This is a genomic window from Pseudarthrobacter sp. B4EP4b (genome assembly GCF_006680095.1).
Lineage (GTDB): Bacteria > Actinomycetota > Actinomycetes > Actinomycetales > Micrococcaceae > Arthrobacter.
On the sequence record NZ_VHIJ01000060.1, the window covers coordinates 1 to 51,324 of the forward strand.

A 51,324-nucleotide genomic window follows, 5' to 3' on the forward strand; every position below is an offset into this window, starting at 1 on the left:
GGCTACGACACCGCTGGCACCGTGGTAGTGCAGGCTCCCGAACACGTCATCGAGAACGTAAAAGCGATGGCCAAGGCCACCGCCAAGTTCGGCGACGACCAGCGGAAGCTGCGTCAGGTGGTGAAAAAGAAGCCGCCGGAAGGTTTTGTTTCCTGGGGCGAACCCACGTTCAAGCGGCTGGTTGAATCGGTACCGGATCCGTTGACCTCCAGCTTCACCGTGACACATGCCATGCTGATGAACCTGATGGAACGGCCCGGTGACCCGTTCGCCGCGGCCCGGCGGCTCCTGACAGAAAACCACGAAACCAGGTCCTCCCAGCTGCAGCTGATGAAGAAGGCCCTGGGGATCTACCGCGAACTGCTGGCCGCCGAAGTGGTGGAGCGGATTCCGGCCGGGCAGCAGGGGCCGGACGGCCGCACCGTCCGCCTCACCGTCCACCTGCAACCCAACTTTGCCCTCAACCAGCCCCTGTCCCCCTTCGCACTCGCCGCGCTGGAGCTCCTTGATCCGGAGTCGCCGTCGTACGCCCTGGACGTGGTGTCCGTGATCGAGGCAACCCTTGAAAAGCCGCGGCAGATCCTCTCGGCGCAGCAGAAGAAAGCCCGCGGCGAGGCCATCGCAGCCATGAAGGCAGACGGCATCGAGTACGACCAGCGGATGGCGATGCTCGACGAGGTAACGTATCCGCAGCCGCTGGCTGAAATCCTGGGCGAAGCGTTCGAGGTGTACCGCAAAGCCGCCCCGTGGGTTGGTGACTTCGAACTGGCGCCGAAGTCCGTGGTGCGGGACATGTATGAACGTGCCATGAACTTTGGCGAGTTCGTACAGTTCTATGGGCTGGCCCGTTCGGAAGGGATTGTGCTGCGGTACCTCGCGGACGCCTTCAAGGCGCTGCGGCAGACGGTGCCGCAGGACATGCTGCGCGACGACCTGGAAGATCTCATTGCCTGGCTCGGCGAGCTGGTCCGGCAGGTCGATTCGAGCCTGCTGGACGAGTGGGAGGAACTGACCTCTGGCGCAGCTCCCACCCCGCACGATGCACCGCCGCCTCCCCCGCCGTCGCTCACGTCCAATATCCGCGCCTTCCGGGTCATGGTGCGCAACGAAATGTTCCGTCGGGTAGAGCTCTTCGCGGACGAAGACGCCGCGGCGCTGGGCGAGCTCGACGGCGCTGCCGGCTGGGATGCGGACCGCTGGGAGGACGTCCTGGACGACTACTTCGACGAGCACAACGACATCGGCACCGGCCCTGACGCCCGCGGTCCCGGGCTGCTCATCATCACCGAGGAGCCCGGCGTCTGGAAGGTCCGGCAGATCTTCGATGATCCGGCGGGCAACCACGACTGGGGCATTTCCGCGGAAGTGGACCTGGACGAATCGAACGGAACCGGGACAGCGGTGATCCGGGTGACGGACGTCAACCGGCTCTGACCGCCCATGGTGTGCGGCCGGCACTGCTCCTGACTGCACCGGCACGGGGGCGGCGGTAAGCTCGAACAATGAGTGTAATCCGCCCTGCAACCCCGCACGACGTCCCCGCGATCCTCCGCATGATCCACGAACTGGCGCACTACGAGAAGGAACCGGACGCAGTCCGGAACACTCCAGAGATGCTGCAAGAGGTTCTCTTCGGCGACAACCCGAGGGTCTTCGCCGCGATGGCGGAAAATGACAACGGGGACGTGCGCGGTTTCGCCCTGTGGTTCCTGAACTACTCCACCTGGGAAGGTGTGCACGGGATCTACCTGGAGGACCTCTACGTCAGCCCGGAGGCCCGCGGCGAGGGGCACGGCAAGGCGCTGCTGCAGCACCTGGCCGGCATCGCCGTCGAGAACGGCTACGCAAGGGTGGAGTGGAGCGTCCTGGACTGGAACGAGCCCTCCATCAACTTCTACCGGCGGTTGGGTGCCCGGCCCATGGATGGCTGGTCCACCTTCCGGCTCACCGGCGAGGCGCTGGAACAGTTCGGCAGCGCTGTTCCCGCCACCGCCAACGGCTAGCGGCCATGACTGAGGCACGCGTGGCAGGACGCCCCGCCTTCGGACATTTGAGCTCCGGGACCAGTAACGTCCGGCACGAGATCAGGGCCCGGCACGAGTTCCGCGGCCTGCGCACCGTCGAGCACTACTTCACCGTGCCCCTGGACCATTTCGGCTCCTCCGGCAGCTCGGAAACGATTACCGTCTTCGCCCGTGAGTACGTTTCGGCTGCCCACACCATGGAAGAAGCAGCGCGCCTGCCGTGGCTGTTGTTCCTGCAAGGCGGCCCGGGCGGCCGCGGCAACAGGTTCGGTTCCCTGGGCGGCTGGAGCAAGGCCGCCGGCAAGGACTTCCGCATCCTGATGCTGGACCAGCGGGGCACCGGGCTGTCCACTCCCCTGGATCGGAACACGCTGCCCCTCCGGGGCTCCGCGCTGGAACAGGCCGCCTACCTGGAACATTTCCGCGCGGACTCCATTGTTGCCGACGCCGAACTGATCCGCGCTGCCCTGGGCTCACCGCCCTGGACCGTCTATGGGCAGAGCTACGGCGGCTTTTGCGCGCTCACCTACCTCTCCTTTGCCCCGGAGGGGCTGCAGCAGGCATTGATCACCGGCGGCCTCGCGCCGCTCGCGGGCCCGGCTGACGATGTGTACCGGGCGACGTTCAAGCGGGTGGCGGCCCGGAACGCGGAGTACTTCACGTGGTACCCGGAGGACCGGGCCACGGTTGACAGGATTGCGCAGCACTTGCGGACCGTCCAGGAACTCCTGCCCGACGGCAGCACGCTCACCGTAGAGCGCTTCCAGATGGTGGGCGCCTTCCTGGGCGGCAACACCCGGGTGGACAGCCTCCACTACCTGCTGGAGGATGCGTTCGAAGGCTCTTCCGGCGGAGCCCGGCTAACGGATTCTTTCCTGGAGCAGGTACAGGGCATCGTCTCGCGCCGCTCCAACCCGCTCTATGCCCTCATGCACGAGTCCATCTACGGGCAGGGCGAAGCCACGCACTGGTCGGCGTGGCGGATACTGCGCGAGTTCCCGGAATTCCGGCCGGATGCGGACCCGCTGCTGCTCACCGGCGAAATGGTCTATCCGTGGTACTTCGACCAGGACCCTGCCCTGCGCCCGCTGCGCGAAGTCGCCGAACTGCTGGCGGCGAAGCCGGACTGGAAGCCGCTGTACGATGCCGGCCGGCTTGCAGCCAATACCGTGCCTGTCGCGGCCGCCGTCTACTCGGACGACATCTATGTGGACCGCAACCTCTCCCTAAAGACTGCCGCGGCGGTCCGCGGGCTGCAGGTCTGGGAAACGCCGGACTTCCACCATGATGGGATAGCCGACGACGGTGAGGGCATCTTCAACCGATTGATGGGAATGGTGCGCGGAGTCCGGGGCTGAGCCGCCGCGGGCCGGTGAGCGCGTTAGGGAGTCGCTGACCCCCGCTGCCGCGCCGCCCGTGTCAGGATGGCCGCGCCGAGCACCATGGCTCCTATTGCCGCACCTGCCATGTTCAGCCCCAGGTAGCCGGCCTGGCTGAGGACCAGGCCTGACGCGGCACCGCCCGCCGCACCTGCGGCCCCCATCAGCATGTCGGAAACACCCTGGACCACCACGCGTGACTCCTGGCCAACGCTCTCGGCAAGCAGGGTTGACCCGGAAATGGTGGACGCGGACCAACCCACGCCCAACAGGACCAGCCCCACCGCCACCGCCGTGGTGGAGTCCTGGCCGAATCCGGCAACGGCGACGGCCGTGATCATTGTCGCAAAGCCGATCATGATGGTCTCAGGCCTGCCGGCCTTGTCTGTCAGCCACCCCATCACGGGCGACAGCGCGAACATCCCGGCAATATGCAGGGAAATGGTGAAGCCGATGATCACCAGGACGTCGCCCGTGGCAGCATGGCCGGAGTGGCCAGGGCCGGCCAGGAGCTCCTGCAGATGAAGCGGCGTCATGGACATCACGCCCACCATCACCCCATGCGCTCCCACCAGGGCGGCCAGCGCCAGCAGGGCTGCCCGGGATGCGCGGATGGCCCGCATCCCGCGAACCAGTGACCCGGGTGCCCGGGCCTGCAGGGCTGCCGGCTGGTTGACGGGGCGGCCGGCAGGGTTGGCTGCCGGCTGGCCGGCGGACTGGTTCAGTGATGGCACGGCGGCGAGTTCCCGGGCCAGCAGCAGGGGGTCAGGCCGAAGGCCAAAAAAGAGCAGGACGACGGCGAGCAGGAGTCCGGCGGCCGAGATCACAAAGGGACCCGCGACAGGCGGGAGGCCAAGGGCCTGGCCCACCACGGCCCCGGGCTGGATCAGGTTGGGTCCGGTGACGGCTCCGACGGTTACGGCCCACACTACGGCGGACAGTGCCCGGCCGCGGTGTTCGGCGTCCGCGAGGTCGACGGCGGCGAAGCGCGCCTGCAGGCTCGCAGCGGTGCCTATCCCGATCCCGGCTGCGCCCAGGATGAGCAGGAAGAAGAGGCCAGTGACCACCGACAGGACCATCAGCAGCGCGCCGGCCATGGCGGCCGACAGCCCCGCCACCTGGCCGATGCGGCGTCCCCGCCGGTCAGCCAGCGCGGCCAGCGGCAAGGCAGCCAGTGCGGCGCCGAGAGTCATGACGGTAGCGACGGCGCCAGCCCACGCACTGGATCCGGAGAGCTCGACGGCAAGGATGGACCCGATGGACACAGTGGCCCCGGTACCAATCCCGCCGAACACCTGGGCTGCACTCAGCAGCACCACGGTGCGCCGCTGCACCTGGCGCACTCCGCTTTCGGTCATCAAAGTGCCGGCCATGATCCGAGCATAGACCTCGGCGCGTGCGTCTTGGAGTGTTTTTTAAGCACGTAATCCCGGCCGCGGGGCGGCCGGGATTACGTGTCCTCGCAGTTGCAGAGTGGAACTAGTCGATGTCGCTATGGCTCTTCCGGGCGTCTTCCTCGAGCCGCGGATCCATGTGGGCTTCCTTGGCCTTGGAGCTGAGGAGGCTGGCCACCACGGCGATCAGGATGGTACCAACGATGACTGCCAGGGACACAAAAGTGGGGATCTCAGGAGCCCACTCGATGTGCTTGCCACCGTTGATGAACGGAAGCTCGTTCACGTGCATCGCGTGCAGCACCAGCTTGACGCCAATGAACGCCAGGATGAAGGACAGCGCGTGCTTCAGGTAGATCAGGCGGTTCATGAGGCCGCCCAGCAGGAAGTACAGCTGACGCAGGCCCATCAGCGCGAAGAGGTTTGCCGTGAACACAATGAAGGGGCTCTGGGTAAGTCCGAAGATGGCAGGGATGGAGTCGACGGCGAAGAGCAGGTCGGTCATGCCGATCGTGATGAACACGATAACCATGGGGGTGAAGACCTTCTTGCCGTTCACCACGGTGCGGAGCTTGCCGCCGTCGTACTTCTCCGACATCGGAATGATCTTGCGGATCTTCGCGATGAGCGGGTTTTCCCGGTCCTCTTCGTCTTCGCCTTCATCCTGGGCCTGCTTCCAGGCGGTCCAGAGGAGGAAGGCACCGAAGATGTAGAACACCCAGCTGAACTGTTCGATCACGATGGCGCCGAGCAGGATGAAGATGCCGCGCAGGATCAGGGCGATGATGATGCCCACCATCAGCACTTCCTGCTGGTACTTCCGGGGCACCGAGAACCTGGCCATGATGATGATGAAGACAAACAGGTTGTCGATGCTGAGGCTGTATTCAGTGACCCAGCCGGCGACGAACTGGCCGCCGTATTCCGGGCCCGTGAACGCGAACATGGCGCCGGCGAACACCAGGGCCAGAGTGACGTAGAACGCCACCCACAAACCGGCTTCCTTCATGGAGGGTTCGTGCGGGCGGCGGACCACCAGGAGGAGGTCGGTCAGGAGGATCAGGCCGAGGACGACAAAGGAGCCGACCTCAAACCAGATGGGCAAATCGAGCACAGGGTAGCCTTTCGCAGGGTACAGAGATGCGTTGTAAGTCTCTCCGGCCTGCCTGTGCACTTGGTGCTGAAGTGGCGGCCCGCTACGCCCGGCGGGGCAACCATGCCCTGCGTGTTGACGATCGTAGCGCTTGGGATACTCCCCTACGTGACGTTAACTGTACCCCAGGCCGCTGCCGGCCGCCTCCGAGCGCGTGTTTTGCGTCAGGCGTGTCCGGCGGCCTGCATCTGGCGCAGTTCCTTCTTCAGCTCGCTGACTTCGTCCCTGATGCGTGCCGCCACCTCGAACTGCAGCTCTGCTGCCGCCCCGTGCATCTGCTCGGTGAGTTGCTCGATGAGGCCCACGAGATCCTCGGCGGGAGCCGCGGCGAGCCCGTCGGAACGCACCTGGGCGGCACCCTTGGCTGCGGCCTTGCGCTTGCCGCCCTTGGCCAGGCGGTTGTTGTTGAGCAGTTCCTGGGTGTCCGCGTCTTCCCGGGCCAGCTGGTCGGTGATGTCGGCGATCTTTTTCCGCAGCGGCTGCGGGTCCACGCCGTTCTCTTTGTTGTAGGCCACCTGGATGGCGCGGCGCCGGTTGGTTTCGTCAATGGCGTTGGCCATCGAATCGGTGATCCGGTCGGCGTACATGTGGACCTGGCCGGACACGTTGCGGGCCGCGCGGCCGATGGTCTGGATCAGGGACGTGGAGGACCGGAGGAACCCTTCCTTGTCCGCGTCCAGGATGCTGACCAGCGAGACTTCAGGCAGGTCAAGGCCTTCACGGAGCAGGTTGATGCCCACGAGCACGTCGAAGCTGCCCAGCCGCAGTTCACGCAGCAGCTCCACCCGCCGCAGCGTATCGACGTCGGAGTGCAGGTATTCCACCTTGATGCCGTGGCCCAGGAGGTAATCCGTGAGGTCCTCGGCCATGCGCTTGGTCAGCGTGGTGACCAGGACGCGTTCGTCCTTCTCCACCCTGGTCCTGATTTCGCCCAGGAGATCGTCGATCTGGCCCTTGGTGGGTTTGACGATGACCTCGGGATCGATCAGGCCTGTGGGGCGGATGATCTGCTGGACGTAGCCGTCGGCCTTGCCCAGTTCGTACTTGCCCGGAGTGGCTGAAAGGTAGACCGTCTGGCCGATGCGCTCCAGGAACTCGTCCCATTTCAGCGGCCGGTTGTCCATTGCTGAAGGCAGCCGGAAGCCGTGGTCCACCAGGGTGCGCTTGCGCGACATGTCCCCTTCGTACATGGCCCCGATCTGCGGGATGGTCACGTGGGATTCGTCCACCACCAGCAGGAAGTCGTCCGGGAAGTAGTCGATGAGGCAGTGGGGGGCCGTACCGCCGGCCCGCCCGTCGATGTGCCGGGAGTAGTTCTCGATGCCGTTGCAGAAGCCCATCTGCTGCATCATTTCCAGGTCATACGTGGTGCGCATCCGCAGGCGCTGCGCCTCCACGAGCTTGTTCTGCCCCTCCAGCACTGCCAGCCGGCTGGCCAGTTCGTCCTCGATGGACTTGATGGCACGGGTCATCCGCTCGGGTCCGGCCACATAGTGCGAGGCGGGGAAGACGTACATCTCGGTCTCTTCCCGGATGACCTCGCCCGTGACGGGGTGCAGGGTGTAGATGTTCTCCACTTCGTCGCCGAAGAACTCGATCCGCAGGGCCAGTTCCTCGTACATGGGGATGATCTCGACGGTATCCCCGCGCACCCGGAACGTACCGCGGTGGAAGTCCATGTCGTTGCGGGCGTATTGCATGGACACGAACTTGCGCAGCAGCGCGTCCCGGTTCATTTCCTGCCCCCTGCGGAGGGTCACCATCCCGGCGATGTATTCTTCGGGCGTGCCGAGGCCATAGATGCAGGACACCGTGGCCACCACAATGACATCGCGGCGGGTCAGGAGGGCGTTCGTCGCTGAGTGGCGAAGCCGCTCCACTTCCTCATTGATGGAGGAGTCCTTCTCGATGAAGGTGTCCGTCTGCGGAACGTAGGCTTCGGGCTGGTAGTAGTCGTAGTAGGAGACGAAGTACTCCACCGCGTTGTTGGGCAGCAGCTCCCGGAACTCGTTGGCCAGCTGCGCGGCGAGGGTCTTGTTCTGCACCATCACCAGGGTGGGCCGCTGGACCTGCTCGATCAGCCAGGCTGTGGTGGCACTCTTGCCGGTACCGGTGGCGCCGAGCAGCACCACGTCCTTCTCACCGTTATTGATGCGCTCCGTCAGCTCCGCGATTGCCGCTGGCTGGTCGCCGGCAGGCTTGAATTCGCTGATGACTTCAAAGGGCGCTACAACTCGGTTGATCTCCTGCGCAAGGCTCATGGATCTAATCTACAACCGGGCACCGACACTGGAAGGGCGAGTCCGTTACGGGCGAACAAGCGCCGGTTTGCAGGCCGGCCTCAGGACGTGTACGACGGCGGGCGGGTACGGTGCCGGGCAGGCTAGGAGCCGGACGACGGCGGCTGCCAGCGGGAGCTTTCGGCCCACCGTTCCAGGGCTTCTTCGACCGAGTTGAACCACTCTTCCTTTGCCTCCGCGTAGCCTGCTGTGGACCGGTCAGCGGAGTGGGCGGCCGCGAGCGCACGCTTCACCGCAAGGTATTCCGCGGCGGCTGCCGGCTCGGCGCGGAGCCAGTCCCGGAAGCACAGGGCAAAGCGCCAGCCGGCGGAGCCTTCGGCCCGAATGTGGAGGTTCACGTCCCGCCCGGGGTCGGCGTTGGCGTGGAAGCGCTTTTGCCAGTCTTCCCGGTGCGGGTGGCTGGCTTTCGGGGTGTCGGCATTGATGCCGCGAACCACGGGGAACCCTGCGGCCGCCAGCTCAGGAGCAAGGGCGTCGGCGGCATGGATGTCCGGCACGGTCAGTTGCAGATCAATGACGTCCTTGGCGTCCAGGCCGGGAACCGAGGTGGACCCGATGTGATCCAGCCGCGCCGCGTCCCGCTGCTCCACGGGAAGGGCCTTGGCGATCCTGTTCATCAGCCGCTGCGCCTGCTGCGGCCACAGCGGGTCCGAGGGCACCAGGACGGGTCCTCCGTTCCGTTTCGCGCGCACTCCTTCGGCAAGGTTCCGGGCGAACGGCTCCAGCCGGGAGTCCCAGAGCCTGTCCACCTGGTCCAGGAGGTCCTGCACGCTGCCGGAGTTCTGCAGGACCACGTCGGCAGCGGCCAGCCTGTCCTCCCGGGTTGCCTGGGCCGCAATGCGCGACCGGGCGGCCTCAGCGGTCATGCCCCGGTGCTCAAGCATCCGCTGCAGCCTGACGTCCTCGGGTGCATCCACCACCACCACGAGGTGGAAGTCGCTGCCCTGCCCGGTCTCCACAAGGAGCGGAATGTCCTGCACTACCACTGAACCCTCCTCCGCCGCGGCGACGATGGCCGCCGCACGTGACCGGACCAGCGGGTGCACGATTCCGTTCAGGAGAGCCAGGCGTTCCGGGTTGCCGAACACCGCCTCGCCGAGCCTGGTCCGGTTGAGGCGCCCGCCGCCGTCGAGCATGCCGACGCCGAACTCGGCGACGATCCGTTCGAGGCCTTCGGTGCCGGGCTCCACCACTTCCCTCGCCAGCGCATCAGCATCCACCAGCACTGCCCCGCGCTCCCTAAGGCGCGATGCGGCCACTGACTTCCCGGATGCGATTCCGCCTGTCAACCCGATTTTCAGCACCCTCCCACCCTAGACGGACTGCACCTCGATGGACGGTAGGGTGAAGTCATGACTGCAGGGGGTGCGGCCAGGGAGCCGCTGGTCCATATCGAAGATTTCCGGATGGATTTTGGTGACCATACTGTCATCAAGGACCTGTCCTTCGATGTCCACGCCGGTGAGACCTTCGGGTTCCTGGGCAGCAACGGGTCGGGGAAAACCACCACGCTGCGGGCCCTGCTGGGGATTTACCAGCCCACCTCCGGGACCCTGCACATTGGCGGGAAGTCCTTTGAGCCGAAGGACGGCGCGCGGCTGGGCTACCTGCCGGAGGAACGCGGCCTCTATAAAAAAGAACCGGTCCTGGACGTGATGGTCTACTTCGGCCGGCTCAAGGGACTGGGCAAGGCACAGGCACGGGCGTGGTCGCTCGACTACCTGGAACGCGTCCAACTGGCAGACAAGGCAACCGCCAACCTGGATAAACTCTCCGGCGGGCAGCAGCAGAAGATCCAGCTCGGCGTCACCATCATGAACGATCCCGAGTTGCTCATCCTGGACGAGCCCACCAAGGGCTTCGACCCCGTGAACCGGCGGCTGCTGATGGACATCATCGAAGAACAGAAGCTCGCCGGCGCCACCGTCATCATGGTGACGCACCAAATGGAGGAAGTGGAACGGCTCTGCGACCGGGTGATCCTGCTTAAGGACGGAACATCGCGCGCCTACGGCACGGTGACCGATGTGCAGGAACAGTTCGGCGGCACGGTCTACCGCGTGGGCTACGACGGCGTCCTGCCGCGGTCGGCCCTGTACGACGTGGTGCGGAACACCGGCGGGTACGCTGAACTCGCTCCGCGCCCGGGCGCAGACCAGGCTGCCGTACTGCGGGAGCTCGTCACCAGCGGCGCCGCCATCACCAGCTTCACCACTGCCCGCGTTTCCCTGGAAGAGATCTTCATCCGGGTTTACGGTGAACAGCACCAGACCGTGGAGGCCTGACCATGGGCACAACACCTGCACAACGTTTCCCGCTCCGCTGGCACAACCTTGGCACCGTGGTGGGCTTTGAGTTCTTCCGGACCACCAAGAAGCCGCGCTTCTGGATCGCCACACTGGCCATTCCCCTGGTCACGGCCATCGTCTTCGCCCTGATTTTCGTCAGCAACAGCTCCACCAGCGCCAGTGCCGACGCCCAGAAGAACGCCGCCCTGGCGTTTGTGTACACGGACGGCTCGGGCATCATCCCCGAAGCGGCGGCGCAGGCGGCAGGTGGAGCCAGGGCGGCAGATCCGGCCCAGGCCGTGGCGGACGTGAAGTCAGGCCGGGTTGACGCGTACTTCGCCTATCCCGCCGACCCTGCCGTGGAGCCGGTAAAGGTCTACGGCGCGGATCGCGGCGTGTTTGCCAACGGAACGTACGAAGCCGTGGCAAAGCAACTGCTGATGGTCGCCGCGCAGGCGGACATCGGCTCGCCACAGCTCACAGCGGCCGCAAGCGGGAACGTCCGGGTGGATACCGAGACCTACCGGGGCGGCGCGGCGTCGGGAGGCTTTGGCGCTGCCGTCCCGCCGCTGATGTTCCTGGTCCTCTTCTATGTCATGGTCATCCTGCTCTCCAACCAGATGCTGAACAGCACCCTTGAGGAGAAGGAAAACCGGGTCACGGAGATGATCCTCACCACGCTGAACCCGACCACACTCATCATGGGCAAGATCATCTCCCTGCTCCTGGTGGGGCTCGTGCAGATTTCGGTGTTCCTGGCGCCCATCATCATCGGCTTTGTGTTCTTCCGGGACCGGCTCTCCCTGCCCGATGTGGACCTCTCCGATGTGGTCTTCGAACCCGGACCGCTGCTGGTGGGAGCCCTGCTGCTGCTGGGCGGCTTCCTGCTGTTCACGGCCGTCCTGGGCGCCATCGGCGCTGTGATGCCCAACGCCAAGGAAGCCGGCGTGGTCTTCGGCCCGCTGATGGCCCTGATCTTTGTGCCGTTCTACGCGATCAGCCTGATCCTGAGCGACCCCACCTCCCCCATCGTCCAGGCCTTCACATACTTTCCGTTGTCGGCTCCGGTCACCGCGATGCTCCGCAACGGTTTTGGCACCTTGGGTCCAGTCGAGTCGATCATAGTCATCGCCGAACTGTTCATCGTCGGAATCCTGATGCTGCGTTTTTCCGTCCACCTGTTCCGTTACGGCTCCATCCAGTACACCGGCAAGCTGTCCCTGACGAAGACGCTCCGGCGCGGCCGCCGTGAAATGGCTGGCTCGTAACCCGGCTGACCGGCCCATGCCCCGGGACTAGACTGGGGCGGTGGCAGAAGCAGTGGATACAGGGCTGAGCAGGGCTGCGGCCTACACCACACTGGCTCCGGGCCCGGATTTCCGCCACGAGATCGAGATCAAACGGTCCCGGTTCATCACTGTCCTGCGCCGGGCCGGCACCGAAGAAGCAGCACGGGACCTGGTGGCCGGCCTCCGCCGCGAATTCCACGATGCCCGACACCACTGCTCGGCCTTCATTATTGGCCCGGACCGGGATATCCAGCGTTCCAATGACGACGGAGAGCCGTCGGGGACGGCCGGCATCCCCATGCTTGAGGCGCTGGCCAAAAGGGAAACGGCACCCGGGGTGGCCGACCTCAGCGACGTCAGTGCCGTCGTCGTGCGCTACTTTGGCGGAGTGCTGCTGGGGGCGGGCGGCCTGGTCCGCGCGTACTCGGAGTCGGTTTCCTCGGCGCTGTCGCTGGTGCCCATGGTGCGGCGGAGCCGGCTGCGGATCTGCGCAGCCGAGGTGCCGCACACTGCTGCCGGCCGGCTGGAAAACGACCTCCGCGCCGCCGGCTTTGTGATGGCCGGAACAAGCTACTCGGCCCGGCACACGGTCCTGCGCGTGGCCGTTCCTGATGACGCTGGGGCTATCGCCGGCGCCGCGGAACGCCTGCAATTGTTGACCGCCGGCAGCGCCATCCTCATCCCGGAGGGAACGGAGTGGGTGGATGTCCCGCTCTCCTGACGTGTCCCTGGCGGACGTGGACGAAACGGTTCTGGAGCAACTCCTGGACCTGGCCAAGCGCGACGCCTCCCCGGACGAGGTGGCTCCCCCGCTGGGCGGACCGGGCTGGAACCTGGAAAGGACAGCATGGTTCTTCAGCTACCACCGGGCCGCCGCACAGGGCCTGGACGGGGAAGCCGGCGAAAAGACCTGGGCAATCCTCGCCGGCGGCAGCCCCGCCGGTTCCATCCGGCTTAAACGCATGGATACCGGCAATGGCAGGAAAAGCGCGGAAACGGGGATCTGGCTCGGCAGGAGCTTCCGGTCCCGTGGCATCGGAAGTGCAGCACTCCACCTGGTCCTGGCCGAAGCGCGCCGGGCGGGTTTGGCGGAAGTGACCGCCCGCACCCTGGCGGGCAACGTTGGCGCACAGCGTCTCCTGGCGGCGGCGGGGGCAACGCTGACTCCGGACGACGACGGAACAGTACGCGCCGTCGTCGTCCTCTAAGGAAACGGGCCGACCGAATTTATGCGCCCCGGGCCTGGCGGCGAACCCCATAACGGCAGGTGCCACCACAGCCGCGACAAGCAAAAGTTACGCATTTGGGTTCCGTATGCCGGCGAAGAAACTGGTTAAAACAACAGACCCCCTGCCCGAAGGCAGGGGGTCTGTTGTTTACAGCCCGGAAAGGGCCGGTGGCAATTAGTTGCCGGTCAGCTTCTCGCGGAGAGCAGCAAGAGCCTCGTCCGAAGCCAGGGTGCCGGCACCGGTGTCGGTGGCAGCAGGCTCGGAGGAGTAGCTGGTGGTGCCGGAATCGCTGTCACCGGACGTTGCAGCTGCAGCGTCGTCGGCAGCGTGCTGGGCAACCTGCTTCTTGTGTGCTTCCCAGCGGGTCTGGGCGTCAGCGTACTGCTGCTCCCAGGCGGCGCGCTGTGCTTCGTAGCCCTCGAGCCATTCGTTGGACTCGGGGTCGAAGCCCTCGGGGTACTTGTAGTTGCCCTCTTCGTCGTACTCTGCGGCCATGCCGTACAGAGCCGGATCGAATTCGGTGCTGTCGGCGTCGACGCCCTCGTTGGCCTGCTTGAGGGACAGCGAGATGCGGCGGCGCTCGAGGTCGATGTCGATGACCTTGACGAACAGTTCGTCGCCAACGGAGACAACCTGCTCGGCCAGCTCCACGTGGCGGACAGCCAGCTCGGAGATGTGGACCAGGCCTTCGATGCCGTCTTCGACGCGAACGAACGCACCGAACGGAACGAGCTTGGTGACCTTACCCGGAACAACCTGGCCAAGGGCGTGGGTGCGGGCGAAGGTCTGCCACGGGTCTTCCTGCGTAGCCTTGAGCGACAGGGAAACACGCTCGCGGTCCAGGTCGACTTCGAGAACCTCGACGGTGACTTCCTGGCCAACTTCGACAACCTCGGACGGGTGGTCGATGTGCTTCCAGGACAGCTCGGAAACGTGGACGAGGCCGTCTACGCCGCCCAGGTCCACGAAGGCACCAAAGTTGACGATGGAGGAAACGACGCCGGGACGGACCTGGCCCTTTTCCAGCTTGTTGAGGAACGTGGAGCGGACCTCGGACTGGGTCTGCTCGAGCCATGCACGGCGGGACAGGACCACGTTGTTGCGGTTCTTGTCCAGCTCGATGATCTTGGCTTCGATCTGCTGGCCGATGTACGGAGCCAGGTCGCGCACACGGCGCATCTCGACGAGGGATGCGGGCAGGAAGCCGCGCAGGCCGATGTCGAGGATAAGACCACCCTTGACGACCTCGATGACGGTACCGGTGACAACACCGTCTTCTTCCTTGACCTTCTCGATGTCGCCCCAGGCACGCTCGTACTGAGCGCGCTTCTTGGAGAGGATCAGGCGGCCTTCTTTGTCTTCCTTGGTGAGCACCAGGGCTTCGACCTGATCGCCAACGGAGACAACGTCTCCGGGATCAACGTCGTGCTTGATGGAAAGCTCGCGGGAGGGGATGACACCTTCGGTCTTGTAACCGATGTCGAGCAGAACTTCGTCGCGGTCGACCTTGACGACGGTACCTTCGACGAGATCTCCGTCGTTGAAGTACTTGATGGTCGCGTCGACTGCTGCGAGGAAGTCCTCAGCGGTACCGATGTCGTTAATGGCGACTACGGGGGTACCGGGCTTCTCGGTGGAGGTGATGGTCATGTAGTAGGGGCTCCGTTGTGGATAGTTAGTCGGTCAGGTGACCACCACTTCCGGGTACTGACCTGGAGGCGGAGCGCGGCGGATTGCCGGGTCATCCTGATTGCGTGGCGTTCAAATGCGAACCAAAGCGATGCACACGTAACACACGCCCGTTTATTCTAGTCGCTGCCCGCAACACGGGTCAAAAGCGGCCGTTTCTGTGTCCAGAGTGAAGTCAGAAATGCGTCAGGCAGTGCGTGGACCGCTCGACGGCGAAGATCTGCCGGGCCTTCAGCGCCGAGCCGGGCGTGTTCTCCCCTATCCGTCCCGCCGCCGTCAGGGTGACCGGACAGACGGCGCCCAGGTAGATCGAGGACAGGGCGGAGATGTCCAGGGACAGGTCGGCCGCGGCACCTTCCGGGAGGCGTTCGACGGCGGCCTGGCCGCCGTCGGCGGCGAGGGCGAACGTTCCCGCCGTGAGGCCGAGGGGGTCGTTGACTTCGAGGACCAGGCGGCCGTCTGCCGGGTAGTGCCTGGCTTCCAGCGCCTGGGCGGTGTCCAGGATGCGAAGCCACAGCATGTCCCGGCTGTCCGAGGAATCGATGCAACGGGGGTCGGTCAGTGCCCAGGCCAGCGGGTCATCCAGGGGCGCTTCGGCCCAGGAGACCCGTTCCACGAGGTCGATGGCGCCGAGGAACTGCCAGAGTTCGAGGTAGGCACTGTTTCCGGCGGCCACGAGGTCCACCACTTCCACCGTATAGGGCTCGGTCTCCCAGCCCAGGAATTTGTAGGACACGTAGCCGTCGGGAATTCCGTCAGCTGAATAGTGCAGGGCCACCTTAATGGCAGGATCCTCCTTGCCGTCCCGGCCGAGGGACCCCGATGCCAGCTGCCGGTACCAGTCCTGCCGGCTGATGGAGCCGGGCGTGAGCCGATGGACGCGGCCGAAGATTTCCGGCGCGAGTTCCAGCAGTACCTTGGGATCTGCGATCTCAACACTGCCCACCGGCTGGTGCCGCACGCTAAACCGGGCCGTGGTGTCCACGTGGACGTTGCGTTCGAAGCTGGCCACGCCGTACCCGAAGCGGCCGTAGATGGTTCCCTCCGAGGCGGTCAGGGCGGCCATCGCAACGCCGTCCTCCTTGGCCAGGCGCAGGTCCTCACTCATCATCCGGCGCAGCAGGCCGCGCCGCCGGTGTGAGGTACGGACGGTCACTGCAGTGACGAGCTGGCTTTCGAGCATGCGGCCGAAGCCGATGTTGAGGCTTTTCCGAAAGGTGGCAAAGGTGGCCACCGGAACGTCCGCCGGCAGCGACGATTGCGCCACTTCTCCCGTCTGGTAGGCCCCGGTCAGGACCCGGCCGTCGGCTTGGTAGGTGGCCAGGGACCTCGCCACGTGTTCCGGTGTGCGGGTGGATTCGTGGAACCCGAAGGCCACGGCCCGGAGCCAGGTGGATGCTTCCGCATAGCCGTCCTTGCCCTCGGATACCGCAGGGAAGCGCCGGATCTCGTAGTTACCGCTCAGTTCAGCCACCCGCCCGAGCCTAGCCAATAACGCCCCGGGGCCGCCAGCAGCGACACGCGTCCGCAGGCAGTTGCGCTGGCGGCCGCCGGTGGCACTGGAAGATCCGCGGTATTCCTGCGCCACCGGTCGGCGGGACTTCTAGTGCCCGGCGTCGTACCAGCTGGGGCCAACACCGATCTGGACCTCGAGCGGAACGCTGAGGTCGGCGGCGGCGGCCATCTGATCGGTGACCAGCTTCTCCACCGCTTCCCGCTCCCCCGCGGCCACTTCCAGGACCAGTTCGTCGTGGACCTGCAGCAGCATCCTGGACTTCAGGCCCTGCGACTGGAGTTCCGCATGCACGCCAAGCATGGCCCGTTTGATGATGTCCGCGGCAGAGCCCTGGATGGGGCTGTTCAGCGCGATCCGTTCGGCATTTTCGCGGAGCTGCCGGTCGGTGCTGGTGAGGTCGGGCAGGTACCGGCGGCGCCCCTCGATGGTTGCGGTGTAGCCGTCCACGCGGGCCTGGTCCACCACGCCCCGCAGGTAGTCGCGGACCGCACCGAACCGGTCGAAGTAGTCCTTCATCAGGGTTCGGGCCTCGTCCACCGAAATCTCCAGCTGCTTGGACAGGCCGAACGAGGTCAGCCCATAGGCCAGGCCGTAGGACATGGCCTTGACCTTGGAGCGCATGGCGCTGGTGACTTCCTCGGTGGGCACGTGGAAGATGTTCGAGCCCACGAACCGGTGCAGGTCCTCACCGTCCTTGTACGCCTGGATCAGGCCCGCATCGCCGGAGAGATGGGCCATGATGCGCATCTCGATCTGGGAGTAGTCCGCGGAGAGCAGGCACTCGTAGCCGTCGCTGACCACAAAGATCCCGCGGACACGGCGGCCTTCCTCGCTGCGGATGGGGATGTTCTGAAGGTTCGGGTTGTTGGACGAGATCCGCCCCGTTGCCGCGACATTTTGGGCGTAGGTGGTGTGGATCCGGCCGTCCTCGGCCACCGACTTCTTCAGCGACTCCAGCATCTGCCGCAGCTTGGCCGCCTCCCGGTGGGCCATGAGCTGGACCAGGAACTCGTGTCCGGTTTTCTCCAGGAGATTCTTCAGGGAGGCGGCATCGGTGGTGTAGCCGGATTTGATCTTTTTGGTCTTGGGCAGCTGGAGTTCCTCGAACAGCACGGTCTGCAGCTGCTTGGGCGAGCCGAGGTTCACCTCATGGCCGATCGCCGCGAACGCCTGCTCCTGGGCGTTGTCGATGACCCTGGCAAGGTCTGCAATCTGCTCATCCATCCGGGCCATGTCGATCCCGATGCCCGCCAGCTCCATATCCGCCAGCACACGGCTGACCGGGAGTTCGAGCGTGGAAAGCAGTTCCTCCGCGCGGCGCTCCTTCAGTTCCGCCTCAAAGAACCTGCTCAGTTCAAGGACGACGGCGGCGGCCTGCACCAGCGCGCCCGCGGCGGCCTCGTCGTCGCCGTCGAAGGACAGCTCCAGCTGGCCCGCCTTGGCGGTGGCGGCCGGGATGCCGACGTTGAGGTGGTGCTGGGCGAGTTCGGCGAGCTCGTAGGTGCGCCGGTCCGGCTCGATGAGGTAGCCGGAGATGGAGGTATCGTCCACGACGCCTTCGAGCTCGAGGCCCCGTGAGGACAGTGCTTTGAGCGCGGCCTTGAACCCGTGCATCACTTTGGGTGCTTCGGGGTCGCGCAGCCAGCCGGCAAGGACGTTTTCGGCGTCGGCGTCCTGGCCGGCGAGGTCGATGTAGGCGGCGCCGCCGTCGCGGACGATCGCCAGCCCGGCGGCGTCCTCGCCGATCCTTCCGGGAACCAGGTCCACGGCGAGGGCGGACCGCTGGCCGGCGCCCGCCGCCAGGAAAGCGGTCAGTTCCGGAGCGCCCGACGGCGTGATGAAGTCAGGCGTTTCGATGCTGGCGCGCTCGGGGGCGGGGGTGTCGTCGTCGCCATAGAGGGCGAAGAGGCGGCCGCGGATGGCTTTGAACTCGAGCTCGTCGAACAGATCCTCAAGGGCTGCCTGGTCGGGACGGGGCTGGTACAGGTCATCGAGGGTGACGGGCAGTTCCAGGTCTGCGTGGAGCCGGTTCAGCCGGCGGTTGCGCTTGACGGACTCAACGTTTTCGCGCAGGGCGTCTCCCACCTTCCCGCCGATGGAATCGAGGTTTTCCAGTACGCCTTCGAGCCCGCCGTAGAGATTGATCCACTTGGCGGCGGTCTTGGGTCCCACGCCGGGCACGCCCGGAAGGTTGTCCGCCGTCTCCCCCACCAGCGCCGCGAGGTCGGAGTAGCGGGCGGGGCTGACGAAGTACTTGGCCTCAATGGCGGCGGCATCCATTTTGGGGATGTCGCTGACGCCCTTCTTCGGGTAAAGGACAAACACGTTGTCAGTGATGAGCTGGAACGCGTCCCGGTCACCCGTGACCAGCAGGACTTCGAAGCCCGCCTGATCGCCCATGGCGGCAAGGGTTGCCAGGATGTCGTCCGCCTCGTAGCCGGGCATCTTGATGGTCTTGATGCCCCAGGCCTCCATGACCTGGCCGATGAGGTCGATCTGGTTGTTCATCTCGCGGGGCGTCTCGTTGCGGCCGCCCTTGTAGTCGCTGTAGTCGGCCTTGCGGTGGGTGGTCTCATCCGAGACGTCGAAGGCAACGGCGATGTGTGTGGGCTGCTGTTCCTTGATCAGGTTGATCAGCATGGACGTGAAGCCGTGGATAGCGTTGGTGTGCTGCCCGTTGGCGGTGGAGAACTTGTCCGCGGGCAGGGCGAAAAAGGCGCGGAAAGCCATGGAGTGCCCGTCCAGCACCAGCAGCCGCGGCTGGCCCGTCATGGGAACCACGGGGGCGGCAGTTGCTGACACCGATCCGCCGGCCTCTGCCGGGTCCTTCTCCTGAACTGCATCGTCCTTGATGGCAATGTCCTGGAGGGCGGTTGAGCCCTGCGGGGCGTTGTGGTCCTGGCGGACGTTGGACGGGAAGGGGGCCGGTTTGGTTGTTTCACTCACAGGTGCCAGCCTAGTTGCCATGATGGACAATTTCACGCCCGGCCCCTACGCGGGGGAGCTTGCTGCCGCTGGAGTCCCGGAGCACCTGCACCGCTGGCTTGGCCAATTCGGGATTGGCGCACTGGTGGTGAAAATGGGCATCCATTTCCTGGAGATGGGCCCTGAGCGGACAGTGGCCACCATGCCGGTGGAGGGCAACACGCAGGTGGCCGGAATACTTCACGGCGGGGCGCACGTGGTGTTGGCGGAGACCCTCGGTTCGTTTTCGGCTGCTATGCACGCAGGCCCCGGCCGCCATGCGGTTGGCATCGAGGTCAGTGCCACCCACCACCGTTCCATCTCGGGCGGCACGGTGACCGGTACCTGTACAGCGATCCACCTGGGCCGGACGCTTGCCACGCACGAGATCGTTATGACAGATGAGCAGGGCCGGCGGCTGTCCACGGCCCGCATCACCAACATGATCCGGGACAACGCCGGCCCCGCGCAGGGTTAGGCCTGGCGCCGGGACGCACGACGGCGTCACGCAGGGCAGCCTTCTGGCCTGCCTCGGGTGCCACAACGCTAAACGGCGCGGTCCCGCCGTCGGGCAGTCCCGAAAACCATGCCCTGCGTGACGCAAGAGGGACGTAGGGGCGGCGTGTCCTAGCGGCCGTCTGCCTTGCCGTTGCCGTTGAGCAGGTACCGCAGCTCAATGATGCCGCTCCCCATGGCGCGGGATCCAGTCAATTCAAGCGGCGCCGTGGGGCCTGTCAGGGGCAAGAGGCGCTTGCCGTTGCCCAGGACCACCGGGATCACCGAGAGGATGAGTTCATCCAGCAGGCCGGCCTCGGCAAACTGGGCAGCGAGGTCTCCGCCGCCCACCAACCAGATGTTCCGGCTTCCGGCGTCCGCCGTGAAATCCGCCATGAACTCGCTGACGTCCCCGCGCACGAACGTGATGTCCGCGCCCGCAGGTGCTGTGTGCTCATGCCGGGTGAAGACGTAGCAGGGTGTTCCCGGGTACGGCCAGTTGCCCGACTCGTGCTTCATGAGCCAGGCGTAGGTGCCGCCGCCCATCACGATGCAGCCCACGCCCGCCATAAAGGCCTCGTAGCTTTCCATGCCGCCTTCGAAGCCGTCGAACTGCAGGAGCCAGCCAAGGTCGTCGGCGGGAGTGGCAATGAATCCGTCAAGTGACGCGGCTACAAAATACTGGATCCGTGACATGCCACAAGCCTAGCGAGCGGCCCCGTACTGGCCAATGGCTGGTGCGCGCTTCCCTGGGGGCTAGCGGGAGAAGTAGGGAATGATCAGGTAGAGCCCGAAGAGCACAGCAAGCCCGCACAGGCCAAAGCACGCGTAGGCAAGGGACCTTTTGAAGCCCGGCGAGGCCTGCTGGGCGTCGCCGGCAATGGCGGTGAGCCGAACGCCGAGCGAGTAGAGCACCACCACAGTTACTGCGGCCGCCAGCGTGGCACCGGCCACGGTCAGCAGTTCCAACCACTTCATCGCTGGGCATCCTTCGTTGTGGTGGCTTCGGCCTCTGCCTCAGCCGGAGATTCTGTAGGGGTCGAAGCTTCCGCCTCGGCCTTCACCTTGGCTTTCGCTTTGGCCTTCGCCTTGGCATCTGCACGGGCGCGGGCCATTGCCTTCTTCTTCGCGAAGCGGACGGCCTGGCCGGCTTCCTCAACCTCGACGGCGTTGTGGTGGCCCACAGCGGACTTCCGGGAGTAGAAGAACATAAAGAGTACTGCTGCCGTGCCCGCGATGGCGGCAATCAGGACGCCCACCACCCCGGTCTTGACGAGCAGCGCTGTGAGCGCGCCCACGATCCCCGCAGCAGGAAGGGTAAACAGCCAGCCCAGGGCGATCTTGCCTACCATGTTCCAGCGGACCGTGGTTCCCCGGCGGCCCATGCCGGAGCCGATCACGGAGCCGGACGCAACCTGCGTGGTGGAAAGGGCGAAACCGAGGTGCGAGGACGCGAGGATGGCGGAAGCGGTGCTGGTTTCCGCGGCGAAGCCCTGCGCGGGCTTGACCTCCGTGAGGCCAGAACCCATGGTCCGGATGATGCGCCAACCGCCGGCGTAGGTGCCGATGGCGATGGCCAGGGCGCAGGCTGCGATCACCCAGACCTGGGGGCCCGAGCCCGGGGTCTGGGTGCCGGCGGCAATAAGCACCAGCGTGATGATACCCATCGTCTTCTGGGCATCATTCGTGCCATGGGCCAGGGCCACCAGGCTGGAGGTGAAGATCTGGCCCGTCCGGAAGCCGCCGCGCTTCTGCGTCAGCTTGGACCCCGTTTCGGGATCCTGGCGGGCCGTCAATGCGTAGGCAAGGCGGGTGCAGACGTAGGCAACGGCTCCTGCGATGACCGGAGCAAAGATTGCCGGCAGGATCACCTTCTGCAGCAGCGTCTCAAGATTGATGGAGTTGAACCCGATGCCGGCGATGGCCGCGCCGATCAGGCCGCCAAACAGCGCATGGGATGAACTGGACGGCAGGCCCTTCAGCCAGGTGATCATGTTCCACAGGATGGCACCCATCAGGCCCGCGAAGATGATGTCCGGCGTGATCTGCACGCCATCGGAGCCTTCACGGATGATCCCGCCGGAGACCGTTTTCGCCACCTCTGTGGACAGGAAGGCTCCCACCAGGTTCAGGATTGCTGCGAGGGTCACGGCTGTCTTCGGCTTGATCGCACCGGTTGCAATGGGCGTGGCCATGGCATTCGCGGTGTCGTGGAAACCGTTCGTGAAGTCGAAAAATAGTGCCAGTGCGATGACCAGCGCCACCATAAAGGTGATATCCACCTGTTGCCCAATCTGCAGAGTCGACGTTCAGCAGTTTCTTTCCCCCGGCTGCCTTGCACAGCATAATTCACCAGCTGTTCGCTTGGAATGACCTGCGGCGTTAACTCAGCCGGCGTGAAACCTTATCGATCGTACGCGTCCGGGGCAGGAGGTCAAAACAACGGTTGCCTGAGGAAGGAACGCACCGCTTCCAGTTCCGACGGCGAAATCCCCTGCCTGGGATCCGGCGAGACAACCAGCAGCCGATGGCCCATAATCCGGGCCCAGGCCTGGGCTTCGGCCTCGTAGGCGAGCTGGTCGTCCACCCAGGCGACGGCGTCGGGCGATGTCCGTTCCACGTCGTCCTGGATGGCATCGAGCTTCCACCAGCCGGGACCGCTTCCCGCTCCCCCGGCCATCAGGTGCGGCCACCGGGCGCCGTCCAGGCCAATCGCCGGACAGAGGTATTGGGGCGCCAGCTCCTCCCAGCTGGTCAGCCAGACACACCGGAGTTCCGCCGTCGCCGCCAAGCTGTTCAGTCCGGCCACGAGTTCGGGCGCGAAGGCCACTGGCAGGAGGCCCGCATCTGCGTACCGCCACGCCGTTCCCCACCCGTTGCTCCCTGCCGCACCAAACGGACAGAGGACGCCGTCCACGTCGAGGTACAACGTGCGGAGGGCCATTGTTCATCTCCGGGAACTCAGCGGTGCTGCGGGTCCGAGGGCTGCACGCCGGGCTCGAGCATGGGGGAGATCTTGTCCTCCAGCGCCGCCAGGGTGACGTCCGGCAGCACAATGAGCCCGTCCAGTTCACGGCGTGCCCGCTTGTATGCGGCCTGCCGTTCAGCCGGGGTTGCCGCCTGATCCTCGGCGATTTTCAGCAGCTGCCGGGCAGTGGCCAGCCGCTCACGCTCCGGCCCCGTGAACTTGCTGTCCCTGAGGCGCCTGGCCTCCCGCTCGGCGACGTCCAGGGCCACACTGAAACCGTCAACGGCCTTCCGGTACGCCTCCACGCGGGAAGTAGCGGTCATTTCCGTCGGGGATGAGGGCCTGAGGCCGTCGGCTTCCCGTTTGGCGCGCAAGAAGGCCACGGTGAGCGGTTCACGGACATCGGTCATCAGTGGAAAGTCGATGAGCTTGCCCACATCGAGCTCGTACTCCAGCCAGCGTTTGTTGGTGGCATCATGGGCGGCCATCAGCGATTCGACGTCAGCCACGGAGGCCTTCTCCGCCGCATGCGCCTGGTTCCGGAGCTTATACAGCTCCACCTTCCGCTGGTGGCGCCGGTCACCGGCCTTCCGCCAGGTATTTGCCCAGTGGCCGGCGAGGGCGCTCATGGGGAAAACAAGCCACCATTTATCCGAAAGAAAATCAAGGAGGGACTCCACGCGTCCATCGTCGCACTGCGTGGCGTCCCCCCTCAAGGAAACACGGCCGGGCCACGCCCGGCCGCCGGGTTACGACGCCCCGGCTGCCTGCTGGTTGTTGACGTTCACAAGCCAGGACACCCCGTACTTGTCGGTGCACATGCCGAAAATGTCACCCCAGGGAGCCTGCTCCATGGGAACCGTTACGGTGCCGCCCCCGCCGCTGAGCTTGTCGTAGTAACCACGCAGTTCGGTCTCATCTTCACCGCTGAGGGAGATGGAGATGGACGAGCCCGAACTGAACTCCATGCTGTTCGGGGTGTCGGCACCCATCAGCACCAGGCCCTGTGTGGTGGTCAGCATCCCGTGCATGATCTTTTCGGCCTCAGCCGGGTCCTCGCTGGCTTGAAACTCTCCAAAGGTGCTGAGTGTCAGCTCACCGCCGAAAACCGACTGGTAGAAGTTCATGGCCTCCCGTGCGTTGTCGCGGAAGCTGAGGTAGGGGTTGAGTGTGGTGGGCATAGCTGGATCTCCTTGAGTTTGAACTGAAAGGAATGGAACCAGACAACATCCTGCCCCACCAGGCAGGCCTCTGGGTAGGGGGCAGGACAGCCCCGTCTGGCCGAATTCTAGGGAACGAAGCGGTACCCGATTCCGGGTTCGGTCAGCAGGTGGCGGGGATTGCCGGGGTCGGCTTCGAGTTTCCTGCGCAGCTGCGCCATGTAAACCCGCAGATAGTTGGCTTCCTTCTGGTAGGCAGGCCCCCAGGCGTGCGCCAGCAGTTGCTGCTGCGTGACGAGGCTTTTCGGATTCCGCACCAGGATTTCGAGGATGTTCCACTCAGTGGGTGTGAGCCGCACAGCGGTTCCGTCGCGAAGCACCTGCCGGTGAACGAGGTCCACTGAAAATCCGGACGATGCCACCACCGGGGCTGACTCCGGACCCGGAACCCGCCGCATGAGGGCCCGAAGCCGTGCCTGGAGCTCGTCCAGTCCGAACGGCTTGGTGATGTAGTCATCGGCACCGGCGTCCAGCGCTCCCACCTTGTCCGATGAGCCGTGCCGCGCCGACAGGACCAGCACCGGCACGGAACTCCACCGGCGAAGATTACCCAGGACCTCTGCGCCGTCCATGTCCGGCAGCCCGAGGTCCAGGACCACAACGTCGGGGACGTTCCGCCCGGCAGCGGCGAGGGCAGACGCGCCGTCCTCCGCGACAGCAACGTCATAGCCATGCGCCGCCAGCGTGATGCGCAGCGCCTTCAGCAGGTGGGGGTCGTCATCCACCACGAGGATCTTCGCACCCTGCGGCGCAGCCTCCTGAACCATGGGCTCATGCCGGACGGCCTTCTGGAGTCCGGCCTTTTGCGACCCTTCCTGTCCTGGTCCTGCCGGGGATTGTCCGCTCATGTCAGCACCGTCCCGCTGCCTGGAACCGTATCCGCATTCGCGGCAATACTGCCGGCGCCACCGGGGCTTCCGGTGGAGAGCGGCAACCGGATGATCATCGTCAGCCCTCCCCCTGGGGTCCCCTCGGCGCTCAGTGTTCCCCGCATGGCCTGGACGAAGCCCTGGGCGACGGCCAGTCCCAGGCCCAGGCCGCTGGCATGGGGCAGGTCATCAACCCGCTGGAACGGCCTGAACATGTCCAGCACCTTCCGCTCGGGAACGCCGGGACCATGATCGACGATGCGCAGTTCGCCGCACGGGTGTCCCTCAGGAGTCACACCGCCCAGCCCGTCCGCCGTCGTGGTCACCGACACTCCCGAGCCCGGGGCATGCTTGAGCGCGTTCTCAAGGATGTTGGCAATGACCCGTTCCAGCAGCCCGCGGTCCGCTTCCACCGGCGGCAGGTTGGCCGGCAGCGCCACCGCAACAGCACCGTCCGGAAGCCCGCGCAACGCCGCATCAATTGCCTCGCTCCACCTCACCGGGCCCAGCAGCGGCTCCACCGAACGGGCGGTGATCCGGGACATGTCCAACAGGTTCCCCACCAGAGAATCGAGCCGGTCACTGCACGCATCAATGGTCTCCAGCAGCTCTCGCTGCTCAGCCGGCGTATAGGCAACACCATTTTGCAGGAGCCCGCCGGCCGCGAGTTTGATTCCGGCCAGCGGGGTACGCAGGTCGTGGGAGACGGCCTGCAGGATGGCCGTGCGCATGGTGTTGCCTTCTGCAAGGCGCAGGATCTCGTGCCGGCTGGACTCCAACTGCCGGCGCTCCAGTTGGGCTTTGACATGCACCGCGAAGGCGCCGAGCAGCCTCCGCCCTGCCGGCGGCACCTCCCTGCCGAACAGGACCAGCCACGTCACCGGGTCCACCTGGACGGTAGTGGCGCCCGGAAGGCCGCGGAGGTCCTGGGCTCCGTCCTGCCAGCCGGAAATATCACCGGCTCCCGCCAGCAGGAGCGGCGTGCGCCCTGTTCCCTGACCCTTCGGATCCCGATGCCCGGCGGCCGGGAGGTTGCTGACGACGGCGGCCCCGGAGGCACCGAAGGCATCGAGGGCTTCAGCGAGCAGGCCGTGGAGGGTGTCCTCGGACCGGGACGCGCCCAAGGCAAGATCACCCAGGGTGGCGGCTTCGGCCTGTGCCCGGGACGCTTCCTTGGAACGCCGGGCAGATCCATCCACCACGCCGGCCACCGCCACCGAAACGCCGACAAATACCGCCAGCGAGAGCAGGTCCTGGGGGTCGTGGATGGCGAGGTCGCCGAGGGGCGGAGTGGAAAAGTAGTTCACCAGCAGGCTGCTCCAGAGGGCACCCGAAACCGCCGGCCACAATCCGCCCACCAGTGCTACGGCCACGGCGCCGGTGAGCTGAATCAGCACCGCGGTGGCCACACTGTGATCGAACATGGCCAGGAGGAGCTGCAACAAAGGCGGAAGAACCGCGGCGAGGGCAAACCCGAACCCCGTCCGCGCCCGGCCCAGTTCCGGCCGCCTCCCCCGGCCGCCGGAGTACCGGACCAGTGGCACCACCTGGACGTCAATGTCCGCCGCCTCCCGCACCACTTTGGTGTCCACGCCCAGGCTGAAGGGGGCCGTGATCCTGCGGCGGCGGGACTGGCCCACCAGGATGTGGGAGGCCGCTGCCGAGCGGGCGAACTCCACGAGGGCGGCGGCGGCATCGGAGGCCGATACCGTATGATAGCTGCCGCCGACGTCTGCAACCAGGCGGCGCTGGGCTTCGAGTGCCTGCGGGGACTCCGCCCGGGTCCCGGCCGGGGTGCGTACATGGACGGCGAGCAGTTCCCCGCCAACGCCCCGGTGGAGAAGCCTCGCGGCGCGGCGCACCAGGAGTTCCCCGTCGTCGTCGCCCTGGAGGCCCACGACGATCCGTTCCATAGCCATGAGCCACATTCTGCCACCCAGTCCGGCCCCCGCGTGCCGTGCGCTCCGCCCACACCACATGCGGCGGGCGCTTCAATGGTGCGGCGGCGCGGCGCGGGAACGTAGGCTCGGGTACATGGCCAGATACTTTGACGTTCATCCGCAGGATCCGCAGCCCCGGGCCATCGCCCAGGCAGTACGCATGGTGCTCGACGGCGGACTGATCGCCTATCCCACAGACTCCTGCTATGCGTTGGGCGCCCAGCTGGGCAACAAGGACGCCCTGGACCGGATCAGGAGCATCCGCAGCCTGGACGACAAGCACCATTTCACCCTGGTCTGCAAGGATTTCGCCCAGCTGGGGCAGTTCGTGAACATAGGCAACGACGTCTTCCGCAGCATCAAATCCGTGACCCCCGGAAGCTACACCTTTATCCTGCCTGCCACCAAAGAGGTTCCGCGGCGGCTCCTGCACCCCAAAAAGAAGACAGTAGGAGTCAGGATCCCCGACAACAGGGTGGTGCAGGCGCTGCTGGCAGAACTCGGTGAGCCCCTGCTCTCCAGCACGCTGCTGCTGCCGGACGAGGAAGACCCGCTGACCCAGGGCTGGGAGATCAAGGAGCGGCTGGACCACCTGGTGGACGCGGTGATCGATGCCGGCGACTGCGGGGCGGAGCCCACCACCGTAGTGGATTTCTCCAGCGGAGTGGCTGAGGTGGTCCGGCGCGGTACCGGAGACCCGGCACGCTTCGAATAGTCCGTCAGTCCTGCTTCCGGGCGCGGCTGGGCTGCACCCGGGGCGGCTCGCCCGGCATTTTGGGGTAGTCCGGCGGGAATGGCATCTCCTCGAGGCCGGCCTTAAGGTCCCGCTCCCACCACTTTAGAAGCGTGTCGATGGTGCCCGATGTGCTGTGCATGTCCGCCCACGGGTCGCCCACAGTTCTGAGCCGGTCCGGCACGGTCAGGATGGTGAAGTCCTTCGGGTCGGCAGTCTCCAGCTCGTCCCAGGTGATCGGGCAGGAGACCGAAGCATGCGGCAGCGCACGCGGGCTGTAGGCGCCGGCGATGGTGCGGTCGCGGTTGGCCTGGTTGAAGTCCAGGAATACCCGCTTCCCCCGTTCTTCCTTCCACCACGCGGTGGTGACCTGCTCCGGCATCCGCCGCTCCACTTCACGGGCGGCGGCAATGACGGCATGCCGCACATCGAGGAACTCCCGCGTGGGCTCGATGGGGGCGTAGACGTGCAGCCCGCGGTTGCCGGAGGTCTTGATGAAGCAGGTCAGCCCGGCCTCGGCCAGGACCTCCTTCATCACCAGCGCCGCGGGGACGGCATCCCCAAAGTCGGTGCCCGGCTGCGGATCCAGGTCGATGCGCAGCTGGTCCGGGTTGTCGGTGTCCGCGCTGCGCGAGGGCCACGGATGGAAGACCACCGTGTTCATCTGGACAGCCCATACGGCAGCAGCGGGCTCATCCAGGATCAGCATCGGATGCGTGCGGGCGCTGGGAAAAACCACCTTCTGCGTCCGGATGAAGTCCGGCGTCCCCTTGGGCGGGTTCTTTGAGAAGAACATCTCGCCATTGACGTTGTCCGAGTACCTCTGCAGGGCCACCGGCCGGTCCCCGTTGGCCGCGATGAAGGCTTCTCCCACGTCGCACATGTAACGTGCCAGGTCCAGTTTGGTGAGCCCCAGATCCGGCCAAAGGACGCGGCTGGGGCTGGAAATGCGCATCTCACGGCCGCCGTCGGGGCCCGGAACCATAATGGTGGTCTGTTCGCTCGCCATGGGGACAACGTACACCCCGGCTCCGGAAACCGGACAGATTTCCGCCTCCCGGTCCGGCATGATGGAGGGATGCCAGCCCCGGAAGTTCCCCTGACCATTACGGTGGGCGACGTGACCGTCAGCGCAGCTTATGCCCGCCCCGACAATCCTTCCGCCACGTTGGTGGTTGCCCATGGCGCCGGCGCCGGGATGGAGCATCCGTTCCTCACCGGGTTCACGGCGGCACTGAACGGGCTGGGCGTGGCGACGCTGCGCTTCAACTTTCCCTACCGCGAAGCCGGAAGGAAGTTCCCGGACCGGCCGCCTGTGGCCATCGCGGCGTGGCGTGCTGCCATGGCCGCTGCCGCCGGGCAGGCGGGGAAGCATCAGGACGCTGGCCCGCTCTGGGCGGCCGGTAAATCCTTTGGCGGCCGGATGGCGTCCATGGCTGTGGCGGATGGTATGGACGCTGCCGGGCTCGTCTACCTGGGGTATCCCCTGCATCCGCCGGGCAAGCCCGAGAAGCTGCGGGACGAACATCTGTACGGACTGTCCGCTCCCATGCTGTTCCTGCAGGGCAGCCGGGACACATTCGCCACTCCGGAACTCCTGGCAGACGTGGTGTCCCGCATCGGCCCCAATGCTGTCCTTCAGTGGGTGGAGGGCGGCGACCACTCCTTCGCTGTCGCCGGCACCAGGCGCCCCGCCGCTGAGGTGGGCGCCTCCCTGGCCGGGCCGGTGGCAGCATTCATCCGGAGTTCCGGGTGACGGCTTTCGCAGCGGCGAGCCGGGCCAGGTCAACCCGGTTGGCTGCACCTGTCTTCCGCAAGAGGCTGGAGATGTGCGAACTTACCGTTTTTTCACTGATGACCAGCGCCTCGGCAATCTCCCGATAGGTTCTTCCCGCCATCACATGATTCAGGACAGCCGACTCGCGTGGCGTCAGGCCGGGAAGCCCGCCTCGTTCACCATTCCCGGTTCCAACAGGTACCACCGGCACGCGGGCATGGACCGCCAGCCGCTCCAGCGCGTCGCGATGCGGAATTGCATTTAGCGCAATGGCCAGGGAAAGTCCATGCCGCAGCAGTCGGGCCGCGAGGCTCCGGTGGGCTTCCCCACCCGTCAACAGGACTTCGGCCGCCCTGCGGCAGCAGTAGACCTCTTCCCAGGGAAGGGCGCCGATCCTGAAAGCCTCCGCCGCAGCCGCCCATTGCTCCCCGTTGGCCGGAGAGAAGCCTGCCCGTCCGAGTTCGGCGGTGTACAGCAGTGAGAACGCAACCAACTGGCTCCGGTAGAGGGTGGACTGGACCCCCGGTTCCCTGAGCACCTCCGGGAACTCCTCCTTGAGGCGGCGGGAGGCTGCCACGAGACCTGCGGTTGGTGAACCGGAATCCCTTGCCTGCCCGGCCCTGTCAGCCAGGGCCTTGGCCGCCAGCGGAACCAGCCATTCACACATGGTGGGCGGTGGTCCCGGACGCGTGGCACCGGCCATGGCGGCTTCGAAGGATTTCTCCGGATATCCCCCGGCGGCCTCCACCTCGGCACGGACGGCAGCAACGTTGAGGTTCACAAAGGCGGCCGTGTCCTGATTAATTTCTTCCGCCCGGGCCAGCTGCGCCCGGGCTTCCAGTACCCTGCCTTGCAACGCGGCCAGCCTGGCCGCAGTCAGCCTTCCACTGACGTCCCCCATTGGTCCGGGATCAAAGCTCCTTACCGTCCGCAGCGCCTCCTGGGTACGTTGCCAATCGCCGGCGGCAAGGTAGCTCGCGGCTTCGTCGGCTGCCAGCTTGGACATGTATGCGTGCGGCGCAACATGTGCGGCAAGTTCCCTCCTGCCCGCGCGCATCAGGTCTGCGTAGCGGGCGCTGGCCCAGGTTTCCTGGGCATTCCCCACCCAGGCATAGGCATGGACATAGGCCCAGAAGTCGCGGGCTGCCAATGCGTCGGCCGCCGCTTCATAGGCGAGCCGGACAGCTTCGTCCGGACGCTCACCAAAAACTGCTGCCATGGCCGACGACGTCAGCGCATAGGCCATGGCCCGGGGGGTGGCCGGACGCACGTGCCAGTTTGAGCGCCTGCACGGCTACTGCGTCAACGCCGCTGCGGACGTGCCACTGGGACGCGTGCGCCAGCTCTGCCAGTGCGAAGGCGTGCTGCCAGCTGCCCGGCTGCACGGCGGAGAGGCGCACGGCTTCGTTGACGTCCTCCGCAGTAAAGAACGCATGGCCCAGGGACCAGCGCAAGTGCATGCGCCGGACCCGCAGTTCAGCTGCTGCCAGTGGTTCCCGCACTGTGTCCAGGCTGGCAAGCAGTTCCTCCACCGCTTCCAGCTCGGCGGCAAATGCCCTGCAGCAAAAGCTTCGGTACGCACCCGGTCCCACAGTTCCCGGAGCCGAATGTTCGGTGAACGCGCCTGTTTCCAGAGAGAGACGGCCCGCTGGAGCATTCGAAGGGCGTCCCCGGAGGCCCCGGAACGCGCAGCGGCGTCAGCTGCCGCCACAGCGCATCGAAAGGCTTCATCAACATTTCCGGCCAGGTAGTAGTGATCCGCCAGCGCTGTCAGGCGGTCCCCGCCCGGATGATCCCTCAACTGGTTCTCATAGAGAACGCAGAAAGCCGCGTGCCACCGCTTCCGCTCGTCCGCGGAAAGGCCCTGTTCAAGGACTTCGGCGATGAGCGGATGATGAAACCAGTAGGTGCCGTCAGGTTCGAGGTCCAGGATTCCAGCCTCTGTTGCGGTCCTGAGCAGCTGGGGCACCACGCCTTGAACGGAGTCCATGGCGGCAATCGATTCAAGGTCGCCGCCCGAGATGGCCCGGCCTCCCACTGCAAGGATTCGGGTCAGGTTCCGCACCTCCTCCGGAAGGCCCCGCCACGACCGCAGGACTGCCTGCCGGAGGTCCACCGGGAAACCCGGCGGCAGTTGGGCGGAACCGGTTGCCAACCCCTCGGACAGCAGGAGGTTGAAGTAGGGATTCCCGCCACTGTGCCGGAATATTTCGGTTACCAGGGACTGGCCGGGGGGCGAGCCCAGCAGTTGCCCAAGCTGCGCTTCCGTGCCTGGCCTGTCCAGCGCCGGCAGTGTGCAGAGCCGGACCCCTGGCAGCCGGCGGAGGTCGGCCAGCCAGGTGTGCAGGGCGTGGGCTTCGCCCAGTTCTCCTGTGCGGAGCGTACACACCAGGCCAAAACGCCGGTTGGGCGGGCCGGCAGCCAGGTACATCAGCACATCCAGGCTGTCCTGATCGACCCACTGCAGGTCGTCAATGACCAGAAGTACGGGCTGTTCGTCCGCAACGGCGCTGATCCATTCGTCGATGCGCAGGGCGGCATCGGGCAGCGGGACATGGGTTGCAGAGGAGAACAACGGAGCGGCCAGGGCCGCAGGTGCCGAACGCAAACCCAGGTAGGGCACTTCCTGCCCTGCAAGGGGCAGGGCAGCGCCTTTGACGATCACCACATCGGTACCCGCCGCGCACGCCTGCTCCACTAAGGCCGTCTTGCCTACGCCTGCGTCGCCGCTCACGATCAGTGTGCGCGCTGTCCCGGATCGGACTGCCTCAATAAATGCGGCCAGGACAGCGAGCTCCTGGTCCCGTCCCACCAAATCGTGTGCACCGGCATCGTCTTTGAATGCCACGCTCCCAGCTTTACACCCGCGCCCTGATGACTGACAGGGCTGCATGCCCCCTATTTTTTAAGGGCCTGCGGGAGTTTTTTAAGGGGCGCTACCGGATGTGCGCGCGAACCTCTGGCATGAGGCTGGAAGGGCCACCCGAGAATCATTTGAAAGGCCCAACCATGTTTTCCGTTTCCCTGCCACCAGTCCGTGCCGCCGCCACGGCAGCGCTGCTGCTGGTCGCAACTGTTCCGGGATATCCCGCTTTCGCTTCAGCCGGGCTTCAGGAGGCGCCGGGGAACAGCTATGAGCCCTGCCCCCTGACGCGCATCGGCACCCAATTGGTCCGTTGCGACAACCTGACAGGGGCCGGAGCGGAGGCACCGTATTGGATTCCGGAACAGTGACGGAGCGTTCTGCCGGAGCCGGGCACTAACGGCCGGCGTTTCAGTCCCCGTGGCAGTGCTACGCGGCTGCGTCCTCGTGCCACCAGCCTTCCCAGGCGGCGGAGGTGAGGCGGCCTTCGGGGAACTCGCTGGTTCCGCCGGCGCCGTTTTGGGACCGGCCGTCCTCGAAGCGGCGGCCGTCGAGCAAAAGGTTAAGGCTGTTCAAGAGAAACATCTTTACGTCCTTCCATGTCTGATGTGGACCACTCTGTCCAGGTAGGAACGAGCCTAACCGGAGCATGTTTCAGCCCATCGACGGGACGTTTCGGCTGTGTATCTTAGTTCTCACGGAGCCTGGACCAGGCTGCAAGGCGTGCCCGGAATGCGGCTACTGACGGGGTTTGACGCGTGCGGTGGCGGTGGCCGCCCAGGGATCCTCGGGCCAGGGGTGCCTGGGGTAGCGCCCGCGCATTTCAGCCCGGACCTGGGCGTAGGGGCCCGACCAGAAGGACGTGAGATCGTCGGTCACGGCCAGGGGGCGCCGCGCGGGCGACAGCAGGTGGAACAGGACCGGCACGCGGCCGCCCAGAAGCCGGGGTGTCTCTGCCCACCCGAAGCACTCCTGCAGCTTGACGGCCACCACCGGGCGGCCCGTGTGATCCGCAGCCTCCGGGTACCCGATCCTGATCCGCGACCCGCTGGGCACCTCGAGCCATTCCGGCACGAGGTCATCAAGTTGGGCGGCCTCCGGCCAGGGCAGCAGCCGCCGGAGCGGGCCGGCCAGGTCAACGGAACGTGCGGCTGCTCCGCCGGCGAGGGCTTCCAGCTCCGGGCCCAGCCACTCCTCGAGCCGCAGCAACAGGGCCTGGTCCGAGACATCCGGCCAGGAACCATCCAGTCCGTGGTGCAGGAAGGCGAGCCGGCGGCGGAGCGCCTCTGCCGCCGTCGACCATTCCAGGGCGCCGAGTCCTTCCTTTTTCAAGGCCTTCGCGACGGCGGCGCTCCCCTCGGCCCGTGACGGCCGGACAGGGGTGGACGACAGGACGATCGCCCCGAGGCGCCGGACTTTTCGTGCGGACACGCGGCCGCCTGCAAATTGCGCTTCGACGGAGTCCGTCAGGAGGCGCCCGGCCGCGGCTTCGGCGAGGTCGGGCGTCAGCGGTGCGGCGGAGCGGATCACGGCGCCGGTGCCGGCGGCATCCCTGCCGTCGGCACGGGTTACTTCCGCCACGGCAAGCCATTCGTGGCCGGACAGGGAACTGCCGGCGGGCAGCCCGGCGCGGGTTCCGGAGGACAGGAGGTAGCGGTTGGGCGGGTCGCCGTCCACGCGGCGTGCCACCCGGTCGGGGAAGGCAAGGGCGACGACGGCTCCCACCATTGCGCTGCCGGTCACCGGCGATGGCAGGACGGGCGAAGCGGAGAGCGCACCGCGCTGCGCCAGGGCGGCAAGCCGGCGGGTGTCCTCCGCCCAGCGCCGGGCAGCTGCGCCTTTTTCATCACGGAGCTGGGACAGGAGGCGGGTGAGGTCTGCGCCCGGAGCCCGGTGGTCAGCCGAGACCAGGGCCACTGCCTCCGCGGCGGCCAGCTGCCCGACGGCGGCCGCTCCGTCCAGCAGCGCCCGGCCCAGCCGCGGATCGGCCGGGATGCTGGCAAGAAGCCGACCCGCGGCGGTGACGTGGCCGTCAGGCGCCACGGCGCCCAGTTCGCGGAGTACTTCCATTGCGTCGTCCATGGCCTGCCCCGGCGGCTGGTCCGGCAGCGCGAGGCCTTCGCCCCGGGGAGAACCCCAGGCAGAGAGCAGCAGCGCGGCGCCGGTGAGGTCCGCCACCCTGATTTCCGGCGTGACGTGGGCAGGGGCTGCGCCATAGGCCTGCTGGTCGTAGCAGCGCACCACACGCCCCGGTCCCTGGCGGGCAGCACGTCCCGCCCGTTGATCGGCCGAGGCCCGGGAACAGGAAACCGTGACCAGCCCGCTCATGCCCCGGCCAGCGTCGCGGCGCGGCTCGCGGGTCAGGCCGGAGTCAATGACCAGCCGGACACCGGGAACCGTGAGGGAGGACTCGGCCAGGTCGGTGGAGACAATCATCCGTGCCTTGCCGCCGGGCAACCGCCCGGAAACCGCCAGATCCTGTTCAGCGGCTGTCACTTGGCCATGGAGTTCCAGGACGTCAACGCTGCTGCCCAGCTGCCGCCGAAGGTCGGCCGCGACCCGCGAAACCTCCCTCGCGCCGGGGAGGAAAACGAGCGCGTCACTGGAGGTGTCGCCCCTAAGTACCCGGGTGAACTCCTCCGCGGCCGTCCGGGCCACGTGCTCCAGGAAGGCGGGCGTCACTCCCCTGCCGTCCAGCCGTGTCCCGGGCGCGGGCCGCCAGTCCGTGTGAAGGGTGTGAAGCACTGAGGTGCAGTCCACTACGGGAGCCGGCGCCCCGTCGTCCTCAGCACTGCCGCCGCTGTTGGAAAAAAGTGCAGCAAACCGCGGAGCGTCCAGGGTCGCGGACATGGCGACGACGGTCAGGTCACCCCGAAGCTCCCGGACCTCGGCGAGCATGCCCACCAGCAGGTCCGTTTCCATCCCGCGTTCGTGGACCTCGTCAAGGACCACCGCTGCCGTGCCTCCGAGGCCGGGGTCGGCCAGCAATCGGCGCAACAGGATGCCGGGCGTGACGAATTCGACGACGGTTCCCTGGCTTGCCTGCCGCTCGCCCCGCACGGAGTAGCCAACGCGCCCGCCCAGAGCGCTGCCGTCCAGCACGGCGAGGCGCCTGGCGGCCGCCCGGGCAGCAACGCGGCGGGGCTGGGTGACCACAATGCGTCCGCTGCCGTGTGCCATGAGGTTTGCAAGGAGCGGCGGGACGAGCGTGGTCTTGCCGGTCCCGGGCGGCGCCTGTACAACTGCCGCCGGTCCTGCCCCGCCACCGACCGCCCGGGTGAGGGCAGGCAACGATTCCGCAAAGGCCAAACCGACACCAATGGTCCCAAGATCAAAGGGTTTGGGCGCCACCGGCTGCTGCTGCCTTCCCGAAGAAGTCATTCGTCCATTGTGCCGGAACCGGGGCTAGGGTTTCCCCTTGCCTTTGCCCTTTGACTCCTTGGCCGGACCCGGCACCACCGGTTGCGGCTGGACCGGAGCCGGTGCCGGAACCAAGGCCGGCTGTTCGGGTTGGGTTTGGGGTGCCGGTTCCGCAGGCTCAGACTGTGTAGTCGGCTCGGATAATGCCGGAGCCGGGACTACTGGTGCGGGGGCCGACGCTGCCGCAAGCTGGCCATTGATGTCCGCCCGCACGTCCTCCACCGCGGCTTCGATTCCGCGGTAACGGGACAAGGAAATCAGGCCCTGGCCGGCGGCATCGTTCAGGTCCTTCTCCAGTGCCTCAAGTGCGGCGAGCGCGCCGTCCATCCTGTTCTCTGCCGCCGCCTGGCTGATGTTCAGGACCCTGACCTGCAGGCCCCGAAGTGTCCCGGCATCAGAATCCCGGGGCTGCAGGAGCGGTGCGGCGGTATACAGAACCACGGCAAGGCAGGCGGCACCAGCCAGTGCAGCGGCTGCACGCCACAGCCAGGAGTTTTTTCGGCCGGGACGGCCATCACTGCCCGCGGCCAATACCGGAGCCTCAGGCGGCATGCCGGCCCCGCAGCGGAACCATCGCCGCAGGCCGCGCCGGAAGCACACTTACTGGAGCCATCGATTCACGGGCAGCAGTTGCATGGGAATCCGGTGTTGGGAAAGCGGATGTTTGGGCGATTGCTGCCGGGGCCATGGCCGCCGGCCGGGCCGGCAGGACACTGACCGGCGCCGTGTATACAGGAGCCTCAGCAACACTGGCGGCGGCCCGCCGTGCGAGCAGCCGCTTGACCGCCACGCGCAGCAGGATGGCGATCGACTGCCCGAGGCCCAGCCCGAGGAGCACGTGTCCTGCAAGATACTGGCCCCCGTGGCCGGCAGCACCAAAGGGAGCGCTGAGGGCCGCGGCTGCACCGGCTGCGGCAACCACCAATGCCGAAGCGGCGGCGAAAACTGTACCCATGGCCTCTTCCTGTCTCAATTAATCAGCAGGCTTACTAGTATTGGTCAGCAAGCTTACTACCTGATTGCGACGAAGCAAGCATTGATCTCGAGGAGACCGGAGCCCGCCGAGCGGTCCTAACTCCGGCCCTGGGCAGTCATACTCCACCTCTGGACACTAATAATCAGCAGGCTTAGCATTTTTGTCATCAGCTGGTTCTGCGGGCCGCCCATCAAGAGCCAGGTCCCGAAGGGCCACCCGAAGAGGCCGTCGACGCGGCACCACATCAGGAAGGAGCGATCATGGCAACGGCACGGGAAATCATGACCGGGGGCGCGGAGTGCGTGGGTGAAAACGAAACCCTGGAAGCGGCCGCACGGAAGATGAAGGAACTTGATGTGGGCTCACTGCCCATCTGCGGCCAAGACAACCGGCTCAAGGGCATGCTCACGGACCGGGACATCGTGGTTAAGTGCTTGGCGGAGGGCGGGGATCCGCGGACAGCCACGGCGGGTCAGTTCGGTGAAGGCAAGCCCGTCACCATCGGAGCCGATGACTCCATCGAGGAGGCCATCAGGACCATGCAGGACCACCAGGTCCGGAGGTTGCCGGTCATTGACGGCCATGACCTGGTGGGCGTCCTGAGCCAGGGCGACATTGCGAAAAACTACCCGGAGGACCGGGTGGGCGAACTGGTGGCCTTCATTTCCTATTGACTCCGGCGTTGCAGGACCGGCGGTGCAGGACCGGCGTTGCAGGAGCAGTAGCCGAAACGGCTCCGGGCGCCGGGTCAGATGCCCAGGCTGGCGAGGGTGCGCTGCAGCGTTTCCGCCGAACGCTGCAGCGCCTCGGGTCCGGACCCGTCCATGGGGCTTTCTTCTGCTGCCGATCCCCTGATCAGCGGGCCGCCGCGGCCAGGTTGCCCGGCAGGGGATCATGCCGGAGGTAGTGCCGGCTGAACGTTCCGGTGCCAGCAGTCAAAGCGCGCAGCTCCACCGCGTATTTCAGCAGTTCCTGGTCCGGCACTTCCGCTGTGATTTCGGTCCGGTCCCCGCCGGATGACGACGTCCCGGTGAGCCTGCCCCGACGGCCGGAAAGATCGCTCATCACTGTGCCCACATGCTCGTCCGGAACGCTGAGCACCACTGACGAGACAGGCTCGAGCAGCTGGATGCTTCCCGCGGCGGCGGCCTCCCTCAAGGCCAGGGCGCCGGCCGCCTGGAACGCTGCGTCCGAGGAATCAACACTGTGCGCCTTGCCGCCTACCAGGGTCACCCGAAGGTCCACCACAGGAAACCCGGAGGCAACGCCTCGTTGCATCTGCGCCCGGACACCCTTTTCCACCGACGAAATGAACGTCCCGGGAATGACCCCGCCCACAGTCTTGTCAACGAACTCGAAACCTGCGCCCCTGGCCAGCGGTTCCACCTCGATGTCGCACACGGCGTACTGGCCGTGGCCGCCGGACTGCTTGACGTGCCGGCCGTGCCCGGCCGCCGGGGCCGAGAAAGTTTCCCGCAACGGCGTCACCACGTCCACAGTGTGCAGCTTCACGCCCTGGTCGCGGAGCCTGTCCAGCACCACTTCGGCGTGCGCCTCCCCCATGCACCAAAGGATCAGCTGGTGGGTTTCGGCGTTCCGTTCCACCCTCAGCGTCGGGTCTCCGGCGGCCACCTTCCCCAGGCTGCGGGCGAGGGCGTCCTCGTCACTGTGCGAATCGGCTTCGACGGCCACCGGCATCAGCGGCTCCGGCATCTCCCATGTCGCCAGCAGCAGCGGCTGGTCCTTCGCGGAGATGGTGTCCCCGGTCTCCGCGGTGCCCAGCTTGGCCACGGCCGCGATGTCACCGGCGATGCAAAAAGGGACGGGCCGGAGGGTGGATCCCAGCGGTGAGTAAAGGTGCGTGAGCCGTTCGTCGGTGTCATGGTCCTGGTGGCCCCGGTCCGCCAGCCCGTGCCCGCTGACATGCACGGGCGTGTCCCCGCTCAGGGTGCCGGAGAAGACCCGGACCAGGCAGACGCGGCCCAGGAAAGCATCAACCGTGGTGCGGACAACCTCTGCCGCGAGCGGCCCGGCAGGGTCGCAGGCGAGGGCGCGCACCGGGGAACCTGACAGGTCGGTGGCCCGGGGCAGGCTGCGCTCCGGTGGAGATGGGAACGCTTTCGTGAGGAGCTCCAGCAGTTCGGCGGTTCCCAGCCCGGTCATCGCCGAGGCGGGCACGGCCGGGAAGAAGGACCCGCGGGCGACGGCGGTTTCCAGATCAGGGATAAGGACGCCGGCATCGATGTCCTCCCCGCCAAGGTAGCGGTCCATCAATGTCTCGTCTTCGCTTTCGGCGATGATTCCCTCGATCAGCTCAGCCCGGGAAGACTCCGCGTCCGCCAGTTCCCCGGGGTCCGCCGCCCGCGCCGCCGGGCCGGAACCCTCCGCTGGATACTCGAAGACCGTCCCGGTCAGCAGGCCATGCAGGCCAGTGACTTCCCCGCCGGCCCGGACCGGAACGTACAACGGCAGCACAGTGTCGCCGAACGCTTCGCGGCAGGCGGCCAGGACGCCGTCGTAATCAGCGCGGGGATGGTCCAGCCGCGTGATGACCACTGCGCGGGGCATGCCCAGGTACTGGCACTCCTGCCAGATTGCGGTGGTGCCTGCATCCACCCCGTCCACGGCGGAGACGGCGAACAGGACGGCGTCCGCGGCGCGCAGGCCCGCGCGGAGTTCGCCGATGAAGTCCGGATAACCGGGCGTGTCGAGGAGGTTGACCTTGATGCCCGCCACGGGCAGCGGCACCACTGACAGCGCCACCGAGCGCTGCTGGTGGATGGCGGCGGGATCGGAGTCGCTCACGGTGGTTCCGTCGACCACAGAGCCCTTCCGGGTGATCATGCCGTTGGCTTCCAGCAGCGCCTCGATGAGGGTGGTTTTGCCGGCGCCGGACCGGCCCACGAGCGCCACGTTCCGGACCAGGGCAGGATCCCTGGGCGTGATGCCGGCGGAGCCGTTGCCCTGGCGTCCTTCCGGCCCGCCCCGGCCTGCTGCGTCCTTGCCTTTCACCGACATCGGAACCTCCTGGCGTCCTTGCCTGGTTGTACTGGCTGCTGCTCTTACTTGCCGCGCGCCTTGCGGGTTGCGGCGTCATTCGCCTTTTGCAGCGCTTTGACGAGTTCTTCTTTGTCCATGCTGGAGCGGCCGCTGATGTCCAGTTCCCGGGCCCGCTCCATCAGGTGCTTCTTGGAGGCATTGGCGTCCACGCCGCCCGCAGTGGGCTCTTTCGAGCCAAGTCCCTTTTCCGCCCGCTCGTCCGAAGGCCCGCGCTTCTCCTTGGGCTCCCAATGGTCGCCGACCTTTTCGTAGCTGTGCTTCAGGGAAGCGTAGGCGGCACGCGCTGCGCGGCTTTCGTCGTTGTCATAGGACTCCATGGCAGAGTCGTAGGTTTTCGCGAACGTATCCTGCGCCTTCTGGTCCGATCGTTGCAGGGTTGAGGGAAGCTCATCCTTGCGGGCGTGATCGTTCTTCCCGGTCTTCGGCATGGCACTCACCTAACTTTCGTCAGCAGGACTGATCATGCGGAACACACCCAGCTTAGCCACGCCCTGCTTTGCTTGTCTGCTGCCCGGACCGCCCGCAACCTGTGACCGGGAAAAGTCCGTCAACGCGGCTCCGGCCATTGGTCCGGGTCATAACCGTAAAGACGCGGCGGGCGGGGTGCCTGCCCGGGGTCAGCAGGCGCTTCCTCCCGGCCGGCAGCTTCGGATTCCTCCTGCTGCGGTGCCTCGGCATCCCCTGCCTCGTCCGGGCCGCGTTTCTTCCCGCCGTCATTTCTGCCAGTACCGCGCCTGTGCGGGCTGTCAGCCATAGCCACTCCAATCCCCCGTTGAAGAGGTCCGGCTGCTTGAACCATTGAAGCCACCCTAGCGGCAGGGTATCCACCCTGGGATGTCACTTTTGCTCAAGAAATAGGCAGTTTTCCGCACTCCAGGCAGGCAGGCATCCAGCGCTGCGCGGAGGGATTCAGGCCGGCACGGTGCGGTCCAGTGCATCGAGGAGGCGCCGGACAGAGCCGCCCAGGTTCCAGTCCACGGCGAGGCGTTCCAGCTCGGCGCGGGCTTCGCCGGTAGCGGGGTGCAGCCGGGCGCCTGCCTCTTCCAGGCTGGGCAGCTCGAGGTCACGGACAAGGCGTACGACGGCGGGCGCTGCCTTCAAGTAGTCCTCGGCGGCTTCCAGCTTGGCCCGGACCGGTGACGAGAGGCCGCTGCCGGCGTCCGCAGCCGCCTCGAGCAGGTTTTCAAGGGTTCCGTACTTCAACAACAGCGATGCCGCCGTCTTTTCACCGATCCCCGCGACCCCGGGCAGTCCGTCGGAGGCGTCACCGCGGAGGGTGGCGTAGTCGGCATATTGCTGGGGCAGCACGCGGTACTTCCCCACCACCACCTGTTCGGTCATCACATCCAGGTTCCGCATCCCGCGGGCGGTGTAGATGACCCGCACTTGCCGCCCGTCGTCGCAGACCTGGAAAAGGTCCCGGTCCCCCGTGACCACGTCCACCGGAATGCCGGCATGGCTGGCGTAGGTGCCCACCACGTCGTCGGCCTCGTGGTCCGGCGCCCCGACAATCGCGATGCCGGCCACGCCCAGTACCCTGCGGATCATGGGCAGCTGGGCCTCAAGCGCGTCCGGCACCACCTCGATGTCCGGAGCGCCGGCGTTCACTTCTGCCACCCTGTGGGCCTTATAGGTGGGGAGCAGGTCCACCCGCCATTGCGGCCGCCAGTCGTCATCCCAGCAGGCGATGAGGTGGGTGGCGCCGTAGTCCGTGGTGAGCCGGGCAATCATGTCCAGCAGGCCACGGACAGCGTTGACGGGTGTCCCGTCCGGGCGGCGGATGGAATCGGGCAGGCCGTAGAAGGCACGGAAGTACAGCGAGGCGGTGTCCAGCAGCATCAGGCGGTCAGGCATACCCTGATCCTGACACGGAAAACGGCCTCCCGGGGCAGCATGGCCCGGCCGCCACGCCGCCGGCCCGCCCTTGCGCGGCTGGGAACATCGGGCACAATGTGCTTCATGGGGCGTTGGAGCGAGGACAGGGTGGCCGGCGCCGCGCCCGATGCAGCTTCCCTGGCCGCCGCCCGCAAACTCGCCCGCCCGGGGCCTTGGTCCGAGACGGGCAGCAACGACGTGCTGGTGTGGGGCAAATGCCAGGGCAGCGGAAAGACCCCCTACCAGGTAAGCGTTGACCTCGCCGCCCCGGCCTACCGGTGCTCCTGCCCCAGCCGGAAGTTTCCGTGCAAGCATGCGCTCGCCCTCCTCCTGCTGTGGTCCCGGGGTGAAGCGGCCGACGCCGGAACAGAGGCTGCGGATTTCGCCCGGGAGTGGGCGGAACAGCGCGCCGGCCGGGCAACCGTGCGGGAACGGCGCCAGTCCGAACAGCCGGCCGATCCGGCGGCACAGGCAAAACGGCTTGCCGACCGGCTGGCACTCATGGACGCCGGCATCGCGGACTTCTCCCGGTGGCTGGCAGACCTGGTACGGACGGGCGTGGCCTCCGCCAGGTCCCAACCCTATTCGTGGTGGGACGGCGTGGCCGCCCGCCTGGTGGATGCCCAGCTCCCGGGCCTGGCCGAACAGGTACGCACCATGGGTTCGGACATCCACGCCCGCAGCGATTGGACCGATCACCTCCTCCACCGGGCAGGCAGGTGGTGGGCGCTCACCAAAGCCTGGCGGATCCGGGACCACCTGACCCCCGACGAACTTGCCGACCTCCGGGTTGCCGTCGGCTGGTCCGTTCCTGCCTCGGAGGTCGAGGGCGTGGAGGCCTTGCCGGGCCCCTGGCTGGTCCTCGGCGCCCACCGCAGCGACGACGGACGGCTCCAGCAGCAGCGTACGTGGCTGCGCGGCCCGGACGGAACGGTAGTGGTCCTCCTGGATTTCGCTGCCCGGAGCGAGCCACTCGCAACACCCCAACTCGCCGGCGCACTGTTGGAGGCCACAGTGGCCCGGTACCCGGGATCAGCGCCCCGGCGGGCGCTGTTCACCGGTGGTGTGGGCACGGCAGGGACGGCCCGGACTCTGGGCGGGGGAAGCAGTATCCGCCAGGCACTCGATGCCGAATCAGCCGCTGTCGCCTCGTCCCCGTGGCGGGAGCGCCATCCGGTGCTGCTGGCCGGAGTGCGCCTCTCCACTGGCGGCTCCGGGTGGCTTCGGGATGAAGCCGGTGATGCGCTTCCGCTGGTCGATGCGCCCCTGGACTCCCTGCTCGCCCTCACCGGCGGCCACCCGGTGGACATTTTTGGTGAGCTGGAGGAGGGCCGCCTGCGGCCGCTGTCCGCCGTCATCGGCAACGCGGTGGTGACGCCATGACCTGGCTGGCCGAACTCCGTGCTGCCGCCCTGGTGGGAACAGCCCGGCACCCTGCGCCTTCCCCGCCCGCAGAGCTGGGCGTCCGCCCGCCGGAAGTTCACACCGCCGAAGAATCGCTCCTGGACCAGGCCGCGCTCGCCGACGCCGTCATCCGCGCCGCCCGGCAACCCCGCCGCCTGGATGATGCCGGCCTGGCCAGGCCAGCGCCACCGGACCACTGTCCGCAGGCCAGCGGTGAGGCCGCCCGGCTGCTGGACCTCCTGCTCACGCAGCCGCCGGTGGGGCCGGAGCTGCGCACCCTGCTGGTGGCGGACTGGCTGCGGCTGGCCGCAGCTTCAGGAGTGCGGGTTCCACACAAGCTCCTGCCGCCCCTCCTCGCCGCGGCCGGCACCAGAGCATCGGTTGCGGAGCACTTGCACCCGGCCATCGGAACGCGCGGCCGGTGGCTGCAGGGCCTGCTTGAGAGCGACCAAGGGACCAGCGATTCCGGGGCCGGACATCAGCAAGGCGCTGCAGCGCGTGACTGGGCAGAGCTGGCGGGTACGGACGCCACCGCAGAAGTGGAACGGCTCCGCCGCACTGATCCGGCCGCCGCCCGCACGCTGCTTGGCGGGCACTGGGACAACCTCGCCGCCCGGGAACGTGCTGCCCACCTCGCCACATTCACCGCCAACCTCGGACCGGACGATGAGGAACTGCTGGAGCGGGCCCTGGATGACAAAGCCAAAAGCGTACGCGACACCGCGGCGGCGCTGCTCGACCGGCTGCCGGACAGCGCCCGCGCAGCGCGCATGGCCGACCGGCTCCGCCCCCTGCTCCGGCTCAACGGCGTGCTGCGCAAGCGCCTCGAGATCGGGCTGCCGCCGGAACCTGACGCTGCCGCACTCCGGGACGGAGTTCCTGCGCAGCCGCGCAGCGGCGAACCGGACCGGCTGGCCCGGCTCGACACTATTATCCGGGGTGCCCCGCTCGATACCTGGACCTCGGCAACCGGCCGCGGCCCGGCGTCGGCCATTGCCTTGCTTAAGGGCGAGACGCGGGTGCTGGAAGCCATCGCGTCCACCGCTGCCCGGCGGGCCGACCTAGAGTGGGTGCGTGCATTGCTGGAGGACCGCTTTGAGCCGCGCCTGCTGGCCTGCCTGCCAGCGGTTGAACGCGAGGAGAGGCTGGTGCGGCAGCTCCGGAGCAGCGCGGCACCGCCCTTCGCATTGGTCGAACCCCTGCGGGACCTTCCCCGGCCCTGGGGACCCGCACTCGCTGCCGAAGTGTTGGAGCAGATCACGGCCAAAAACGGCGGCCAGCTGGCGGTCATGCTGGCAGGGATCCTGCCCGCAGCACTCCCGCCCGAAGCCGCCGGGCAGTGCCGGCAACTCCTGGAGCGTTCCGACGACGACGCCGCACGGCGCCGCGTGCTCCGTGACGCCGTGCAATACCAATCGTTCCGACAATCCCTGACGGAGGCTTTTTCATGACCGATACCCAGCCCGCCCAGGACGTTCTCCGCGCCCACGCCGAAACCGCCTATGCCGAGGAACTCGCGGCCCTTGCCGCCGCCGACGACCGGCCCCGGCCGCCCAGCTGGCGGCTGTCCCCCTGGGCCGTCACCACCTACATCCTTGGTGGAACCCTGCCCAACGGCATGGTGGTCACGCCCAAGTACCTGGGGTCGGAGCGGCTCGTGGAAATCGCCGTGGCGTCCCTGGCCACGGACCGGGCCCTGCTCCTGCTCGGGGTGCCGGGCACGGCCAAGACTTGGCTGGGCGAACATCTGGCGGCGGCCATCTCGGGAACTTCCACCCTGGTGGTGCAGGGAACGGCGGGCACGCCGGAAGAGGCACTGCGCTATGGCTGGAACTATGCCCGGCTGCTCGCCGACGGGCCGTCCCGGGCGGCACTGGTCCCGGGGCCGGTGATGCGGGCCATGGAAACCGGAAGCCTTGTCCGGGTGGAGGAACTGACCAGGATCCCCTCCGACGTGCAGGACTCACTCATCACCATCCTCAGCGAAAAGAGCCTGCCCATTCCGGAACTCAATGAAGAGGTGCAGGCCCGCAAGGGGTTCAACGTCATCGCCACGGCAAACAACAGGGACAAGGGCGTCAACGACCTCTCCTCCGCGCTGCGGCGGCGTTTCAACACCGTGGTGCTGCCCCTCCCGGACAGCATGGAGCAGGAGGTGGAGATCGTCACCACCCGCGTCCGCAGCCTGGGGGCGTCCCTGGAACTGCCGGCCGATCTGGCGGCGCTCTCCGAAGTCCGGCGCGTGGTGACTGTGATGCGCGAGCTCCGGGCCGGCGTCACCCAGGACCAGCGCACCACCATCAAGTCGCCCTCGGCAACGCTGTCCACCGCGGAAGCCATCTCAGTGATGACCAACGGCCTCTCCCTGGCAGCCCACTTCGGCGACGGGACCGTCCGGGCGCAGGACGTGGCCGCCAGCCTGGTGGGCGCCGTGGTCAAGGACCCCGTGCAGGACCGGGTGATCTGGCAGGAATACCTGGAGACCGTGGTCCGGAACCGGCCGGAGTGGAAGGACCTTTACCGGGCCTGCCGCGACCTCGAATCCTCCAACTGAAACCGGGACTCCTGCAACCATGACAGAAGTCCACGTCCTCGGAATCCGGCACCACGGACCCGGGTCGGCGCACTCCGTGGCCGAGGCGCTCGCCGCCCTCCGGCCGGACCTTGTGCTGGTGGAGGGACCGCCGGAACTGGACCAGGTGATTCCCCTGCTCAGCGACCCGGAGATGGTCCCGCCGGTAGCCGGACTGATCTATGTTCCGGATGAGCCGCGGCTGGCTTCCTTTTACCCGATGGCCAGCTTTTCCCCGGAGTGGGTGGCCATCCGCTGGGCGCTGTCCACGGGCGCGCAGGTGCGCGCCATCGACCTGCCCGCGGCGCATACGTTCGCGCTGCGGGAGGGGGGTGACGTCCCGCCGTCGGACGAGGCGCCTTCGGAGGAGCTGCCGGCAGAGGAGGCGCCGGCAGAGGAGGAACCGCTAGTGGCGGACGACGGCGGCTCCTCCTCCGTGGGTTCCCGCCCCTACCGGCCGGACGCCATCGGGATCCTCGCCCGCGCCGCCGGGTACAGCGATGCCGAGCGCTGGTGGGAGGACGCCGTGGAGCACCGCCACAGCGACCCGGTGGAGCGGTTCGAGGCGCTGACTGAAGCGATTGCCGAAATCCGCGCAGCCGATGACCGGCCGGCCCACCATCCTGACGTGCTGGAAAACAACCGGCGGGAAGCGTCGATGCGGCGGCTGCTCCGGGCCGCCCTCCGCGAGGGGCACGTCCGCATTGCCGTGGTGTGCGGCGCCTACCATGCACCGGCACTGGTGCCCGCCCACTTTCCCCCGGCCGCCGCCGACAATAAGGTCCTGGCCGGCCTGCCCAAAACGAAGATCGCCGTGACGTGGGTGCCCTGGACCTCGGGCCGGCTCAGCCTGGCCAGCGGGTACGGCGCCGGCGTCACCGCACCCGGCTGGTACCAACATCTGTTCACCCACTGGATGGGGAATGACCCGGGCACGGACGTCTCCACCACCTGGCTGGTCCGGGTGGCGCGCGCGTTGCGCGGCGAGAACCTGGACGCGTCAACAGCATCAGTGGTGGAGGCAACAAGGATGGCGGACGCGCTCGCCGCAGTCCGCGGACGGCCCAGTCCGGGACTGACAGAACTTGACGATGCCGCCCAGGCGGTGCTGTGCGACGGATCGCCGCTGCCGCTGGCCCTGGTGCACCGGGAGCTGACCGTGGGACTGGAGTTGGGCAGCGTGCCTGATTCCGCGCCCACCGTCCCCCTCGCCGCCGATCTTGCCGCCACCCAGCGCAGGCTGCGGTGGAAGCCAAGCGCCATGGAGGAAGTCCTGGCCCTGGACCTGCGCAAACCCGCACAGCTGGCCCGCTCCGTGCTGCTGCACCGGCTGGCGCTGCTCGGGGTGGACTGGGGAATTCCGGCCGAAACGGGCCGGACCCTGGGCACGTTCAAGGAGGCGTGGACGCTGCAGTGGAGGCCGGAGCTGGCCATCGCCGTGGTGGAGGCCGGCCGGTACGGCACCACCGTGGCCGCGGCCGCCTCTGCCTACGTTGCTGAGCGCGCCCGGGAAGACGCCAACTTGGCAAGCCTGAGCGGATTGCTCGCGAACTGCCTCCTCGCAGACCTGCCGGAGGGTATCGGTGCCGTGGTCTCTGTCCTCGCCGAGCGGACTGCCCTGCAGCAGGACGTCGCCCCGCTTCTGGAAACAGTCGCGCCCCTGGCCCGCACCTGCCGGTACGGCAATGTGCGCGGTGTGGACGTGACGGGGGTGCGGAAGATCCTGGACACTACAGTGGTGCGCGCCTGCGTAGGCCTGCCGACGGCGTGCGCCGGCCTGGATGATGAAGCCGCGGACGTGATGCGGCGCGCCATCGACTTCGCACAGCACGGGCTGTCCCTGGTGCCGGACCTTCCCCTGGATGACTGGCACAGGGCCCTGTCCGCCGTCGCAGGCTCCGACCTGATCCATGGAGCGGTGGCGGGACGGGCCACCCGGCTGCTGCTGGATGCGGGACTGGTTGAAGCGGACCAGGTTGCCGCACGGCTCAGCCGCCGGCTCTCCGTTGCCACCCCAGCGAGGGAAGCCGCGGCCTGGCTCGATGGCGTGGTCTCCGGCGACGCAACGCTGCTGATCTACGATCCGCGGCTCCTGCAGCTGGTGGACCGCTGGGTGGCCGGCGCGGACGACGAGGCCTTCGACGACGTCCTGCCGCTCCTGCGCAGGACTTTTTCGGCGTTCAGCGAGCCTGAACGGCGGGAGATCGGCGAACAAGTGACACGGATTGGCGGCAACGTCCCGGCCGGAAAAGACAATCTGCCGGACCTGGCGGCAGCGGGCCCCGCGGTCCGGACAATGGCCCGGTACCTCGGATGGGACGTGGTGGCGTGACGGAGCGCGACGACAGCAGCCGCGGACGCCTGGCCCGCTGGCGGCTGGTGCTTGGCGGGCATGGGGCCGATGGCATCAGGGACGGCCAAGGCAACAAGGTGGAGCTTTCGGCCGCCGACGCCCGGCGCGACCACGCCCTGGAGGAGTTATACGGTGAGGACCAGCGCCGCCGCGGCGGCCTCGGTGCCTCCAGCCCCCGCGTGTCGCGCTGGCTGGGCGACATCCGCGGGTACTTCCCGTCCAGCGTGGTGCAGGTGATGCAGGCGGACGCCATGGAACGGCTGGGCCTGCGGCAGCTGCTCCTCGAGCCGGAGATGCTCCGCACGGTACAGCCCGACGTCGGCCTTGTCAGTACGCTGATCGGCCTGGGCCGGGTGATTCCCGAGCATTCCCGCGAGACGGCCAGGGCGGTGGTCCGCCAGGTGACCAATGAGTTGGAAGAGCGGCTGCGTGCCAGGACCATCCAGGCGGTCACCGGTGCGCTGAACCGCGCGGCACGGACCAGGCGGCCGCGGCACCAGGACATCGACTGGAACAGGACCATCGCGGCCAACCTCAAGCACTACCAGCCCCAATACCGGACCATCGTGCCCGAGCGGCTGGTGGGGCATGCCCGGCGCAGCACCCAGATCCAGCGTGAGATCATCCTGTGCATCGACCAGTCAGGCTCCATGGCTGAGTCGGTGGTGTACTCCAGTGTGTTCGGGGCGGTGCTCAGCTCCCTGCGCTCAGTGCGTACCCGGCTGGTGGCCTTCGACACCGAAGTGGTGGACCTGACCGATGAACTGGACGATCCGGTGGATGTGCTGTTCGGCGTGCAGTTGGGTGGCGGCACGGACATCAACCGTGCCTTGGCGTACTGCCAGGACCGGATCACCCAGCCCACCGAGACCATCCTGGTGCTCATCAGCGACCTCTACGAAGGCGGCATCGCCGAGGAGATGCTGCGCCGGGCCGCCAGCATCGTCGGGTCCGGCACCACCATGATCGCGCTGCTGGCCCTCAGTGACAGCGGCCACCCGTCCTTCGATGCCAACCACGCGGCAGCCCTCGCCGGAATCGGGGTCCCGGCCTTCGCCTGCACCCCCGACCTGTTCCCCGACCTGATGGCTGCGGCCATCGAACGGCGGGATCTGGGTGAATGGGCCGCATCGCACGACATCCCCGCGACGCACGAACCGTGACTTTCGGAGAGCCTGCCTGATGACCGCCTGTGGCACCACGGCACCGCCAGGGCCGGGTCCTGGCACCAGCTCTGGCATAGCGGGCGGATCGGGACGAGAATGGCCTCGTGTTCCGTGCTATCCGCAGCCGGGACAGCGAACCCATGAACGCTGCCGCCCGAAAGATCCAGCGCATCTACCTGACGTTGACGCTGGGCAATACCCTTGCCGCCTCCTTCATCTGGGGCGTCAACACGCTGTTCCTGCTGGACGCCGGCCTGAGCAACTTCGAGGCCTTCGCCGCCAACGCATTCTTCACCGCAGGGATGGTGATTTTCGAGGTTCCCACGGGGGTTGTCGCTGACGGCTGGGGCCGCCGGGCGTCGTTCCTGCTGGGCACCGTAACCCTGGCAGGCTCCACCTACCTCTACTACCTGCTGTGGCAGTTCTCCGCCCCGTTTCCGCTGTGGGCAGTGATGTCGGTGCTGTTGGGGCTGGGCTTCACCTTCTTCTCGGGCGCGGTTGAGGCGTGGCTCGTCGACGCCCTGCGCTACTCCGGCTACGAGGGCGGCCTGGAGCCGGTGTTCGGGCGGGGGCAGATGGTCTCGGGCATGGCGATGCTCGCCGGTTCGGTAGCCGGCGGCGTGATCGCCCAGGCCACCAGCCTCGGCGTGCCGTTCCTGGTGCGGGTGGGCGTACTGCTGGCCATGTTCGTCGTGGCCTTCGGCCTGATGCACGACGTCGGATTCACACCCGAGCGCTCCACGCACCCCCTCAAGGCGACGCGCGCTGTCCTGACGGCCTCCATCGATAACGGCCTGAAAATCCCGCCCGTGCGGTACGTAATGCTGGCCTCCCCGTTCAGTGCCGGCGTCGGGATCTATGTCTTCTATGCGCTGCAGCCGTTCCTGCTGGAACTCTACGGCGACCCGCGCGCCTACTCCGTGGCTGGCCTCGCTGCGGCTATCGTGGCCGGTGCCCAAGTGGTGGGCGGCTGGCTGGCGCCCTACGCCAGGAGACTGTTCCACAAACGGACGTCGGTGCTGATCCTGAGCGGCAGCATCAGTGCGGTGCTCCTGCTGGTGCTCGGCTTCACCCGGGCCTTCTGGCCGGCCCTGGTCCTGCTGACCCTCTGGGCAGTCGTCGACTCGGCCGCCATGCCCGTGCGGCAGGCGTACGTGAACGACATGATCCCATCGAAGCAGCGGGCCACGGTGCTCAGCTTCGCCTCCCTGATGGGGTCCAGCGGCGGCGTGGTGGTGCAGCCGCTGCTTGGCCGGAGCGCGGACCTCTACGGCTATCCGGCGTCACTGGCCCTGGCCGGAATCTTCCAGAGCCTTGCAGTTCCCTTCCTGGTGGCCAGCAGGCGGCAGGGTGCTCCGGCGGACCGGGCCAATGCACCGGCAGCGCCCTCGGACCAGGGGCCGGCCCAGGACTCCCGCGCCTGAACCTGCTGGCCCAGTGCTGGGTATAGTTGTTGGTCTCCAGACGAGGAAGGCCGCCGCATGATCGAGATCCTGACCCCCGCCGAAGTTATCCGGGCAAGGGAAACAGGAGCCCTCGTCGCCGACATCCTGCAGGCCATCAAGAGCCGCGCCACGGTGGGTACCAACCTCCTGGACATCAACCGGTGGGCCGGGGAAATGATCATCGGCGCCGGGGCGTCATCCTGCTACATCGACTACGAGCCGTCCTTTGGCCGCGGGCCGTTCGGCCACTACATCTGCACAGCGGTCAACGATGCCGTGCTGCACGGAAAGCCCTACAACTACACCCTGGCCGACGGCGACCTGCTCACCCTTGACCTCGCCGTCGTCAAGGGCGGGGTGGCAGCGGACTCCGCCATCAGTTTCATCGTGGGCAGCTCACAGCCGATGGAAAGCATCACCATGATCGATGCCACCGAACGCGCTTTGTATGCCGGCATCGCCGCTGCCGGTCCCGGCGCCCGCATCGGCGATATCTCCCATGCCATCGGTTCGGTCCTCAGCGAGGCCGGCTACCCGATCAACACGCAGTTCGGCGGCCACGGCATCGGCTCAACCATGCACCAGGACCCCCACGTCCCCAACACCGGGCGGCCTGGCCGCGGGTACACGCTGCGACCGGGCCTGCTGCTGGCGCTGGAGCCCTGGGTGATGGCGGACACCGCCGAACTCGTCACCGACGCTGACGGGTGGACCCTCCGCAGCGCCACCGGATGCCTGACAGCGCACAGCGAGCACACCATCGCGATCACCGGGGACGGTGCCGAGATCCTCACCCTGCCCACGCCGGCGCAGCCGTAGGACGGTCAGCGGTCCCAGGACGTCCAGTCGGCGTCGTCGAACGCCTGTCCGCGGAAGTGCGCCCGCAGGTACTCCCCCACCACCGCAGCCCCCAGCCCGCCGACGTCGGGCGCCACCACCCTGGCCCCCACCCGCCGGGCCATG

General features: G+C 67.0%; 45 protein-coding genes. 19 read left to right on the plus strand and 26 right to left on the minus strand.

Annotation, left to right across the window (positions count from 1 at the left end; all coding sequences use genetic code 11):
* The 3 genes from FNL14_RS19795 to FNL14_RS19805 form a co-directional block, all read left to right on the plus strand.
* On the plus strand, positions 1-1,434 hold a 1,434-nt coding region (locus FNL14_RS19795; RefSeq protein WP_142063621.1), incomplete at its 5' end, for a DUF3516 domain-containing protein.
* 68 nt (positions 1,435-1,502) lie between these two features.
* Complete coding sequence (locus FNL14_RS19800) at positions 1,503-2,003, plus strand: GNAT family N-acetyltransferase (RefSeq protein WP_091418762.1); 501 nt, start codon at positions 1,503-1,505, stop codon at positions 2,001-2,003.
* Between the two features lie 5 nt (positions 2,004-2,008).
* Complete coding sequence (locus FNL14_RS19805) at positions 2,009-3,382, plus strand: alpha/beta fold hydrolase (protein WP_142063624.1); 1,374 nt, start codon at positions 2,009-2,011, stop codon at positions 3,380-3,382.
* A 23-nt stretch (positions 3,383-3,405) separates the two neighbouring features.
* Here FNL14_RS19805 and FNL14_RS19810 read toward each other — a convergent pair whose 3' ends face one another.
* From FNL14_RS19810 to coaE, 4 genes are all read right to left on the minus strand, one after another.
* Entirely contained in the window at positions 3,406-4,776 is a 1,371-nt protein-coding gene (locus tag FNL14_RS19810) for an MFS transporter (protein WP_142063627.1), read from the minus strand.
* Between the two features lie 106 nt (positions 4,777-4,882).
* Positions 4,883-5,911: a TerC family protein gene (locus FNL14_RS19815; RefSeq protein WP_142063630.1), complete on the minus strand. Its 1,029-nt coding sequence runs from the start codon at positions 5,909-5,911 to the stop codon at positions 4,883-4,885.
* Between the two features lie 203 nt (positions 5,912-6,114).
* Positions 6,115-8,211, minus strand: a complete 2,097-nt coding sequence (gene uvrB / locus FNL14_RS19820) for an excinuclease ABC subunit UvrB (protein ID WP_142063633.1) — start codon at positions 8,209-8,211, stop codon at positions 6,115-6,117.
* 122 nt (positions 8,212-8,333) lie between these two features.
* Positions 8,334-9,554 (minus strand): dephospho-CoA kinase, encoded by a 1,221-nt coding sequence (gene coaE / locus FNL14_RS19825; RefSeq protein ID WP_142063636.1) that lies wholly within the window; start codon positions 9,552-9,554, stop codon positions 8,334-8,336.
* A gap of 48 nt (positions 9,555-9,602) precedes the next feature.
* Between coaE and FNL14_RS19830 the strand changes: the two genes are divergently transcribed.
* Genes FNL14_RS19830 through FNL14_RS19845 form a run of 4 tightly spaced genes read left to right on the plus strand, consistent with a single transcriptional unit; the run spans position 9,603 to position 13,035 of the window.
* Positions 9,603-10,535 carry an ABC transporter ATP-binding protein gene (locus tag FNL14_RS19830; RefSeq protein WP_142063639.1) on the plus strand — a complete coding sequence of 311 codons (933 nt, stop codon included), beginning with the start codon at positions 9,603-9,605 and terminating at the stop codon, positions 10,533-10,535.
* Between the two features lie 2 nt (positions 10,536-10,537).
* The gene (locus FNL14_RS19835) at positions 10,538-11,806 is read left to right on the plus strand and encodes an ABC transporter permease (RefSeq protein WP_142063642.1); all 1,269 of its coding nucleotides are present in this window, start codon (positions 10,538-10,540) and stop codon (positions 11,804-11,806) included.
* A 40-nt stretch (positions 11,807-11,846) separates the two neighbouring features.
* A complete protein-coding gene (locus tag FNL14_RS19840) occupies positions 11,847-12,548 on the plus strand; it encodes a YigZ family protein (protein ID WP_142063645.1) in 702 nt (233 codons plus the stop codon).
* Positions 12,532-13,035, plus strand: coding sequence for a GNAT family N-acetyltransferase (locus FNL14_RS19845; RefSeq protein ID WP_142063648.1), 504 nt, complete (start codon positions 12,532-12,534; stop codon positions 13,033-13,035). Before FNL14_RS19840 ends, FNL14_RS19845 begins: the two co-directional genes overlap by 17 nt.
* Positions 13,036-13,230: 195 nt before the next feature.
* On the opposite strand, the gene rpsA is transcribed toward FNL14_RS19845, so the two are convergent.
* From rpsA to polA, 3 genes are all read right to left on the minus strand, one after another.
* Positions 13,231-14,706: a 30S ribosomal protein S1 gene (gene rpsA, locus FNL14_RS19850; protein WP_050055365.1), complete on the minus strand. Its 1,476-nt coding sequence runs from the start codon at positions 14,704-14,706 to the stop codon at positions 13,231-13,233.
* Positions 14,707-14,920: 214 nt separating this feature from the next.
* Entirely contained in the window at positions 14,921-16,210 is a 1,290-nt protein-coding gene (locus FNL14_RS19855; RefSeq protein ID WP_142063737.1) for a GNAT family N-acetyltransferase, read from the minus strand.
* Between the two features lie 138 nt (positions 16,211-16,348).
* The gene (gene polA / locus FNL14_RS19860; protein WP_142063740.1) at positions 16,349-19,033 is read right to left on the minus strand and encodes a DNA polymerase I; all 2,685 of its coding nucleotides are present in this window, start codon (positions 19,031-19,033) and stop codon (positions 16,349-16,351) included.
* A 193-nt stretch (positions 19,034-19,226) separates the two neighbouring features.
* On the opposite strand from polA, the gene FNL14_RS19865 reads away from it, so the two are divergent.
* Positions 19,227-19,703, plus strand: a complete 477-nt coding sequence (locus FNL14_RS19865; RefSeq protein WP_142063651.1) for a hotdog fold thioesterase — start codon at positions 19,227-19,229, stop codon at positions 19,701-19,703.
* Between the two features lie 149 nt (positions 19,704-19,852).
* Here FNL14_RS19865 and FNL14_RS19870 read toward each other — a convergent pair whose 3' ends face one another.
* The 8 genes from FNL14_RS19870 to FNL14_RS19905 all read right to left on the minus strand — a co-directional run bounded on the left by FNL14_RS19870 (position 19,853) and on the right by FNL14_RS19905 (position 26,696).
* Entirely contained in the window at positions 19,853-20,416 is a 564-nt protein-coding gene (locus tag FNL14_RS19870; protein WP_142063654.1) for a dihydrofolate reductase family protein, read from the minus strand.
* Between the two features lie 60 nt (positions 20,417-20,476).
* Positions 20,477-20,698 (minus strand): hypothetical protein, encoded by a 222-nt coding sequence (locus tag FNL14_RS19875; protein WP_091418747.1) that lies wholly within the window; start codon positions 20,696-20,698, stop codon positions 20,477-20,479.
* Complete coding sequence (locus tag FNL14_RS19880) at positions 20,695-22,002, minus strand: inorganic phosphate transporter (protein WP_142063657.1); 1,308 nt, start codon at positions 22,000-22,002, stop codon at positions 20,695-20,697. The genes FNL14_RS19875 and FNL14_RS19880 overlap by 4 nt, the downstream gene beginning before the upstream one ends.
* A 152-nt stretch (positions 22,003-22,154) precedes the next feature.
* Complete coding sequence (locus FNL14_RS19885; RefSeq protein WP_142063660.1) at positions 22,155-22,664, minus strand: HAD domain-containing protein; 510 nt, start codon at positions 22,662-22,664, stop codon at positions 22,155-22,157.
* Between the two features lie 17 nt (positions 22,665-22,681).
* The gene (locus FNL14_RS19890; protein WP_370455889.1) at positions 22,682-23,317 is read right to left on the minus strand and encodes a hypothetical protein; all 636 of its coding nucleotides are present in this window, start codon (positions 23,315-23,317) and stop codon (positions 22,682-22,684) included.
* A 120-nt stretch (positions 23,318-23,437) separates the two neighbouring features.
* Positions 23,438-23,869: a VOC family protein gene (locus FNL14_RS19895; RefSeq protein ID WP_142063665.1), complete on the minus strand. Its 432-nt coding sequence runs from the start codon at positions 23,867-23,869 to the stop codon at positions 23,438-23,440.
* A 107-nt stretch (positions 23,870-23,976) separates the two neighbouring features.
* The gene (locus tag FNL14_RS19900) at positions 23,977-24,675 is read right to left on the minus strand and encodes a response regulator (protein WP_142063743.1); all 699 of its coding nucleotides are present in this window, start codon (positions 24,673-24,675) and stop codon (positions 23,977-23,979) included.
* Between the two features lie 77 nt (positions 24,676-24,752).
* Complete coding sequence (locus FNL14_RS19905; protein ID WP_255470935.1) at positions 24,753-26,696, minus strand: DUF4118 domain-containing protein; 1,944 nt, start codon at positions 26,694-26,696, stop codon at positions 24,753-24,755.
* Positions 26,697-26,811: 115 nt separating this feature from the next.
* Between FNL14_RS19905 and FNL14_RS19910 the strand changes: the two genes are divergently transcribed.
* Entirely contained in the window at positions 26,812-27,432 is a 621-nt protein-coding gene (locus FNL14_RS19910; RefSeq protein ID WP_142063669.1) for an L-threonylcarbamoyladenylate synthase, read from the plus strand.
* A 4-nt stretch (positions 27,433-27,436) separates the two neighbouring features.
* Here FNL14_RS19910 and ligD read toward each other — a convergent pair whose 3' ends face one another.
* A complete protein-coding gene (ligD, locus tag FNL14_RS19915; RefSeq protein ID WP_142063671.1) occupies positions 27,437-28,459 on the minus strand; it encodes a non-homologous end-joining DNA ligase in 1,023 nt (340 codons plus the stop codon).
* 69 nt (positions 28,460-28,528) lie between these two features.
* Between ligD and FNL14_RS19920 the strand changes: the two genes are divergently transcribed.
* The gene (locus FNL14_RS19920; protein ID WP_142063673.1) at positions 28,529-29,206 is read left to right on the plus strand and encodes an alpha/beta family hydrolase; all 678 of its coding nucleotides are present in this window, start codon (positions 28,529-28,531) and stop codon (positions 29,204-29,206) included.
* Here the strand turns inward: FNL14_RS19920 and FNL14_RS19925 are convergent.
* Both FNL14_RS19925 and FNL14_RS19930 read right to left on the minus strand, forming a co-directional pair.
* The gene (locus FNL14_RS19925; RefSeq protein ID WP_142063675.1) at positions 29,187-30,497 is read right to left on the minus strand and encodes a LuxR C-terminal-related transcriptional regulator; all 1,311 of its coding nucleotides are present in this window, start codon (positions 30,495-30,497) and stop codon (positions 29,187-29,189) included. The two genes, FNL14_RS19920 and FNL14_RS19925, sit on opposite strands and share 20 nt — an antisense overlap.
* Before the next feature lie 24 nt (positions 30,498-30,521).
* Entirely contained in the window at positions 30,522-32,075 is a 1,554-nt protein-coding gene (locus tag FNL14_RS19930; RefSeq protein ID WP_181762717.1) for an AAA family ATPase, read from the minus strand.
* A gap of 161 nt (positions 32,076-32,236) precedes the next feature.
* Here FNL14_RS19930 and FNL14_RS19935 point away from each other — a divergent pair, with 161 nt between their 5' ends.
* Positions 32,237-32,461 (plus strand): hypothetical protein, encoded by a 225-nt coding sequence (locus FNL14_RS19935; protein ID WP_142063681.1) that lies wholly within the window; start codon positions 32,237-32,239, stop codon positions 32,459-32,461.
* Positions 32,462-32,519: 58 nt separating this feature from the next.
* Here the strand turns inward: FNL14_RS19935 and FNL14_RS23385 are convergent, their stop codons facing one another.
* The 4 genes from FNL14_RS23385 to FNL14_RS19950 form a co-directional block, all read right to left on the minus strand.
* Positions 32,520-32,675 (minus strand): hypothetical protein, encoded by a 156-nt coding sequence (locus tag FNL14_RS23385; RefSeq protein WP_170850751.1) that lies wholly within the window; start codon positions 32,673-32,675, stop codon positions 32,520-32,522.
* Between the two features lie 153 nt (positions 32,676-32,828).
* Entirely contained in the window at positions 32,829-35,471 is a 2,643-nt protein-coding gene (hrpB, locus tag FNL14_RS19940; RefSeq protein WP_142063684.1) for an ATP-dependent helicase HrpB, read from the minus strand.
* Between the two features lie 24 nt (positions 35,472-35,495).
* Entirely contained in the window at positions 35,496-36,041 is a 546-nt protein-coding gene (locus FNL14_RS19945) for a hypothetical protein (protein ID WP_142063687.1), read from the minus strand.
* Positions 36,042-36,051: 10 nt separating this feature from the next.
* On the minus strand, positions 36,052-36,465 hold the full coding sequence (locus FNL14_RS19950) for a hypothetical protein (RefSeq protein ID WP_142063690.1): 414 nt from the start codon (positions 36,463-36,465) through the stop codon (positions 36,052-36,054).
* A 281-nt stretch (positions 36,466-36,746) separates the two neighbouring features.
* Between FNL14_RS19950 and FNL14_RS19955 the strand changes: the two genes are divergently transcribed.
* Positions 36,747-37,160, plus strand: a complete 414-nt coding sequence (locus tag FNL14_RS19955) for a CBS domain-containing protein (RefSeq protein ID WP_142063693.1) — start codon at positions 36,747-36,749, stop codon at positions 37,158-37,160.
* Between the two features lie 181 nt (positions 37,161-37,341).
* Here FNL14_RS19955 and FNL14_RS19960 read toward each other — a convergent pair whose 3' ends face one another.
* The 4 genes from FNL14_RS19960 to FNL14_RS19975 all read right to left on the minus strand — a co-directional run bounded on the left by FNL14_RS19960 (position 37,342) and on the right by FNL14_RS19975 (position 41,400).
* The gene (locus FNL14_RS19960; protein WP_142063709.1) at positions 37,342-39,504 is read right to left on the minus strand and encodes an elongation factor G-like protein EF-G2; all 2,163 of its coding nucleotides are present in this window, start codon (positions 39,502-39,504) and stop codon (positions 37,342-37,344) included.
* A 44-nt stretch (positions 39,505-39,548) separates the two neighbouring features.
* Complete coding sequence (locus FNL14_RS19965; protein ID WP_091418722.1) at positions 39,549-39,974, minus strand: ChaB family protein; 426 nt, start codon at positions 39,972-39,974, stop codon at positions 39,549-39,551.
* Between the two features lie 119 nt (positions 39,975-40,093).
* Complete coding sequence (locus FNL14_RS19970; RefSeq protein ID WP_142063712.1) at positions 40,094-40,300, minus strand: hypothetical protein; 207 nt, start codon at positions 40,298-40,300, stop codon at positions 40,094-40,096.
* A gap of 155 nt (positions 40,301-40,455) precedes the next feature.
* Positions 40,456-41,400, minus strand: coding sequence for a 5'-3' exonuclease (locus FNL14_RS19975; RefSeq protein WP_142063715.1), 945 nt, complete (start codon positions 41,398-41,400; stop codon positions 40,456-40,458).
* Between the two features lie 105 nt (positions 41,401-41,505).
* Here FNL14_RS19975 and FNL14_RS19980 point away from each other — a divergent pair, with 105 nt between their 5' ends.
* The 7 genes from FNL14_RS19980 (at position 41,506) to map (ending at position 51,180) form a co-directional block, all read left to right on the plus strand.
* Positions 41,506-42,804 carry an SWIM zinc finger domain-containing protein gene (locus FNL14_RS19980; protein WP_142063718.1) on the plus strand — a complete coding sequence of 433 codons (1,299 nt, stop codon included), beginning with the start codon at positions 41,506-41,508 and terminating at the stop codon, positions 42,802-42,804.
* Positions 42,801-44,276 carry a DUF5691 domain-containing protein gene (locus FNL14_RS19985; RefSeq protein WP_142063721.1) on the plus strand — a complete coding sequence of 492 codons (1,476 nt, stop codon included), beginning with the start codon at positions 42,801-42,803 and terminating at the stop codon, positions 44,274-44,276. Before FNL14_RS19980 ends, FNL14_RS19985 begins: the two co-directional genes overlap by 4 nt.
* On the plus strand, positions 44,273-45,379 hold the full coding sequence (locus FNL14_RS19990; protein WP_142063725.1) for an AAA family ATPase: 1,107 nt from the start codon (positions 44,273-44,275) through the stop codon (positions 45,377-45,379). Before FNL14_RS19985 ends, FNL14_RS19990 begins: the two co-directional genes overlap by 4 nt.
* 19 nt (positions 45,380-45,398) lie before the next feature.
* Entirely contained in the window at positions 45,399-47,729 is a 2,331-nt protein-coding gene (locus tag FNL14_RS19995) for a DUF5682 family protein (protein ID WP_142063728.1), read from the plus strand.
* On the plus strand, positions 47,726-48,913 hold the full coding sequence (locus FNL14_RS20000) for a VWA domain-containing protein (RefSeq protein ID WP_255470936.1): 1,188 nt from the start codon (positions 47,726-47,728) through the stop codon (positions 48,911-48,913). Before FNL14_RS19995 ends, FNL14_RS20000 begins: the two co-directional genes overlap by 4 nt.
* Before the next feature lie 143 nt (positions 48,914-49,056).
* Positions 49,057-50,340, plus strand: coding sequence for an MFS transporter (locus tag FNL14_RS20005; RefSeq protein ID WP_142063746.1), 1,284 nt, complete (start codon positions 49,057-49,059; stop codon positions 50,338-50,340).
* A gap of 57 nt (positions 50,341-50,397) precedes the next feature.
* A complete protein-coding gene (gene map, locus FNL14_RS20010; RefSeq protein WP_142063734.1) occupies positions 50,398-51,180 on the plus strand; it encodes a type I methionyl aminopeptidase in 783 nt (260 codons plus the stop codon).
* Positions 51,181-51,324: the final 144 nt, after the last annotated feature.

Bases quoted from the DNA above. Each gene is read 5' to 3' on its own strand.
- FNL14_RS19800 (WP_091418762.1), top strand. From the start codon at position 1,503: ATGAGTGTAATCCGCCCTGCAACCCCGCACGACGTCCCCGCGATCCTC.
- FNL14_RS19805 (WP_142063624.1), top strand. From the start codon at position 2,009: ATGACTGAGGCACGCGTGGCAGGACGCCCCGCCTTCGGACATTTGAGC.
- FNL14_RS19810 (WP_142063627.1), bottom strand. From the start codon at position 4,776: ATGGCCGGCACTTTGATGACCGAAAGCGGAGTGCGCCAGGTGCAGCGG.
- uvrB (WP_142063633.1), bottom strand. From the start codon at position 8,211: ATGAGCCTTGCGCAGGAGATCAACCGAGTTGTAGCGCCCTTTGAAGTC.
- FNL14_RS19830 (WP_142063639.1), top strand. From the start codon at position 9,603: ATGACTGCAGGGGGTGCGGCCAGGGAGCCGCTGGTCCATATCGAAGAT.
- FNL14_RS19835 (WP_142063642.1), top strand. From the start codon at position 10,538: ATGGGCACAACACCTGCACAACGTTTCCCGCTCCGCTGGCACAACCTT.
- FNL14_RS19845 (WP_142063648.1), top strand. From the start codon at position 12,532: ATGTCCCGCTCTCCTGACGTGTCCCTGGCGGACGTGGACGAAACGGTT.
- rpsA (WP_050055365.1), bottom strand. From the start codon at position 14,706: ATGACCATCACCTCCACCGAGAAGCCCGGTACCCCCGTAGTCGCCATT.
- polA (WP_142063740.1), bottom strand. From the start codon at position 19,033: ATGACGGGCCAGCCGCGGCTGCTGGTGCTGGACGGGCACTCCATGGCT.
- FNL14_RS19865 (WP_142063651.1), top strand. From the start codon at position 19,227: ATGATGGACAATTTCACGCCCGGCCCCTACGCGGGGGAGCTTGCTGCC.
- FNL14_RS19870 (WP_142063654.1), bottom strand. From the start codon at position 20,416: ATGTCACGGATCCAGTATTTTGTAGCCGCGTCACTTGACGGATTCATT.
- FNL14_RS19875 (WP_091418747.1), bottom strand. From the start codon at position 20,698: ATGAAGTGGTTGGAACTGCTGACCGTGGCCGGTGCCACGCTGGCGGCC.
- FNL14_RS19885 (WP_142063660.1), bottom strand. From the start codon at position 22,664: ATGGCCCTCCGCACGTTGTACCTCGACGTGGACGGCGTCCTCTGTCCG.
- FNL14_RS19890 (WP_370455889.1), bottom strand. From the start codon at position 23,317: ATGAGCGCCCTCGCCGGCCACTGGGCAAATACCTGGCGGAAGGCCGGT.
- FNL14_RS19895 (WP_142063665.1), bottom strand. From the start codon at position 23,869: ATGCCCACCACACTCAACCCCTACCTCAGCTTCCGCGACAACGCACGG.
- FNL14_RS19900 (WP_142063743.1), bottom strand. From the start codon at position 24,675: ATGGTTCAGGAGGCTGCGCCGCAGGGTGCGAAGATCCTCGTGGTGGAT.
- FNL14_RS19905 (WP_255470935.1), bottom strand. From the start codon at position 26,696: ATGGCTATGGAACGGATCGTCGTGGGCCTCCAGGGCGACGACGACGGG.
- FNL14_RS19910 (WP_142063669.1), top strand. From the start codon at position 26,812: ATGGCCAGATACTTTGACGTTCATCCGCAGGATCCGCAGCCCCGGGCC.
- ligD (WP_142063671.1), bottom strand. From the start codon at position 28,459: ATGGCGAGCGAACAGACCACCATTATGGTTCCGGGCCCCGACGGCGGC.
- FNL14_RS19920 (WP_142063673.1), top strand. From the start codon at position 28,529: ATGCCAGCCCCGGAAGTTCCCCTGACCATTACGGTGGGCGACGTGACC.
- FNL14_RS19935 (WP_142063681.1), top strand. From the start codon at position 32,237: ATGTTTTCCGTTTCCCTGCCACCAGTCCGTGCCGCCGCCACGGCAGCG.
- FNL14_RS23385 (WP_170850751.1), bottom strand. From the start codon at position 32,675: ATGTTTCTCTTGAACAGCCTTAACCTTTTGCTCGACGGCCGCCGCTTC.
- hrpB (WP_142063684.1), bottom strand. From the start codon at position 35,471: ATGACTTCTTCGGGAAGGCAGCAGCAGCCGGTGGCGCCCAAACCCTTT.
- FNL14_RS19950 (WP_142063690.1), bottom strand. From the start codon at position 36,465: ATGGGTACAGTTTTCGCCGCCGCTTCGGCATTGGTGGTTGCCGCAGCC.
- FNL14_RS19955 (WP_142063693.1), top strand. From the start codon at position 36,747: ATGGCAACGGCACGGGAAATCATGACCGGGGGCGCGGAGTGCGTGGGT.
- FNL14_RS19960 (WP_142063709.1), bottom strand. From the start codon at position 39,504: ATGTCGGTGAAAGGCAAGGACGCAGCAGGCCGGGGCGGGCCGGAAGGA.
- FNL14_RS19965 (WP_091418722.1), bottom strand. From the start codon at position 39,974: ATGCCGAAGACCGGGAAGAACGATCACGCCCGCAAGGATGAGCTTCCC.
- FNL14_RS19970 (WP_142063712.1), bottom strand. From the start codon at position 40,300: ATGGCTGACAGCCCGCACAGGCGCGGTACTGGCAGAAATGACGGCGGG.
- FNL14_RS19975 (WP_142063715.1), bottom strand. From the start codon at position 41,400: ATGCCTGACCGCCTGATGCTGCTGGACACCGCCTCGCTGTACTTCCGT.
- FNL14_RS19980 (WP_142063718.1), top strand. From the start codon at position 41,506: ATGGGGCGTTGGAGCGAGGACAGGGTGGCCGGCGCCGCGCCCGATGCA.
- FNL14_RS19985 (WP_142063721.1), top strand. From the start codon at position 42,801: ATGACCTGGCTGGCCGAACTCCGTGCTGCCGCCCTGGTGGGAACAGCC.
- FNL14_RS19990 (WP_142063725.1), top strand. From the start codon at position 44,273: ATGACCGATACCCAGCCCGCCCAGGACGTTCTCCGCGCCCACGCCGAA.
- FNL14_RS19995 (WP_142063728.1), top strand. From the start codon at position 45,399: ATGACAGAAGTCCACGTCCTCGGAATCCGGCACCACGGACCCGGGTCG.
- FNL14_RS20005 (WP_142063746.1), top strand. From the start codon at position 49,057: ATGAACGCTGCCGCCCGAAAGATCCAGCGCATCTACCTGACGTTGACG.
- map (WP_142063734.1), top strand. From the start codon at position 50,398: ATGATCGAGATCCTGACCCCCGCCGAAGTTATCCGGGCAAGGGAAACA.